General features: G+C 62.1%; 47 protein-coding genes (1 of these 47 running past the window's edge). 17 read left to right on the plus strand and 30 right to left on the minus strand.

Annotated elements, in window-relative coordinates:
* On the minus strand, positions 1-1,096 hold the 5' portion of the coding sequence (gene acs / locus ACH2DG_RS03455; RefSeq protein WP_395024304.1) for an acetate--CoA ligase. It extends 905 nt beyond the left edge of the window; the window shows 1,096 of its 2,001 coding nt (coding positions 1-1,096); its start codon is at positions 1,094-1,096; the stop codon falls past the left edge of the window.
* Between the two features lie 458 nt (positions 1,097-1,554).
* On the opposite strand from acs, the gene ACH2DG_RS03460 reads away from it, so the two are divergent.
* The 6 genes from ACH2DG_RS03460 (at position 1,555) to proX (ACH2DG_RS03485) (ending at position 7,990) form a co-directional block, all read left to right on the plus strand.
* On the plus strand, positions 1,555-2,166 hold the full coding sequence (locus ACH2DG_RS03460) for a TIGR00645 family protein (RefSeq protein ID WP_395024305.1): 612 nt from the start codon (positions 1,555-1,557) through the stop codon (positions 2,164-2,166).
* Positions 2,167-2,532 carry a hypothetical protein gene (locus ACH2DG_RS03465; RefSeq protein WP_395024306.1) on the plus strand — a complete coding sequence of 122 codons (366 nt, stop codon included), beginning with the start codon at positions 2,167-2,169 and terminating at the stop codon, positions 2,530-2,532.
* A gap of 628 nt (positions 2,533-3,160) precedes the next feature.
* Complete coding sequence (proV, locus tag ACH2DG_RS03470; RefSeq protein ID WP_395024307.1) at positions 3,161-4,453, plus strand: glycine betaine/L-proline ABC transporter ATP-binding protein ProV; 1,293 nt, start codon at positions 3,161-3,163, stop codon at positions 4,451-4,453.
* Complete coding sequence (gene proW / locus ACH2DG_RS03475; RefSeq protein ID WP_395024308.1) at positions 4,450-5,739, plus strand: glycine betaine/L-proline ABC transporter permease ProW; 1,290 nt, start codon at positions 4,450-4,452, stop codon at positions 5,737-5,739. The genes proV and proW overlap by 4 nt, the downstream gene beginning before the upstream one ends.
* Before the next feature lie 79 nt (positions 5,740-5,818).
* Complete coding sequence (proX, locus tag ACH2DG_RS03480) at positions 5,819-6,862, plus strand: glycine betaine/L-proline ABC transporter substrate-binding protein ProX (protein ID WP_395024309.1); 1,044 nt, start codon at positions 5,819-5,821, stop codon at positions 6,860-6,862.
* Between the two features lie 117 nt (positions 6,863-6,979).
* Positions 6,980-7,990, plus strand: coding sequence for a glycine betaine/L-proline ABC transporter substrate-binding protein ProX (gene proX, locus ACH2DG_RS03485; RefSeq protein WP_395024310.1), 1,011 nt, complete (start codon positions 6,980-6,982; stop codon positions 7,988-7,990).
* A gap of 53 nt (positions 7,991-8,043) precedes the next feature.
* Here proX (ACH2DG_RS03485) and ACH2DG_RS03490 read toward each other — a convergent pair whose 3' ends face one another.
* Positions 8,044-9,504, minus strand: a complete 1,461-nt coding sequence (locus ACH2DG_RS03490) for a hypothetical protein (protein WP_395024311.1) — start codon at positions 9,502-9,504, stop codon at positions 8,044-8,046.
* Between the two features lie 109 nt (positions 9,505-9,613).
* Here ACH2DG_RS03490 and ACH2DG_RS03495 point away from each other — a divergent pair, with 109 nt between their 5' ends.
* Positions 9,614-9,934 (plus strand): YkgJ family cysteine cluster protein, encoded by a 321-nt coding sequence (locus ACH2DG_RS03495; RefSeq protein ID WP_395024312.1) that lies wholly within the window; start codon positions 9,614-9,616, stop codon positions 9,932-9,934.
* A 34-nt stretch (positions 9,935-9,968) separates the two neighbouring features.
* Here the strand turns inward: ACH2DG_RS03495 and rtcA are convergent, their stop codons facing one another.
* The 3 genes from rtcA to ACH2DG_RS03510 all read right to left on the minus strand — a co-directional run bounded on the left by rtcA (position 9,969) and on the right by ACH2DG_RS03510 (position 13,417).
* A complete protein-coding gene (rtcA, locus tag ACH2DG_RS03500; RefSeq protein WP_395024313.1) occupies positions 9,969-11,066 on the minus strand; it encodes an RNA 3'-terminal phosphate cyclase in 1,098 nt (365 codons plus the stop codon).
* A gap of 126 nt (positions 11,067-11,192) precedes the next feature.
* On the minus strand, positions 11,193-12,035 hold the full coding sequence (locus tag ACH2DG_RS03505) for a nucleotidyltransferase domain-containing protein (RefSeq protein ID WP_395024314.1): 843 nt from the start codon (positions 12,033-12,035) through the stop codon (positions 11,193-11,195).
* 164 nt (positions 12,036-12,199) lie between these two features.
* Positions 12,200-13,417, minus strand: coding sequence for an RtcB family protein (locus ACH2DG_RS03510; RefSeq protein ID WP_395024315.1), 1,218 nt, complete (start codon positions 13,415-13,417; stop codon positions 12,200-12,202).
* 284 nt (positions 13,418-13,701) lie between these two features.
* On the opposite strand from ACH2DG_RS03510, the gene rtcR reads away from it, so the two are divergent.
* The 5 genes from rtcR to ACH2DG_RS03535 all read left to right on the plus strand — a co-directional run bounded on the left by rtcR (position 13,702) and on the right by ACH2DG_RS03535 (position 19,711).
* Positions 13,702-15,318, plus strand: a complete 1,617-nt coding sequence (gene rtcR, locus ACH2DG_RS03515) for an RNA repair transcriptional activator RtcR (RefSeq protein WP_395024316.1) — start codon at positions 13,702-13,704, stop codon at positions 15,316-15,318.
* A 220-nt stretch (positions 15,319-15,538) separates the two neighbouring features.
* A complete protein-coding gene (locus tag ACH2DG_RS03520) occupies positions 15,539-16,906 on the plus strand; it encodes an amino acid permease (protein WP_395024317.1) in 1,368 nt (455 codons plus the stop codon).
* 14 nt (positions 16,907-16,920) lie between these two features.
* Positions 16,921-17,610 (plus strand): arylformamidase, encoded by a 690-nt coding sequence (gene kynB / locus ACH2DG_RS03525; RefSeq protein ID WP_395024318.1) that lies wholly within the window; start codon positions 16,921-16,923, stop codon positions 17,608-17,610.
* Between the two features lie 73 nt (positions 17,611-17,683).
* A complete protein-coding gene (gene kynU / locus ACH2DG_RS03530) occupies positions 17,684-19,000 on the plus strand; it encodes a kynureninase (RefSeq protein ID WP_395024319.1) in 1,317 nt (438 codons plus the stop codon).
* A gap of 21 nt (positions 19,001-19,021) precedes the next feature.
* Positions 19,022-19,711 (plus strand): PolC-type DNA polymerase III, encoded by a 690-nt coding sequence (locus tag ACH2DG_RS03535; protein WP_395024320.1) that lies wholly within the window; start codon positions 19,022-19,024, stop codon positions 19,709-19,711.
* Here the strand turns inward: ACH2DG_RS03535 and ACH2DG_RS03540 are convergent.
* On the minus strand, positions 19,692-21,131 hold the full coding sequence (locus ACH2DG_RS03540) for an L-lactate permease (protein ID WP_395024321.1): 1,440 nt from the start codon (positions 21,129-21,131) through the stop codon (positions 19,692-19,694). The genes ACH2DG_RS03535 and ACH2DG_RS03540 overlap by 20 nt on opposite strands.
* Positions 21,132-21,196: 65 nt before the next feature.
* Between ACH2DG_RS03540 and ACH2DG_RS03545 the strand changes: the two genes are divergently transcribed.
* On the plus strand, positions 21,197-21,778 hold the full coding sequence (locus ACH2DG_RS03545; RefSeq protein WP_395024322.1) for a helix-turn-helix domain-containing protein: 582 nt from the start codon (positions 21,197-21,199) through the stop codon (positions 21,776-21,778).
* Positions 21,779-21,857: 79 nt separating this feature from the next.
* Here the strand turns inward: ACH2DG_RS03545 and ACH2DG_RS03550 are convergent, their stop codons facing one another.
* The 3 genes from ACH2DG_RS03550 to ada all read right to left on the minus strand — a co-directional run bounded on the left by ACH2DG_RS03550 (position 21,858) and on the right by ada (position 24,917).
* Entirely contained in the window at positions 21,858-22,832 is a 975-nt protein-coding gene (locus tag ACH2DG_RS03550) for a DNA-3-methyladenine glycosylase 2 (protein ID WP_395024323.1), read from the minus strand.
* A gap of 131 nt (positions 22,833-22,963) precedes the next feature.
* A complete protein-coding gene (locus ACH2DG_RS03555) occupies positions 22,964-23,689 on the minus strand; it encodes a 2OG-Fe(II) oxygenase (RefSeq protein ID WP_395024324.1) in 726 nt (241 codons plus the stop codon).
* A 100-nt stretch (positions 23,690-23,789) separates the two neighbouring features.
* Positions 23,790-24,917: a bifunctional DNA-binding transcriptional regulator/O6-methylguanine-DNA methyltransferase Ada gene (ada, locus tag ACH2DG_RS03560; RefSeq protein WP_395024325.1), complete on the minus strand. Its 1,128-nt coding sequence runs from the start codon at positions 24,915-24,917 to the stop codon at positions 23,790-23,792.
* Positions 24,918-25,023: 106 nt separating this feature from the next.
* On the opposite strand from ada, the gene kynA reads away from it, so the two are divergent.
* On the plus strand, positions 25,024-25,884 hold the full coding sequence (kynA, locus tag ACH2DG_RS03565; protein ID WP_395024326.1) for a tryptophan 2,3-dioxygenase: 861 nt from the start codon (positions 25,024-25,026) through the stop codon (positions 25,882-25,884).
* 239 nt (positions 25,885-26,123) lie between these two features.
* Entirely contained in the window at positions 26,124-27,401 is a 1,278-nt protein-coding gene (locus ACH2DG_RS03570) for an MFS transporter (RefSeq protein ID WP_395024327.1), read from the plus strand.
* A 149-nt stretch (positions 27,402-27,550) separates the two neighbouring features.
* On the opposite strand, the gene ACH2DG_RS03575 is transcribed toward ACH2DG_RS03570, so the two are convergent.
* From ACH2DG_RS03575 to ACH2DG_RS03595, 5 genes are all read right to left on the minus strand, one after another.
* Positions 27,551-28,762 (minus strand): FAD-dependent monooxygenase, encoded by a 1,212-nt coding sequence (locus ACH2DG_RS03575; protein WP_395024328.1) that lies wholly within the window; start codon positions 28,760-28,762, stop codon positions 27,551-27,553.
* Between the two features lie 94 nt (positions 28,763-28,856).
* The gene (locus tag ACH2DG_RS03580) at positions 28,857-31,748 is read right to left on the minus strand and encodes a putative bifunctional diguanylate cyclase/phosphodiesterase (protein ID WP_395024329.1); all 2,892 of its coding nucleotides are present in this window, start codon (positions 31,746-31,748) and stop codon (positions 28,857-28,859) included.
* A 120-nt stretch (positions 31,749-31,868) separates the two neighbouring features.
* On the minus strand, positions 31,869-34,778 hold the full coding sequence (locus ACH2DG_RS03585) for an aconitate hydratase (protein ID WP_395024330.1): 2,910 nt from the start codon (positions 34,776-34,778) through the stop codon (positions 31,869-31,871).
* A 383-nt stretch (positions 34,779-35,161) separates the two neighbouring features.
* A complete protein-coding gene (locus tag ACH2DG_RS03590; RefSeq protein WP_395024331.1) occupies positions 35,162-35,452 on the minus strand; it encodes an H-NS family nucleoid-associated regulatory protein in 291 nt (96 codons plus the stop codon).
* A gap of 126 nt (positions 35,453-35,578) precedes the next feature.
* Complete coding sequence (locus ACH2DG_RS03595) at positions 35,579-36,859, minus strand: hemolysin family protein (RefSeq protein ID WP_395024332.1); 1,281 nt, start codon at positions 36,857-36,859, stop codon at positions 35,579-35,581.
* Between the two features lie 53 nt (positions 36,860-36,912).
* On the opposite strand from ACH2DG_RS03595, the gene ACH2DG_RS03600 reads away from it, so the two are divergent.
* Positions 36,913-37,755: a symmetrical bis(5'-nucleosyl)-tetraphosphatase gene (locus ACH2DG_RS03600; RefSeq protein ID WP_395024333.1), complete on the plus strand. Its 843-nt coding sequence runs from the start codon at positions 36,913-36,915 to the stop codon at positions 37,753-37,755.
* Positions 37,756-37,833: 78 nt separating this feature from the next.
* On the opposite strand, the gene ACH2DG_RS03605 is transcribed toward ACH2DG_RS03600, so the two are convergent.
* The 4 genes from ACH2DG_RS03605 to guaD all read right to left on the minus strand — a co-directional run bounded on the left by ACH2DG_RS03605 (position 37,834) and on the right by guaD (position 42,594).
* Positions 37,834-39,264, minus strand: a complete 1,431-nt coding sequence (locus tag ACH2DG_RS03605) for a DEAD/DEAH box helicase (RefSeq protein ID WP_224151665.1) — start codon at positions 39,262-39,264, stop codon at positions 37,834-37,836.
* A 226-nt stretch (positions 39,265-39,490) separates the two neighbouring features.
* Positions 39,491-40,369, minus strand: a complete 879-nt coding sequence (locus ACH2DG_RS03610; RefSeq protein WP_395024334.1) for a neutral zinc metallopeptidase — start codon at positions 40,367-40,369, stop codon at positions 39,491-39,493.
* A 241-nt stretch (positions 40,370-40,610) separates the two neighbouring features.
* Positions 40,611-41,177, minus strand: a complete 567-nt coding sequence (dcd, locus tag ACH2DG_RS03615; protein ID WP_184709251.1) for a dCTP deaminase — start codon at positions 41,175-41,177, stop codon at positions 40,611-40,613.
* A gap of 118 nt (positions 41,178-41,295) precedes the next feature.
* Positions 41,296-42,594 carry a guanine deaminase gene (gene guaD / locus ACH2DG_RS03620; protein WP_395024335.1) on the minus strand — a complete coding sequence of 433 codons (1,299 nt, stop codon included), beginning with the start codon at positions 42,592-42,594 and terminating at the stop codon, positions 41,296-41,298.
* 276 nt (positions 42,595-42,870) lie between these two features.
* On the opposite strand from guaD, the gene ACH2DG_RS03625 reads away from it, so the two are divergent.
* Positions 42,871-43,332, plus strand: coding sequence for an HIT family protein (locus tag ACH2DG_RS03625; protein WP_395024336.1), 462 nt, complete (start codon positions 42,871-42,873; stop codon positions 43,330-43,332).
* Here the strand turns inward: ACH2DG_RS03625 and ACH2DG_RS03630 are convergent, their stop codons facing one another.
* The 12 genes from ACH2DG_RS03630 to ACH2DG_RS03685 all read right to left on the minus strand — a co-directional run bounded on the left by ACH2DG_RS03630 (position 43,333) and on the right by ACH2DG_RS03685 (position 57,477).
* Positions 43,333-44,037: an outer membrane protein gene (locus ACH2DG_RS03630; protein WP_395024337.1), complete on the minus strand. Its 705-nt coding sequence runs from the start codon at positions 44,035-44,037 to the stop codon at positions 43,333-43,335.
* Between the two features lie 26 nt (positions 44,038-44,063).
* On the minus strand, positions 44,064-44,549 hold the full coding sequence (locus tag ACH2DG_RS03635; RefSeq protein WP_377779738.1) for a heme-binding protein: 486 nt from the start codon (positions 44,547-44,549) through the stop codon (positions 44,064-44,066).
* 91 nt (positions 44,550-44,640) lie between these two features.
* Positions 44,641-45,267 carry a response regulator transcription factor gene (locus ACH2DG_RS03640; protein ID WP_395024338.1) on the minus strand — a complete coding sequence of 209 codons (627 nt, stop codon included), beginning with the start codon at positions 45,265-45,267 and terminating at the stop codon, positions 44,641-44,643.
* 21 nt (positions 45,268-45,288) lie between these two features.
* Complete coding sequence (locus ACH2DG_RS03645) at positions 45,289-46,809, minus strand: sensor histidine kinase (RefSeq protein ID WP_395024339.1); 1,521 nt, start codon at positions 46,807-46,809, stop codon at positions 45,289-45,291.
* Positions 46,810-46,981: 172 nt separating this feature from the next.
* The gene (locus ACH2DG_RS03650; RefSeq protein ID WP_395024340.1) at positions 46,982-48,046 is read right to left on the minus strand and encodes an adenosine deaminase; all 1,065 of its coding nucleotides are present in this window, start codon (positions 48,044-48,046) and stop codon (positions 46,982-46,984) included.
* A 175-nt stretch (positions 48,047-48,221) separates the two neighbouring features.
* Positions 48,222-49,376, minus strand: a complete 1,155-nt coding sequence (locus ACH2DG_RS03655; protein WP_395024341.1) for a BMP family ABC transporter substrate-binding protein — start codon at positions 49,374-49,376, stop codon at positions 48,222-48,224.
* Positions 49,377-49,559: 183 nt separating this feature from the next.
* Positions 49,560-50,711 (minus strand): BMP family ABC transporter substrate-binding protein, encoded by a 1,152-nt coding sequence (locus ACH2DG_RS03660; RefSeq protein ID WP_395024342.1) that lies wholly within the window; start codon positions 50,709-50,711, stop codon positions 49,560-49,562.
* Between the two features lie 57 nt (positions 50,712-50,768).
* The gene (locus ACH2DG_RS03665) at positions 50,769-51,689 is read right to left on the minus strand and encodes an ABC transporter permease (protein WP_395024343.1); all 921 of its coding nucleotides are present in this window, start codon (positions 51,687-51,689) and stop codon (positions 50,769-50,771) included.
* Positions 51,689-52,771, minus strand: a complete 1,083-nt coding sequence (locus ACH2DG_RS03670) for an ABC transporter permease (protein ID WP_395024344.1) — start codon at positions 52,769-52,771, stop codon at positions 51,689-51,691. The genes ACH2DG_RS03665 and ACH2DG_RS03670 overlap by 1 nt, the downstream gene beginning before the upstream one ends.
* Positions 52,758-54,323, minus strand: a complete 1,566-nt coding sequence (locus ACH2DG_RS03675) for an ABC transporter ATP-binding protein (protein ID WP_395024345.1) — start codon at positions 54,321-54,323, stop codon at positions 52,758-52,760. The genes ACH2DG_RS03670 and ACH2DG_RS03675 overlap by 14 nt, the downstream gene beginning before the upstream one ends.
* Before the next feature lie 74 nt (positions 54,324-54,397).
* Positions 54,398-55,342: a LysR family transcriptional regulator gene (locus ACH2DG_RS03680; RefSeq protein ID WP_395024346.1), complete on the minus strand. Its 945-nt coding sequence runs from the start codon at positions 55,340-55,342 to the stop codon at positions 54,398-54,400.
* A gap of 80 nt (positions 55,343-55,422) precedes the next feature.
* Complete coding sequence (locus tag ACH2DG_RS03685; RefSeq protein WP_395024347.1) at positions 55,423-57,477, minus strand: diguanylate cyclase domain-containing protein; 2,055 nt, start codon at positions 57,475-57,477, stop codon at positions 55,423-55,425.
* Between the last annotated feature and the right edge of the window lie 194 nt (positions 57,478-57,671).

Genomic DNA, 57,671 nt, shown 5'->3' on the forward strand with positions numbered 1-57,671 from the left:
AGAAGATGCTCACGCCATGGCGCTCGATCATCTGCCAGAAACGGCCTGCATCCGGGTAGGTAGGCACGCCCTCGAACACCACCTGGGTGGCGCCTGCAGCGAGCGGGCCGTAGGCGATATAGGTGTGGCCGGTGATCCAGCCGATGTCAGCCGTGCACCAGAATACGTCAGATGGTTTGAGATCGAACGTCCACTCCATCGTCATCTTCGCCCACAGCACATAACCGCCCGAGGCATGCTGCACCCCTTTTGGCTTGCCGGTGGAACCACTGGTGTACAGGATGAAGAGCGGGTGCTCTGCATTCACCGGCACGGGCGAGCAATCGCTGCTCTGGCCGTCCAGCGCCTCGGCAAAGGTCACATCGCGGCCTTCCACCTTGTTCCAGGCCGATGCGGTGCGCTCGAACACCAGCACCTTTTTCACCGATTCGCATCCGCCCATGGCCAGGGCATCGTCCACAATCGCCTTGAGCGGCAATTCCTTGCCGCCACGCATCTGGTAGTTGGCTGTGACGATGACCACGGCGCCCGCGTCGATCACGCGCTCGTTCACCGCCTTGGCCGAGAAGCCGCCGAACACCACCGAGTGCGTTGCGCCAATGCGGGCACAGGCCTGCATGGCCACAATGCCTTCGACCGTCATCGGCATGTAGATCAGCACCCGGTCGCCTTTTTGCACACCCTGGGCCTTGAGCGCATTGGCAAACGCACCCACGCGCGCCAGCAACTCCTTGTAGGTGACCTTGGTAACTGCGCCGTCGTCGGCTTCGAAAATGATGGCGGTCTTTTGCTCGACCGGGGTGCCGATGTGCCTGTCCAGGCAGTTGGCGCTGACGTTCAGCTCGCCGTCATGGAACCACTTGAAGAATGGTGGGTTGCTCTGGTCCAGCACCTGGGTGAAGGGCTTGGTCCACTGCACATGCTCCTTGGCGCGCTTGGCCCAGAAGCCTTCAAAATCCTGCTCGGCCTCCTGGCACAGCGCATGGTATGCATCCATGCTGCCGATACGGGCCGTGGCCGACACCGATGCAGGCGGCGGGAACACGCGGTTTTCTACCAATACGGACTCAATCGTGCCTTGGGAATTTGCGGTCATTGCTTTGTCTCCTTTGCAACCATTGTAGGTATGAAACTGGCCGCTACTGTGGACCCTGGCACTTACAAGCATCTGACAAGCAGTGACTGCGCGGGAGTTTGGCTTTCATTGCAGTCAGTGCAGTACCCGTTTATCCGCTTTTAGCTCATCCTTTGATAGCAATCAGCGGTTTTTCATATGGGGAAATGCTCATCTCCTGATACAGGCGGAATGCACGACCTGCCATCTGCGCGGACGTTCCGCCCTGCATTCCCCAGGGCGAGCGGCAAATTTCTTGGCCGTCGCCTCCTCACGCTCGCTACAATGCGCGACGCTCTTTTGCTGCATGTACCAGCGGGCATGGCTTGGTTGTACCGGGCCATGAGACTTGCGCCTTGTGCGCCGCCTGCTGCCACAACCATTCATTTCACCGTTCAGGCAGGCGAAGGAAGTTTTTCGCAACTTCGATCCACTGCTCCATGTCTCTTCCTGAAAACGCTCCCCTGCGCCCCTTGCCAGCGATCATTTTTGCCAGCCGCTGGTTGCAGTTGCCGCTGTACCTGGGCCTGATCGTGGCCCAGCTGGTCTATGTCTGGCATTTCCTCGTCGAACTGCTCCATCTGGTGGAGGCCGCCTTCGGCAACCAGGAGGCCCTGCGCATCCTCGTCACCTCCGTCGGCTACTCGCCCGAAGTACAGATCACCTCGCTCAACGAAACCGTGATCATGCTGGTGGTACTGGGCCTGATCGACGTGGTGATGATCTCCAACCTGCTCATCATGGTGATTGTGGGCGGCTACGAAACTTTTGTGAGTCGCATGCATCTCTACCGCCACCCGGATCAGCCCGAATGGCTGGGCCATGTGAATGCGTCAGTGCTCAAGGTCAAGCTAGGCCTGTCCATCATTGGCATCAGTTCCATCCATCTGCTCAAGACCTTCATCAACGCGGCCAACTACAGCGAGAAGGTACTGATGTGGCAGACCATCATCCATGTGGTGTTCCTGCTCTCGGCCATTGCCATCGCCTGGACAGATCGCATCCTGCACCCTGCTGCAGGCCCTGCCCACGGGGCGAAAACCGGGCATTGAATGCCTGCACCACATTGCCCCCACGCCCCGAAAGCCCCGCGCGCCGGGGCTTTTTTGCGCCTGGAGGCCGGGCAAACTGCTGCTCAGGCACCCATTACGTCAACGCGCTGTCTATTTGCAGCAAAAGACACCTTTGGCCAAGCAAGCCATGCCATCCGCCGGCAAACTGCCAAAATTGGCTTATCAGTGGTTGCACATTTTGATTTTTTTGTAACAAAATCATTCTTTAAATGTTACAAAATTCACAGCACCCGGCATCGGCCAATACAACCATATAGCGTCAAAAAGAACTACAAAAAAGATAGCAACTCCGGAATACACATGCACCGCACCAATGCCGAAATGCGCCGAAATTACCCCGGATGAAACCACCATCCTTTGATTTCTTTATCTCAAATCCGTATACTAAAACGATGTTTTACAACCTGCAATGCAGGTAATCCGCACTGAACAACATCAGCGTGGATCGTCTCCGTCGGGTCTTTGGCGCCATGCCGAAGTCCGTCTACCGGCCGGAATGCTTCCGGCCCTGATGCCCCGGCGTGGTGGCCTTTGTACAGTGCCCGCCACGCTCGCGTGATTGGAAGTCCTCCTGATCGGACCTCTTCCAATGCGCACGAGAGACCCTGTATCCGGGCTCGACCCTGAAGCAGCGCAACTGGCGCCCTTTGGCTTCTGGCATGCACGCCCGGTACAGGCAGAAATTGTTGGTCACTATGTGTCCCGCCCCTCACCACGAGGGCTTGCCCGTCTGGCGCCTTCCGCGCTGGCGGGCGGAGCTGTCGGCATCAGGGTTTGGCTTTCACGGTCCCGTGCCGGGTCCGCGTGCTGCTGCGCGCGCCCGGCAATGTGCAACTTCATACAAGCCGCTTACGCCTTTTCACAGATCGCAGATCACGGATTTGCTTTTGTTTCACCATCGCCCCCCGTTCTGAACGAGGCCGTGCGTTGGCGCAATCTGGCGCAAGCAGCTTCTGACAAGGGAGGTGCCTCTATGGCCAAACAAATCCGTATCGAGCATGTGTTCAAGGTGTTCGGTGATTCCCCCAAGCTTGCGCTGGATCTGGTGCGCAAGGGCGCCAGCAAGCAAGAAGTGATGGAGCAGACCGGCCAGTCGATTGGCGTGTTTGATGCCAACTTCACCATCGAAGCCGGCGAGACTTTTGTCGTCATGGGCCTGTCAGGCTCGGGCAAGTCCACGCTGGTGCGCATGCTCAACCGCCTGATCGAGCCCACCAGTGGCGCCATCGTGGTCGACGGCCAGGACATCAACAAACTGGGCGATCGCGAGCTGCGTGCCCTGCGCCGCAAGGACATCAGCATGGTGTTCCAGAGTTTTGCGCTCATGCCGCATCTGACCGTTCTGGACAACACCGCCTTCGGCCTGGAGCTGGCTGGCGTGGGCCGCCAGGAGCGCCTTGCCGCCGCCGAGCAGGCCCTGGAACAGGTAGGTCTGGCCGGCTGGGGCGCGAGCTACCCGGATGAACTCTCGGGCGGCATGCAGCAGCGTGTGGGTCTGGCCCGGGCGCTGGCCTCCGACCCCGCCATCCTGCTGATGGACGAGGCCTTCTCCGCGCTCGACCCCATCATCCGCACCGAAATGCAGTCCGAGCTGATGCGCCTGCAGGAGGTCAAGCGTCGCACCATCGTGTTCATCTCGCACGACCTGGACGAGGCCATGCGCATTGGCGATCGCATCGCCATCATGAAGGACGGCCAGGTGCAGCAGGTGGGCACGCCAGACGAGATTCTGCGCAACCCCGCCAACGACTATGTGCGGGCCTTCATTCAGGGCGTGGATGCAGCCGCCGTGTTCAAGGCGGGCGATATTGCACGCCGCGCGATCACCATCGTCAAGGAAAGCGACCAGCGCGGCGCCCGCGCGGCGTTGCAGCTACTGCAGGACGAAGACCGCGACTTCGCCTACATCGTCTCGCCCCGCAAGCAGTACCTGGGCACGGTGTCTGCCGATTCGCTGCGCGGCGCGCTGCAAGGCCATGTCGGCCCGCTAGGCCTACAGAACGCCTACCTGGACAAGGTGGAACCGATTGCCGCCGATGCGCTGGTGGCCAATCTGTTTGGTCAAGTGGCGCAAGCCCCCTGCCCATTGCCAGTCTTGCAGGCCGATGGCCGGTTTGCCGGCGTGATCAGCAAGAACACCCTGCTGCGCTTCCTGGATCGAGACACGCCTCCAGTGCCGCCCACCGACCCGGCCGTGCTTGCCGCGCAGGCGGCCACCGCCACGACCACTGAAACCCACAACAACGAGAACAGGATTGCCGCATGAGTAAAGCCCCCATCACCATTGCCCAAAATACTGCCAGCGACCCGTGGGCAGACACCATGTCCAGCACCGAAACCGCAGCGCCCTGGACCGGCAACGCCGCCAGCCCGGCCGCCGATGCCGCTGGAGCAGCAGCCTCCACCGCCAACAGTGCCAGCAGCGATCCCTGGGTCGCCGTAGGCGAAGTCTCGGGCAATACCGACTGGCTTGGCGGCCCGGATGCCGTTGCCAATGCCGCCACGGGCGCAGCGCAGGCGACCGACCCATCGCACGCCGTGCAAGCGGCGCAGCAGGTGCACGACAGCGGTTTTTCGCTGCACCAGCTGTGGGACGGCAGTCTGCCCGTGCAGGACTGGATCAACAGCGGCTTGACCTGGGTGGTGGCGCATTTCCGCCCCTTCTTCCAGGCCGTGCGCGTACCGATTGACGGAACGCTCAATGGCGTGGAACACCTGCTCACCGCCATTCCCATGGTCGCGATGATTGCCATCCTGTCCCTGGTGGCATGGCAGTTTGCCGGCGGTGCCCTGGCCATCGGGGCCATCGTGTCACTGCTGATCGTCGGCATGCTGGGTATCTGGCATGAAGCCATGGTCACGCTGTCGCTGGTCCTGACCTCGCTCGCCTTCTGCATCATCATTGGCCTGCCACTGGGCATCCTGCTGGCGAGCAGCGACCGTGCGCAGAAGTTCTTCCGCCCCGTGCTGGACGCCATGCAGACCACGCCCGCCTTCGTCTACCTGGTGCCCGTGGTGATGCTGTTTGGCATTGGCAACGTGCCTGGCGTGGTGGTCACCATCGTATTTGCGCTGCCGCCGCTGGTCCGCTTGACCAACCTCGGCATCCGCCAGGTGCGGCCCGATCTGATCGAAGCCAGTCGCGCCTATGGCGCCTCTCCGCTGCAACTGCTGTGGAAGGTGCAATTGCCGCTTGCCATGCCATCGATCATGGCCGGTATCAACCAGGCGCTAATGCTGTCGCTGTCGATGGTGGTGATCGCCTCGATGATTGCCGTGGGGGGTCTCGGCCAGATGGTGCTGCGCGGCATTGGCCGCCTGGACATGGGCCTGGCCACCGTGGGCGGCCTGGGCATCGTGCTGCTGGCCATCCTGCTCGACCGCATCACTCAGGCCATGGGCCAGCCACGCCGTGGCGTGCGCCACTGGTGGCAGACGGGCCCCGTCGGCCTGGTGGCACGCAGTCTGCGCAAGACGGAAGCGGTTGCACCAGTTGCGTCTGCAAACGCAACACCGGGCACGCACCAGCCCCAGCCAGCGGCTGCGCACTGAGCACACATTCCACTCATTCATAAAAACCACCGCCTGCGCTTTTCTATAAAGCGCAGGAAGCTATTAAAAAAGGAGCATCATGTTTCAAACTCTCCCCCTCACTACAGCGCTGCGCTACACCCGCACCGTTCTCGCCAGCAGCCTGCTTGCCGTGGGCCTGGCCGCAGGCACCGGTGCCCAGGCACAGGAATTGCCAGGCAAAGGCGTTCAGGTGCAGCCGCTGCAAAGCTCGATTGCCGAAGAGACCTTTCAGACCCTGCTGGTGGGCAAGGCACTCCAGAAGCTGGGCTACAACGTGCTGCCGATCCGCGAAGTGGAGTACGCCACCGCCCACGTCGCCATTGCCAACGGCGACGCCACCTTCATGGCCGACCACTGGGATCCGCTGCATGCCGAGTTCTACAAGAACGCAGGGGGCGCGGCCAAGCTCTACCGCGAAGGCGAGTACTCCACCAGCGCCGTGCAGGGCTACCTGATCGACAAGAAGACCGCCGATGCCCACAACATCACCAATATCGAACAGCTCAAGGATCCCAAGATTGCGGCGCTGTTCGACACCAATGGCGATGGCAAGGCCGATCTGACCGGCTGCACGCCCGGCTGGGGCTGTGAAGGCGCCATCGAGCACCAGCTCTCTGCCTACAAGCTGCGCGACACTGTTACCCACGTGCAGGGCGCCTACGCGGCGCTGATGGCCGACACCATCACGCGCTACAAATCGGGCAAGCCCATCCTCTACTACACCTGGACGCCCTACTGGGTGAGCGCCGAGCTGCGCCCTGGCCGCGACGTGGTCTGGCTGCAGGTGCCCTTTACCGCGCTGCCGGGTGATCAGGCGCAGACCAAGACGGCTCTGCCCAACGGCAAGAACTACGGCTTTCCGTTGAACACACAGAAGATCGTGGCCAACAAACGCTTTACCGACGCCAACCCCGCGGCGGCCAAGCTGTTTTCCCTCATGAAGCTGCCCGTGGCCGACATCAACGCGCAGAACCTGGCGATGAAGGACGGCCAGAACAAGCCCGCCGATATCGAGCGCCATGCCGATGGCTGGATCAAGGCCCACCAGCAGCTCTTTGACGGCTGGATCGAACAGGCCAAGGCAGCAGCCGCCTCCCAATAATTCTTCGCTTCCGAGCGGCACCGCGTGTGCCGCTTTTTCATGCCCGCCGGGCCCAGGCCAGTAAGTTCGAATGGCCCGCACCTGCACGCCAAGGGCAACACTCATCCAAGGAGAACCATGAACCAACGCAACAACCGCCGCACCGCCCTCACAGGCATTGTCACTGCCGTGCTGCTGAGCACCGCTGCCCATGCCCAGGCACAGGATCTACCTGGCAAGGGCGTGGACGCACTCCCGCTCCTGGGCACCGTCGATGAAGAAATGTTCCAGACCCTGATCGTTTCGCGCGCACTCGAAAAGCTGGGCTACAGCGTCAAAGCCCCCAAGGGCCTCGAAAATGGCACCGAACACGTGGTGGTGGCCCAGGGCGATGCCACCTTCATGGCCAACCATTGGATTCCGCTGCACCAGAGTTTTTACGACCGCAACGGCGGCGCCAAGGTGTTCTACCGCGAAGGCGTTTTCTCCACCAATGCCGCGCAAGGCTATCTGATCGACAAGGCGACGGCTGACAAATACAAGATCACCGACATCATGCAGCTCAAGGATCCCAAGATCGCCAAGCTGTTTGACACCGATGGCGACGGCAAGGCCGACCTGACTGGCTGCAACCCCGGTTGGGGCTGCGAGCTGGCCATCAACAAACACCTCAAGGGCCTGGGCCTGGAAGGCAGCGTCACCCACAGACAAGGCAACTACGCCGCCCTGATTGCGGACACCATTGCGCGCTACCAGTCTGGCAAACCGGTGCTCTACTATGTATGGACGCCCTACTGGGTCAATGGCGTACTCCAGCCGGGCAAGGATGTAGTCTGGCTGCAGGTGCCCAACATCCCTGGCGCCCAGGGCGATGACGACACTCGCCTGCCCAACGGCAAGAACTATGGCTTCAAGGTGAACAACCAGTACATACTGGCCAACAGGAAGTGGACCGATGCCAACCCCGCAGCAGCCAAGCTGTTTGCCATCATGCAAGTGCCCATCGAAGACATCACTGCCCAGAATCTGCTGATGCGCAATGGCGAGAACAAGACCGCCGACATCAACCGCCATGTGGATAGCTGGATCAAGAAGAACCAAGCCAGGTTTGATGGCTGGGTGAAAGAGGCGGCTGCAGCCGTTAAATAATCTACTCGCATGGAAAAGCCCTCTGCAAGCTTGCAGGGGGCTTTTTTACCACGCTAATGGCTATCGCCAACCAGACGCGTCAAGGTCACCGAACCTTCTGAATCGATGTGGGCACTTGCCGAAGTCGTGGTCTGCATCAGCCAACGCTTACGACGGTCTACCAGGGCCACAGCACGGATGGAAAAATCAGGCACATCGCCCATGGTCAATATCCCGTCATTTCCAAAGCGCCTGTTGGGTGTTCCGTCTGCCAACCACTGCGCCCAAAGATTCGGGCGGTCATAGTTGCTATTGGAAGAGCGCTGTCCGGGGGCCACTCCGGCCATCGCTCCGGAACCATCCACTATACGAACGCCAACTCCTTCCATTTGGTCTGCACTCAATCCTTGCAGATCGGCAATCCCTCGAATGCCATAGTTATCCACCAGATTTCCATCTGTCTGGTACTTCAGCGCCTTCAGCCCATAGCTGCCTGCATTGCTTGTTCCCAATACCACCATCAATGCCCCATCATCCGTCAGCTTTGCATCGTGAACAGACACGTTGGCACCCAACGCCGTCCTTATCGGATTGGGCGCACTCACGCTCGGCAAGCCTGTGTCGCTGATTTTCTCGGTACAAAGCCCTATGTCGGCAGAAGGCTGGGAATAGTTGGCGCTGACAGCTGAAACAACCCAAATATTGCCTTGCCTGTCCGCAACCACGCGGCCTTGATTGGTCTGGCAACGCGAATGCACTACACCATTGGTGCCAAACTGGCTGTCCACAGATCCATCTGCCAAATAGCGCATCAGGCTCCAGCTATATATCTGCCCCACCGCATTGGTATTGGATTGCAAAACGAGGTATTTTCCATTCTCCAGAGCCAATCGCTGCCCCGTTACCTGGTTAGCGAGCACACGAAACGCTTCAGGTAACTGTGCTGCATTCAAGCCATCACCAGCGGGGCCTGCATCCAGTTCCCCGGAGCTTTTCAATTTCACCCATACCGTTTTCGAATCTTCGCGCACCCCATCAACAGTACACATCAGCCGAAGACTGCCTGCATATTCATAGTTGCATGGCCGAGACGCATTAATGGATACATAGATTTCACCATCCTCCATCACCTTCAGATATGGTGATATATCTGCGCCCCGAACAGAAATGTCGACGGTTCCGCCACTTCCAAAACTGGAATCCAGCTGCCCATTCTCAAGATACCGATTCACAAACACCGCACTCTTGGGCCGAACCCCAAAGGGGTACTGCTCTACCACTGACGGCCCCAGCTTGCGATACCCCGCGGCAATCAACTTGCCATCGGGCTGCTCGACGATAGCGCTCAATGCTCCGTTAAAAGTTCCCAAAGCAATACGGACATTGCCGCCCTCTCCAAAAGCTGTATCCGCGACCAATGGATTGGGATTGCTTTGATTGGCACTGTCAGAACCACCGCCACCACACGCAGTTGCCAGCAACGCAGCCGCGAGTACGGTACCCAATCGAAATGGCAAAATAGAACGTAGCGCCATACAAACTCCTTTATTGATTGCATAGATAGGCTTATGCCACATCAAGCGAGGTGCATGCAATCACCATGGTCGCGCTAGCTCGGGCTTTTCTCGCTTTGTCACAAAACCCATGTCCCACCCTTGCCTTACCTGTGGCGCCTGCTGCACCAGTTTTCGTGTTGACTTTTCGGTCTATGAATCGGAGATCCATGGTGGGCGTGTACCAGCGGGCCTTGCCGACGAGATCAACGATTTCACCTGCCGCATGCGTGGCACAGACTATGCGCGGCCGCGCTGCGCGGCGCTGACAGGCACCATCGGCGTGCAAGCAGCTTGCGGCATCTACGAATGGCGCCCTTCGCCCTGCCGCGAATTTGCAGCAGGCAGCGATGCCTGCAACCGGGTGCGCCAAAGGCACGGTCTGCCTGCACTGGAAAGCGGTCTGTACTAGACCGCTTTTTATCGCTGTTGCTCCGGCGAAGGTTCTACGCCAGAGCGATATGCACCACCGGGGCCGATGCTGTTTCGATGGAAATGCGCAGCGGCAAGAATTGCTGGATCACGTCCATGTTGCTGCGCAGATGCTCCGTCACCTCGCTGCAGCTGAAAGCCGCGCGCTTTCCGCTTTGCCATACCGCCAGCGCCAGCAGCAGCACCAGTTGGTCAGCCAGGTGCGCGCCCACCGCCGCCTCGGGCTTCTTCTGGTAATCGCGCATCTGCTGGCACAGATTGCGTGCTACCGTCTCCGACGACACGCCGTGCGCGCCCAGACAGCTGAACAGCTCCGTGACGTGCGTGTAATACAGGGTTGCCAGCAGAATATTGCCAGGGCCTTCATGCTGGCGGGCGGGCAGTTGCTGCATGGCGCTACGATCCCAGCCTGTAAGACGCGCCAGCTCATCCAACTCGCGCGTGGCAACCGCCTTGGGCACTGCGGCGCACACGGCCTCCGCCACCACATGCTGCAGATCGCCCCGCGCCAGCAGATCAAAAGGCTGAAGCGCGCCAACTGCAGGCACGATGTGCACCTGCACCTCACCGCCGCCGGCGGGATAGAAGCCAAAGCGGCGCAACTCCATATCAACCCGCGCGCCCAGCCGTGCTACGAGCGGCGCAAATGCGCGCTCTACAAAGTGGTAGTTCGGCGCCATCGGGTTGTGCGTACCGCCCGACAAGCGCACCACGCTCTCGCCATGCGCCAGCAACAGCGCGGGCAATACGGTCTGCAGCACCAGCATGGAGCTGCCCGCACCCGAAATAGGAAACTCGTACTCGCCCGCCCGGAGCGCGCGCGGCGCAAAATGCAGCTCGGTAGCGCCCACCGCCACGGGTGACACCTGGGCATCGCTGATGGCCTGCGCTGCGTGCACGCAGGCCAGATGCTGGCGCATCAGACCAGGCTTGGGGCGCTTTGCGCGGATGTTGCGCACCGCCAGCGGCCTTTGCGTGATCACGGACAGCGCCAGCGCTGTGCGCAGACTCTGGCCACCGCCTTCGCCTTGTGAGCCGTCAATTTCGATTTGCGGCTCAATCCGCGACACGTCCCGATCTACCGCCTTCCATTCTGTACTTGTTGTTGACATCGTTCTTGTTCTTTTCTCTTGGTATCTGCTTGGGGCCAAATTGCCCAGCAGGCAGGCCTCTCTAAAATTGCAAGACTCCATTCCAGAGCCCTGCGTAGCCAGGTGCGTTGCAATGCGCCTCGTACATCAACTGCGGTCATTGCAGCGGGGGTCAAAGTGCAATACCGTATCGTGCAGCAATGCATCCAGATCGGCATGTCCTGCCATTGGCACAGGCTGCACGGGCTCAGCCGCATTGCGCGCCAGCTCGGTCTCGATGAAGGCATGAATTCCGGGCCAGCGTGGACTGGTGGCTGCTTCGCCCGCACGCATCTTGACTTCCAGCAATGCGTTGATTTCGGCAATCAACGTCGCGTCGCGGGTGGCATCCAGGGTGTGCTGGGCCAGTTCCGCAAAGCGCATGGGCGGCACACCTGGTCGGGCACGAATCCAGCGAGCCGCCAACAAAGGGCGCAGCACGTACAAGTACTTCTTATAGCGCACCTCATCCGCTTGCAGATGTTCGCGAAAGTTCTTCTTGGCCATGCTGGCATAGTGATGCCAGCCTTTGGCGTTGGAAAACACGCGCTGCGCCAACGTGCGAAATCGGGTCATGACATCTGCCTCCTCCCGATAGACGATGGGCGAGCCCAGCCACTCCAGCAGCGTGGGGTTCGATTCGCGCAGCAATGCAAGTGCCTTGCGCAAATCCCAGCCGTTCACATCCAGCTCACCACTGATGGGCAGCTCGATAACATCTCGGCCCGGTGCCACCGTCAAGTACCAGGGCAGCCGGTGAACGTAGATGAAGCGCACGTCATAGTCGCTGTCAGGCGAGGCAAAGCCCCAGCCACGACTGCCGGATTCGCAGGCAAACAACACGGTCACCTTCTGCTCCGCTTCAATACGACGCAAGCTCTCCAATACCTCGACGCGCATGGACTCCTCCACGGGGTGCGCAGAATGCAGCAGTTCTCCTTCTTCTCGCATCAGACAACCTCCAGCGCTTATTTCCAAAACGCATATAGCTACAAAATATATAGCAAAATAAAAATAACAGAAGAGGTTCAGACGAGACGCATCGCACGGCTGAGCGGCAGCCAGAACTGAAGCTGCCGCCTTTCATCCAAAAGGCGGCAACACAGTTCAGGCCCTCACCCCTTCACGCACACCACCTGTTTGAGCGTGTACACCACTTCCACCAGGTCGTTCTGCGCAGCCATCACCGCGTCAATGTCCTTGTAGGCCATCGGGATCTCGTCGATCACGTCGGCGTCCTTTCGGCATTCCACGCCTTCGGTGGCACGCACCTGGTCTTCCACGGTGAACAGCTTCTTGGCCTTGTTACGGCTCATGGTGCGGCCCGCACCATGGCTGCAGCTGTTGAAGCTTTCGGGGTTACCCTTTCCACGCACGATGAAGCTCTTGGCGCCCATGCTTCCGGGGATGATGCCCAGCTCACCGGCCCGCGCGCTCACCGCGCCCTTGCGGGTCACAAACACCTCTTCGCCAAAATGTGTTTCGCGTTGCACGTAGTTGTGGTGGCAGTTCACCGCTTCCAGGTGCGTTTCGAACGGTTTGGTGATCACCTTCTTGAGCGCGTTGATCACGCGGATCATCATCACCTCGCGGTTGGCGCGCGCAAACTTCTGCGCCCAACCGACCGCCTTCACGTAGTCACCAAAGTAGGCGGCGCCTTCTTCGAAGTACGCCAGATCCTGGTCAGGCAGGTTGCGCTGGTGCAGTTCGGCATCCTTTTTCGCCAGCTCGATGAAGTGGGTGCCGATGGCGTTACCCACCCCACGCGAGCCCGAGTGCAGCATGATCCACACCGACTGGTTTTCGTCCAGGCACACTTCAATGAAGTGGTTGCCGGTACCCAGCGTTCCCAGGTGCTTGTAGTTGTTGGTGTTCTTGATGCGCGGGTGCGCCTCGCAGATTTCCTCGAACTCCTTGACAAGACCCGTCCAGGCGGCGTCGGTCTCCTCGGGCGGCGTCTCCCAGCTCCCCTTGTCGCGACCGTAGCGCTTGGGCGTCATACCCACAGGCACCGCACGCTCAATGGCAGCGCGGATCGGAGCCAGGTTGTCCGGCAGGTCGCTCGCGGTCAGCGTGGTCTTGCAGGCCATCATTCCGCATCCCAGGTCCACGCCTACGGCCGCCGGAATGATGGCCTTGATGGTGGGCACCACCGAGCCAATGGTGGCGCCGATACCCAGGTGCACATCGGGCATCACCGCCACGTGCTTGAACACGACGGGCAGACGCGAGATGTTGGCCAGCTGGTTTTGCGCCTCGGGCTCCACGGGCACGCCGTTGGTCCACATCTTGATCGGCACGCCGTTGGGCACTTGCATTTGTTGGTAGGTCATGGTGTTTCCTATTTCTTGTTTGTCTGGTTCATTGCGGGCTCTGGCCCGGCGGGAAAGCAAGGACCCTGCCCTGCTTTCCCCGACTCACGCCACACAGCGCTTGCCATTCTTATTGCCAGAAGCGTGCCAGCTTTTGAATTTCTGCCTTTGAAAATCATAACAAAATGATTTTTAAAGAAATTCATTTTTCAAGCCATCCTGACACCGTTTTCTCAACCCTATAAATTTATCTATTTAGATAGCTACTTTAGAATTGTTTATCAGCACTAGCACCCCATCGCAACATGAAATCCATCACCGTCATTGGCTTTCTGGGTACCCAGCTGGACAGCGGGCGCGGCGCCGGACGCTGGAGCAAGTGGCGTCCATCGGTCGCCATCACACAGCATGAAGACATGGTGGTGGCGCGGATGGAGCTGCTGTACACGCGATCGCATATCGACCTGGCCCGGCTGGTGCAGGCCGATATCGCGGCCGTGAGCCCCGAGACCGAGGTGCAGCTGGTGGAGCTGCCCATTCATGATCCCTGGGATTTTCAGCAGGTATATGGCGCCCTTTATGACTGGGCTCAGGGCTATCCGTTTGATAGCGACTCCACGCAATACTGGCTCAACATCACCACCGGTACGCATGTGGCGCAGATCTGCCTGTTCCTGCTGGCTGAATCACGCGCCATGCCAGGCGTCATCCTGCAGGCCTCGCCCCCCAAGCGCCAGGTGGATGGTGCTGCAGGCAACTACACGCTCATCGACCTGGATCTGTCGCGCTACGACGCCATTGCCACGCGCCACGCACGGGCCAGCGAAGACGGCGTGGCCTTCCTCAAAAGCCATATCGCTACACGCAACCAGCGTTTCAACCGGCTGATCGAGGAGATCGAGCAGGTGGCGGGCCGCTCGCAGGCACCCATGCTGCTGGTGGGACCCACCGGCGCGGGCAAGTCATTCCTTGCGCGGCGCATGTATGAACTGAAGAAGGCGCGCCACCAGGTGAGCGGTGCCTTTGTGGAAGTGAACTGCGCCACCTTGCGCGGCGACAGCGCCGCCAGCACGCTGTTTGGCCACAAAAAAGGTGCCTTCACCGGCGCCGCCACCGAGCGTGCCGGCCTACTGCGCACTGCCGACCATGGCGTTCTCTTTCTCGACGAGATCGGCGAGCTGGGCGCGGACGAGCAAGCCATGCTGCTGATGGCCATCGAGGAAAAGCGCTTCTACCCCATGGGGTCGGACCGCGAGGTGAACAGCGACTTTCAGCTGATTGCCGGCACCAACCGCGATCTGCGGCTGGAGGTGAACGCTGGCCGCTTTCGCGAAGACCTGTTTGCCCGCATCAACCTGTGGACCTACAACCTTCCCGGACTGGCCCAGCGCGCTGAAGACATCGAACCCAATATCGACCACCTCCTGGCCCTGCACGCCCAGCAGACCCATCGCACCGAGCGCTTCAACGCCGAGGCACGTAAGCGCTATCTGCAGTTTGCGCAGAGCCCGGCGGCCTTGTGGAGCGGCAACTTCCGCGACCTGCACGCCAGCGTGACGCGCCTGGCCACCCTGTCTCACAGCGGCCGCATTACCGAGGATCAGGTTGAGGCCGAGATTGGCCGGCTGCAGTGGTTGTGGCAGCGGCCCGATGCGCTGCAGCCATCGGCTGATGATCCCGCAGAGCTGGCGCTGGAGGATGTATTGCCCGCCGATGCGATTGCTGCAATGGATCTGTTTGACCGGATGCAGCTGGCGTCTGTCGTACGTGTCTGCCGCGGTTCCAGCAGCTTGTCGGATGCTGGGCGTCAACTGTTTCAGGCCTCGCGGGCGCAGCGCAGCGTGGTGAATGATGCGGATCGGTTGCGCAAGTATTTGCAGAAGTTTGGGCTCAGTTGGGATGGGATTGCGGGGGGGCGCTGATGCTTTTGGATCTGGAACTTGCAGCCTGCTTTTGAGTTTTACCTGGGTTGCATGTTGCTGGCCGGGTTTCGCCCCGGCCAACAGCTACTTGCAAAGTTAAAAGCAGTCCAAGCAGCAAACAGCCAACATGGATTTCCCACAAAAACTAAAATCGCCGCTTTCCCCTCCATGCGCCAGCAGCTACCAACGCCGCCCCCGCACCTCACCCAGGTCCATTCCCGTGTCTCCTTTTGAATCCATTGCCCGCCGCGAGCGCGGACTCTTGCAGCAGCTCACCGCCGCCCAGATGACCATGATCGCCATTGGCGGCGCCATCGGTACCGGTCTCTTCATGGGCAGCGCTTTCGCCATCGGCTTTGCCGGGCCGAGCGTTCTCATCAGCTACGCGATTGGCGCCCTCATCGGCCTGCTGTTGATGGGGTGCCTGGCCGAAATGACCGTGGCGCACCCCACGAGTGGCTCCTTTGGTGCCTATGCCGAGCACTACATCAGCCCCATGGCTGGCTTTGTAGTGCGCTATGCCTACTGGGCTGCCGTGGTGCTGGCCGTGGGCATGGAGGTAACCGCAGTCGGCAAGTACATGAAGTACTGGTTCCCCGATGTGGAGCAATGGGTGTGGGTAGCGCTGTTCTCGGTCGTCCTGGCGGCGGTCAATGCCACCAGCGTCAAGGCGTTCGGGCAGATGGAGTATGTGTTCTCGATGGTCAAGGTGGTGGCCATCGTGGCCTTCATCCTGATCGGCGCTTACGTGGTGTTCGGCTCGCGCCCGGCGGGGGTCGGGTTTTCCAACTACACGGCAGATGGCGGCTTCTTTCCCAATGGTTGGTGGGGCACCTGGGTGGGGGTGATCGTGGCCATCTTCAGCTACCTCAGTCTGGAATCGATTGCCATTGCCGCAGGCGAGGCCCAGAACCCGCGCCAGGCTGTGACCTCGGCCTTCAAGACCACGGTGTTGCGCCTGGTGCTGTTCTACCTGCTGTCGCTGGCGTTGATGCTGGCCATCGTGCCGTGGAGCCATGCCAGCACCGACAAGAGCCCCTTCGTCAAGGTGATGGAGATCGTCGGAATCCCGGGCGCACCCAGCGTGCTCAATTTTGTGGTGCTGGTGGCCAGCCTGTCAGCGATGAATGCGCAACTCTACGTCACCTCGCGCATGATGTTCAGCCTCTCGCGCGGCGGTTATGCGCCAGCGGCGCTCGGCCGCGTCAACAGCCGCGGCGTGCCGATGGGTGCGATTGCCGTCTCCTGCCTGGGCATGGCGGTGGCCATGGTGCTCAATGTGCTCAAGCCCGAGGAATCGCTCACGCTGATGATGTCCATCTCGATGTTCGGCGCCATGTTTGCGTGGTTCATGGTGTTCGTCACGCACCTGTTCTTCCGCTCGCGCTGGCAGCGCGAACACCCGGGCGAGCGCCTGCAGTTCCGCATGTGGTGCTTTCCGGTGTTGACGCTGCTCGGCGCCGTGTTGATGCTGGCCGTCATCGTCACCACCTATTTCACCGATGTGTTTCACATGACGGCGTTGATCGGCGTGCCCATGCTGCTGGTGCTGGCTGCCGTCTACCAGGTCTGGTACCGCCAGCGCTGATACATTGCATACCTATGCCAAACACACCCGACACCGCGCCGCACAGCGCTCTGCAACTGTGGGATATCTCGCCGCCTGTCTATGTAGGCATGCCGGTTTTCCCCGGCGATACGCCCTACCAGCAGGAATGGGTGGCCACCATCGGGCCGGGTTGTCCGGTCAATGTGGCAAGCATCACCAGCACGCCCCACGCGGGCGCTCATGCCGATGCGCCCCTGCACTACGCCCCTGATGGCGCCACCATCGGCCATGTGGATCTGGCGCCCTACCTGGGCCGCTGCCGGGTGATCCACGCGATGGATTGCGGCGCGCTGATCGAGTGGCGCCACCTGGAGCACGCCATCAGCGACGACCTGCCCGAGCGCGTGCTGGTGCGCACCTACCAGCAGATGCCGCAAACCCGCTGGGACGCCGCACTCGCCGGTTACGCTGCCGATACCGTCGAACGCCTGGCTGCACGCGGGGTGCGCCTGATCGGTATCGACACGGCCAGCATCGACCCGGCGGACAGCAAGGCACTGCCCAGCCACCAGACGATTCGCCGCCACGACATGCGCGTGCTCGAAAACCTGGTGCTCGACGCCGTGCCCGAGGGTGACTACGAACTGATTGCACTGCCGCTCAAACTGGTGCAGGCCGATGCCTCACCGGTGCGCGCCGTGCTGCGCGCCCTGCCCGGCGCCTACAATCACCGGTATTCCTGAACTACAAATTCAATAGCGGTTGGCGCTGGGTAGACGCGCGCCAACCGTATATTTTTATCAAAGAGACACTGCCATGACCACCTTGGAAGCCTGCCGCGAAGTCGACCTGCAAGAGCCGCTCGCGCCGCTGCGCGATCTGTTCGACCTCCCAGACGGCGTGATCTATCTCGACGGCAACTCGCTCGGGCCCCTGCCCAGGGCCACCGCAGCCCATGTGGCCGATGTGGTGCAGCGCGAGTGGGGCCAGGGCCTGATCCGCAGTTGGAACGACGCTGGCTGGATCGACCTGCCCCAGCGCCTGGGCGACCAGTTTGCGCCATGGATCGGTGCGCGCCCGGGCGAAGTGGTGTTCACCGATACCACCTCGGTCAACCTGTACAAGGTGCTGAGTGCTGCCATCCGCCTGTCCCAGCAGGAATTCTCCGACCCGGCACCGCGCTCCAAGGTGGTGAGCGAGCGCAGCAACTTCCCCACCGATCTGTACATTGCCGAATCGCTGTGCAAGCAGCACAACCTGGAGCTGGTGCTGATCGAGCCCGAAGAGCTGCCCGCCTGCCTGACGGGTGACGTGGCCGTGCTGCTGCTCAGCCACGTCAACTACCGCACCGGCCACATGCACGACATGGCCCAGGTAACGCGCGACGCCCATGCCCAGGGTATTCTGACGATCTGGGACCTGTGCCATGCCGCAGGCGCGGTACCCGTCGACCTGAACGGCGCCAATGCCGACTACGCAGTGGGCTGCAGCTACAAGTACCTCAACGGCGGCCCGGGCGCACCGGCCTTTGTGTGGGTCAATGCACGCCACACCGACAAGTTCTGGCAGCCGCTGTCGGGCTGGTTTGGCCATGCGGAGCAATTTGCCTTCACCAGCGATTACCAACCCGCTGCAGGCATTCGCCGCTATATGTGCGGCACCCAGCCCATGATTGCCCTGAGCGCCCTGCAGTGTGGCCTGGACGTGTATACCGAGGCCGAACAGTACGGCGGCATGACGGCGCTGCGCCGCAAGTCGGTGGCGCTGACCGACCTGTTCATCGAGCTGGTGGAGACCCGTTGCGCCGGCCACGGTCTGGGCCTGGCCACGCCGCGCGACATCTTTGCGCGTGGCTCGCAGGTATGCCTGACGCGCGATGAAGGCGCTGGTGTCGACGGCCAGGGCAGCGGCGCCTACGCCATCATGCAGGCGCTGATCGCCCGTGGCGTGATTGGCGATTTCCGCAAGGGCGACAACGGCAAGGGCCCGCACAAGGATATTCTGCGCTTTGGCTTCACGCCGCTGTACACCCGCTTTGAAGACGTGTGGAACGCGGTGGAACACCTGCGCCAGGTGCTGGAGTCGGGCGAATGGAAGCGTCCGGAATTCAACCGCATCAACGCGGTCACCTGATCTCCGCCCGCCTGACATTGCATGTCTGAACGCATCGCCATCCTCGACTTCGAAACCACGGGCATGAGCCCGGCCCATGGCGCGCGCGCCGCCGAGGTGGGCATCGTGATGGTGGAGGATGGCCGCATTGTCGATCGCTACCAGAGCCTGATGAACGCAGGCCAGCGCATGCCCAGCTTCATCACGCAGTTGACCGGCATCACCACCGCCATGCTGCAGGCGGCGGCACCGGCCGAAGAGGTCATGCGCGAGGCGGCTGCCTTTGTCGGCAGCGCGCCGCTGGTGGCACACAACGCATCGTTCGACAGCAAGTTCTGGCGCGACGAGCTGGAGCGCGCTGGCTGCCCGGCCACACAAGAGCTTGGTACCGGCCTGTTTGCATGCACGGTGCTGCTGTCGCGCCGCCTCTACCCCGAGGCCCCCAGCCATTCGCTGGGCAAGATCGTGCGCCACCTGCAATTACCGCCTGCCGACAGGGCCCACCGCGCCCTGGCCGATGCCGAAATGACGGCCCATTTGCTGCTGCGCATGCAGGCCGACCTGCGCAACCGCTGGCATATTCCAGACCCCAGCCACGCGGTGCTCAATGAATTGCAGACCTGCCAGCGCAAGCACCTGAGCCGCTGGCTCAGCAATACATCCGCCCGCCAGACCCAGCCGCAGCTGCCAGAGCTGGCCAGCATGAGCCAGGTCAAGGCAACGCCATACTGAGCACCACGTTCAACACCGCCATCAGCAGCACCGCAGCCATGGTGATCAGCAGCACGGTGGACTGCACCCATGGGCGCTGCCCCTGCGCCTCGCCAGCCACCTCTGCCGGCACCAGCTGGCATGCCATTTCCACCTTGCCGGGCGATGCCATCAGCAGCAGCGCCGCGCTGACATTGTGAACCGCCATGAACGGCAGCACCGCCACGCCCAGGGCCTGGGCAATCTCGGCCTGCGTGGCAGCGAACATGGCATTCGCCCCGGTGTTGGAGCCTGTCACAAAGCCGCCCAAAGCGCCTACAAACGGGGCGGCAAACACATAGGCGCTGCCGCCCTGCGCCAGGGCGTGTGCGAGCTGCGCCGCCATACCCGATACCGCCATCACCACCCCCAGCACAATGAAAAGACCGGTCACGGGCGCCACCTGGCGCCACGATTGCCACACCCGCTGCAGGCTGCTGCCAACGGGCAGGCCCTTGGCAAACCAGGCTGCGGCCACAAACAGCCAGACCGCAGGCGATGCCAGCAGATGCCACGCGCCACTCCACTGCACGGCCCGCACCGCCACGCCTGCAACCAGCACCCCGAGCAGCAGCAGGCCATAGGCTGCCAGTGCGCGCCAACCCAGGGCATTCAATGGCGCAGGGGCAGCCGTCGCAGAACCCTTCGCACCCCGCCTGCCAAGCCACAGCCACAGCACGGTCATCACCAAGGAGCCCAATGCCCCGGCAGCCGATGTGCCGGCCAGCATATTGGCGAGGCCAATGGCCGCAGCCAGCAGCAGGCCGGACAGCGCCCCCTGGAGCATCGCCGCACCACGCTGGCCGCTGTCGCTGGCCAGCCAAGCCGCAGCCACGCCCACCACCACCATGGGAATCACGCTGACCCACGCAGATGCCACGCCCAGTGCGTCAAACGAAAGCCCCGACATCGTGGCCGCAATCAGCGTGCCCGGGCCCATGGACCCCCATGGCACGGCACACAGGCCGAGCAGACCAATCACCGCCACCTTGCGCGCAGACAATCCGCTGTGCGCCAGCAGGGGAATCCCGATGGTGATGCCGATGCCAAAGCCCGTGAGCGACTCGGCAAAGGGCGTGACCCCATGCACCACCAGCAGCACGGCGCCCACGCCTTGGCCGGTACGCCCCATCACCCATTGCGCCAGGGCTTTCTGCGCGCCCGCAGCACGCAGCACCTCGGAAAGCAACAGGCCGCCGCCAACGATCAGCAGCACCTCCACCAGCACCGGTAGCCAACCCGTCGCAGCTTGCAGCGCCGCCTGCGCGGTCAAGGGAAAAGCCAGCATGCAGCCAGCCAATGCCAGCACCACGCCCAGCAGCGCCGCATACAGCGAACGCAGCCCCAGCAACAGCCCCACGATGACGGCGAGGACCGGCAAAGCACTCAATAGCAGGTACATTGGTAGTGACCTTGTAAAAATTGCATATAGGTAAATAATATTTCCTACACGAAATTTGTCAATCCATGCAGACTGAAATTCCTTCTTCCGGTTCCGACTCCGACCTGCAGTTCGGCCTGGCCGTACGCGCCCGCCGCGCGCAACTGGCCATTACGCTGGACCAATTGGCCCAGGCAAGCGGCGTGACATCGGGGGCACTGTCGCGGGTGGAGCGCGGGCTGCTCAGTGTGAGCTTGCGCAATGCCATGGCCATCGCACGCGGTCTGGGCTGTGAATTGAGCGATTTGATCCAGAGCCCCGCTGCCGCGCAGATCACCCGGGCGGGCGAGCACCCGCGCTTTGTGCACGAGGACACGGGTATCGTGCGGCTGGCGCTTGCCCGCCCCTTGCCCGGCCTGGAATTGCTGCACTACGACGTGCCGCCCGGCCAGGTATCCAGCCACTTTGCGCCCCACCGCCCCGGCACGCGCGAGGTGTTCTACGTGGAAAGCGGCACGCTCCGGGTCTGGACGGGAACGGATTCGGTACTGCTGCAGGCAGGCGACAGCGCGCAACTGGCCATGGACACCGAGCACCACTTTGCCAACGAAGGCGACGCCACCGCACGCTTCATCCTGCTGGTGGCAGCGCCGTCGCACGGCGCATGACAGTTTGGCGCCAGGGGTTGAAGCAACGGCCCAGCCGCCAGCCACGCGTACAAAGAGCGTGCTGGCATGCGCTCAGGCTTCAATAGCTTTTGGCCGACAGGCTGGCCCACAGGTGCGCGGCCACCAAGGCACGCCAGGGAGAAAAGGCGCCCAGCCATTGCTCCGCCTCGCGCTGTGAGACGCTGGGCACGTCCAGGAGGCGTGCCAAGGCATTGCGCACCGCCACGTCGCCGTGCAGACTGCCATCGAGCCAGCCAAAGCCGCGCAGCAGGGCGTAGTGCACCGTCCACGGGCCAATGCCCTTGATGGCGAGCAGCGCGGCCTCCAGCGCTTGAACAGTGTCGGGCTGCAAGGGTTGTGCAGCCCAGGTATCGAGCGGCAGGGAACCGTCCTCAACTGCAGCACAAACACGCTCCAGCGTGGCAATTTTGCTGACAGAGAAGCCCGCTGCACGCAGTTGCTCTGGCGTCAGCTCAGCGAGTGCCGCTGCATCGGGGTGGCAGAGCATGCCACTGCTGTGCTGCACGCCTGCCGTCTCAATCAGGCGCCGGCGCAACGCAATGGCCGCTGCCACACTGATCTGCTGACCGGTAATCGCCCACACCAGGGCTTCAAACGGCGTACTGCTGGCCGGTACCCGCAAGCCCGCCTGGCTGCGCAGCAAGGGGCCCAGCACCGGGTGCCGTGCATGCTGCCGCTCCAGTTGGTCTGCACCATCGCCCAGCCCCAGCATGCGCGAGACCATGGCATTCAGGGCCAGTTGCTGTGCATTGGCAGCGGCAAGCTTGCTCTTGCGCAGCCCGTCGACCGTCAGGCGGGCTTGCACTTGGCCGGGCCTTTCCTGGCCAGGCCCTTCCTGGCCGGGCCCTTTCTGGCCGAGCCGTATCTGCAGCTGCAGCAGTGCCGGGCGGCCTTGCCAGGTCAGGCCTTTGGAGATGTGCAAGCCCTCCACTTTTTCCGAGCGCTGCTGGGCATCGCGTGCATGCAGGGCCAGCATGTCCTGCGAGCGGTAGTTGGCGGGCAGCGCTGCAATGGTTTCCAGAATCAGTGGCATGGGAAGACAGTCAGAAGGCGGCAGAGAGAATGCAGACACGAGAGACACTATAGGCGACGACCTAGGATTGGCTGAATCGCTTTCATTTTGATAGCAATTACCACGCACTCCAATTGCGCCACCGGCGGTTTCTACTCCGCATCATGAAACACCACTCCCAAGGTGTGACGCGCGCCCCGCAGTATGGTGGAGACGCCGTGCCGGTGCTGCACCCGGTAACTGCCGCGCGCACCCTGCACCGGCCGCTCCCGCACGGCGATGATGGCCGCGTCGCCACGCCTGAGCGGCAGCACCTGCACACGCGATTGCATGCGCGGGCGCTGCTCGGTCAGCGCAAGCTCACCCCCTTCAAAATCCTGCCCTGGCTGCGACAGCAGCACGATCACCTGCAATGGAAACACCAGTTCGCCATACAGATCCTGGTGCAGGCAGTTGTAATCGCCCGCGCCATAGCGCAGCAGCAGGGGCGTCGGCCGCACCTGGCCTGCCGCATGGCATTGAGCGATGAAGGCCTCGTGCGTGGCAGGCCACGGACTGGCCTGTGGCTGCAGCAACTGGCGCCAGCGCTCGGCCAACGGCTGCAGCCGGGCATACAGCGCGCCGCGCATGGCCTGCACCAGCGCTGGCAGCGGATAGGCAAAGTACTGGTACTCGCCCCGGCCAAAAGCGTGGCGCTGCATGGTGATGCGGCTGCGAAAATGCGCGGCTTCGTCATACATGCCGGCCAATTGGGCGCACTGCCCTGCATCCAGCAAACCCGGCAGCAGACCCCAGCCCTGGCTGTCCACCTGCGCGCAAATGCCGGGCCAGTCGTAGTGCGCCAGTTGGCGAATTGCCGCTTCATCTTCAAAATTCATAGCATCTGGCGCTTTATGGGTGGGCGCGAAAGGCAATTTTTCTTCAAATACCTCCTCATCACCCAGCGGCAGGGCAGCCTGGCCAGCGTTGGCCGCCCGCTTAGCCATGGCGCGCCACCCGCAGGGCCTGGGGAGCCAGTTCTGCCTCGTGCCGCAGCAGCGCACGCTTGCGGTCCACGCCCCAGCGGTAGCCGGAGATTTCACCATCGCTGCGCACCACGCGGTGGCAGGGAATGGCCACCGCAATCGCATTGGCTGCGCAGGCGCCCGCCACCGCACGGCTGGCCTGCGGCATGCCCAGCGTGCGCGCCAGTTCACTGTAGCTGACGGTGCTGCCCACCGGTATGCGGCGCAGCGCCTGCCACACCTGCTGCTGGAAGGCCGTACCCCGCACATCCAGGGGCAGCGCCAGCCCGCGCGAGGGGTCGTCCACAAAGCCGATGACCTGTGCCATCCAGCGCTCGAATGCCGCATCGCCCCCCGCGAGCTGCGCCTTGGGAGAGCGTTGCTGCAGGTCTTGCACCAGCGCATCGGCATCATCGCCAAGGAGGATGGCGCAGATGCCCTGCTCCGTGGCAGCCACCAGAATGGGCCCCAGGCTGCACTCGCCCACGCCAAAGCGGATGTGCTGGGCCGCGCCGCCGGTGCGGTACTGGCGCGGCGTCATGCCAAGCACGGCCTGGCTGTCGCGGTAGAGCTGCGCGGTGCTGGCAAAACCGGCGTCAAAAATGGCATCGATGACACGTGGCGCCTCTTGGGCGTCGCCCAGTGCTGCCTGCAGGCGCTGGCGGCGTTGCGCCTTGGCGTAGGCCTTGGGCGACACGCCCACCGCCGCCTTGAAGACCCGCTGCAGATGGAAAGGGCTCATTCCCGCGCGCTTGGCCAGATCGGCCAGGCTGGGCTCCTCCTCGGCCGTGGCAATCCAGTGGCACAGCTGGGCCATCAGCGCCGCATGCCCGGGTTTGGCCGGAGCGTCGGGCTGGCAGCGCTTGCAGGCGCGGTAGCCTGCTGCCTGCGCCTGCGCAGGAGAGTCGAAGAAACTGACGTTTTCTGGCTTGGCCTGGCGCGAGCCGCACGAGGGCCGGCAAAATACTCCGGTGCTGCGTACGGCATAGACAAAGCGGCCATCGGCACCAGCGTTGCGGGCGCGCACATCGGCCCAGCGCGGATCAGCCTGGGTTTGCTGTGCGCGCTGGGAAGCGGAAGCGAGAGTGGCAGACGGTTTCATGCGAATCACCTCAGTACAATCGATGCAGCCACTTTAGGCCTTGCGGCTCCTCGACGCAGTGCCATTCTTGCGCTGTAATTCAAGCCGCTTCATTGCCCCACACACCATGCGAGACACCAACAGCAAGCCCGAATCCATTGTGCATGAAGAGCGCGCCCAGCTCGATTTCAGCAAAGACATGAGCTATGGCGACTACCTGCACCTGGACGAGATCCTGAACGCCCAGCACCCGCTGTCGCCCGCGCACGACGAGATGCTGTTCATCGTGCAGCACCAGACCAGCGAGCTGTGGATGAAGCTGATGCTGCACGAGCTGCGCGCCGCCATGCAGGCGATTGCCAACCCTTCCGCCAATACCAAACCCGAGGCCTTCAAGATGCTGGCGCGGGTGTCGCGCATCATGGAGCAGCTGGTAGGCGCCTGGACCGTGCTCTCGACGATGACACCGCCCGAGTATTCGGCCATGCGGCCCTATCTCGCCAATTCCAGCGGCTTTCAGAGCGCGCAGTACCGCTGCATCGAGTTTTCGCTGGGCAACAAGAATGCTGCCATGCTCAAGCCCCATGCGCACCGCCCCGACTTGCTGGAGCAGGTGCAGCGGGCCTACGAATCGCCATCGCTGTACGACATTGCCCTGCAGCTGCTGGCGCGCGAGGGCATCACCGTGCCGCAGGAGGCGCTGCAACGCGACTGGACGCAGCCCTACACGGAGAGCGAAGGCGTGAAGAAGGCCTGGATCACCGTCTACAGCGACCCGCATCAGTACTGGGACCTGTACCAGCTGGGCGAGAAGCTGGCAGATATCGAGGACGCCTTCCGCCAGTGGCGCTTCCGCCACCTCACGACCGTGGAGCGGGTGATCGGCTTCAAGCGCGGCACGGGTGGCACAGGGGGCGTGAGCTACCTCAAGAAGATGCTCGATGTCGTGCTGTTCCCCGAAATCTGGAGCTTGCGCACGGATTTGTGAGCCCCTGCGGCGCTGCAGGCAGCCTTTGCTCATTGCCTCGCGCCCGCATCCGCTCCTGCCAGGATTACCGCATGTGACATGCGCGGGCTGCAGACCCGGCGGGTCTGGCCTATAGTGTGCATGTGCGATTGCAGCATTTTCAGCCTCCAGCGCCCGCCTGATGAGCGCCAATTGCTATCTCTTACATAGCAAAAAGTGCTTCTGGCGACGCCGCTGCCACGCCAATGCCTGCCTGTGCCATGCCCGACAACAACCCAACCCCATCCCAGGCTGCGTCCGCAGTCGCCCAGCCTCCCGCATCCCCCACCGTGCTGTGGGCCATGCTGCTCACCCTTTTGTCGGCCTTTGCGCTGAGCCAGGCGTTCCGCACCGTCACCTCCATCATTGCCGACGGGCTGCGAACGGATTTTGGACTGTCTGCCGAGTCGCTGGGCGCATTTGCCGGGCTGTTTGGCCTGTCTTTCGGTGTCACCCAGCTCTTCATGGGCGTTGGCATGGATCTGTACGGGTTGCGCAAAACCATACTCACCGCATTTCCGCTGGCAATTGCGGGTTCGGCCATTTCCGCCGCAGCGCCCAGCTACCACTGGCTGATGCTGGGGCAGCTGCTGATCGGCATTGGCTGTTCGCCCGCGTTTCTGGCCTGCACCATGTTCATCTCGCGCCACTTTCCCAGTGATCGCTTTGCCTTCATGTCGGGCGTGGGCATGGGCGTCGGGGGACTGGGTCTGCTGTTCACCGGCACGCCGCTGGCCTGGCTGGTGCAGCACCAGGGCTGGCGCTTTGGCTTCGGGCTGCTGGCAGCGCTGTGTGCGCTGTCGTGGCTGGCGATCTTCTGGCGCGTGCACGAACCGCGCCTGGCCAGCGACGATCTGCCCAAGCCCAGCTGGATCAATGCCGTCAAAGGCTTTGGCGGCCTCCTGAAGGTGCCGCACACCTGGGCGATTGCGCTGATGGGCATGGTTGGCTATGCGTCGTTCCTGACCGTGCGCGGCCTGTGGCTGAGCCCGATGCTGATCGACCGCTACGGTTTCAGCCTCGTCGCCACCGGCAATGTGGCCCTGGTGGTGTCGGTGATCTCGCTGTTCGTGCCATCGATCTTTGGCCGCTTCGACCCGGGCCCGGCCAGGCGCCGCCGCCGCATCATCATTGGCGCCACCGTGATGGCCAGCATCTTCTGCGCCCTCGCCTTTGTGCACCATCCGCTTGCCACCGTGGCCCTGATCCTGTTGATGGGTCTGGTATCTGGCTACTCGGTGCTGCAGTATGCCGATGTGCGCTCGTCCTACCCCAAGGAGACCACGGGCCGCGCGCTTTCGGTCTACACCATGGCCATGTTTCTGGGCGTGGCACTGATGCAATGGGGTTCGGGCAAGGTCGCAGCCTGGGCCGAGCACCACCAGGCCGAAACCTATGAATATGTGATGCTTTTCGTGGCCGCCATGCTGATGCTGGGCTGCCTGGCCTTTCGTTTTCTGCCCAAATCGCCCCTGCTGGCGCAGCAAGGCGGCAGATAGGCAGAGCGCTGTCTATCGAAAAGATAGCCGTGCGCGCATACCAATAGTGCGCTTCAAAGCCACAAGCCTTTGAAAATCAATAGAGGCAAGCGCCTCTAGCTATGATTTTTAAAGCGAAGCCATGCATTCCGAAAGGCGAACGGGACCCCTCAGAGCACCGTTGCTGATGAGCCATCTCCCCGGTACAGCCAAGGTACATCCATCAGCCGCGCGCCCAAGGTACGCAAAGCCGTATCGCGGCCCAGGGCCACCAGGCCGCGGGCATGGAAGATGTCTCCATTGCGGATGGCGCGCGCCTGCACTCTGGCATTGCGCTCCCAGCGGTTGAGCGCGTAGCGGCGCAAGCGCAGCGGCAACTCCAGATCGTGCATGGTGAGCGCACGCTGCAACTCGGCTGCGTCTTCGATGGCCATGGCCGCACCCTGGGCCAGGTACGGCCGCATGGGGTGCGCCGCATCCCCGAGCAGGGCCACCAGGCCTTGGGCCATCTCATGCGGGCCCGCAACGGGTGCGCGTTCCACCAGCGGCCACAGGCGCCATGGCGAAGAACCTGCTGCAGCTACGGCCTGCACCAGGTTCAGCAATTGCCGGTGCGCGCCAGTCAGGCTGCGCTGCAGATCCGCTGCGTTGGCGGCATGGTCCCAGGTTTCCAGATCATCGGGCGGCGCACCTTCGGTGATGATGACCAGGTTCTGCAGTTCGCCCGCGCGCACCGGGTACTGCACGGCATGAAAACGCGGGCCCATCCAGGCGGTGATCTCCTGCGTGCGCAGCGCAGGCGGCAGATCAGCCTGGCGCACCATGGCACGGTAGGCGAGATGACCGGTCTGGCGCGGTGGCTGGTCATGCAGCATGCGCAGGCGGGTGCGGCTCCAGACGCCGTCGGCCCCTACCAACGCATCACCCTCGATCTTCTTGCCGTTCTTGGTGGTGATGGTGACGACCTCGCCATTGTCCTCGTGGTAATCCACGGGGTTGTCCAGATTGAGGTGCACGCCATCGCGCCCTTGCACGGCATCGAGCAGCAGTTGGTGCAGATCGGCGCGGTGAATGGTGGCATAGGCAGCGCCGTAGCGTGCCACGGCATCGGCTCCGAGGTCGAGTCGGGCCAGTGCCTCGCCACTGATTGCGTTGCGCGACACCAGCGCCTGCGGAAAGGCTGCGGTGGCCTGCAATCCCTTTTGCAGGCCCCAGGCCTGCAGGCGCCGCACCACATTGGGACCCAGTTGTACGCCAGCCCCTATTTCGCCGAAAGCTGGGGCACGTTCATACAGACGCACTTCCGTACCGGCCAGACTTGCTGCCAGCGCTGCAGCCAGCCCCCCGATACCCCCGCCCGCGATCAGAATCTGTTCTTGCATGCCACCATTGTGCCGGGATCAGGCCAGGCGCATTTGAGCCAGCGCGAAGACGCAGCAAATTGCTCAAAGGAGTGTATGAAACGGAGACAGGCGCCTAAGCGCACGAAGCAAAGCCGTGCAGGCGTTCGAACTCGCCGATCGGCACTGGCCTGCCGAAGTGGTAACCCTGGAAACGCTCACAGCCATTGCTGACGAGGAAATCCACCTGGCCGGCGTTTTCTACGCCTTCGGCCACCACCTCCAGCTCCAGGTTGTGGGCCAGGGCCAGTATGGTGCGCACGATGACGGCATCGTTGACATCACTCAACACATCATTGACAAAGCTGCGGTCGATCTTGAGCTGGTCGAGCGGCAGCCGCTTCAAATAGGCCAGCGAAGAATAGCCAACGCCAAAATCGTCGAGCGAGAAGCCCACGCCGCGTTCCTTGAGCTCGCGCATGCGGCACACGGTCTCGTTCACGTCTCCCAGCAGCAGGTTCTCGGTCAGTTCCAGTTTGAGCTTGGACGGGTCGGCGCCGGTTTCGTCAAAAATAGACAGCACTTCATCGACAAACCCTGCATTGCGGAACTGGCGGGGGCTGACATTGACCGCGATGGTGAGGCACTCGGTGAAAGGATTGCCTGCCCAGGCCGCCAGCTGCTCGCAGGCGGTGCGCATGACAAAGGTGCCCAGATCCACGATGAGCCCGGTCTGCTCCGCCAGATCGATGAATTCGATGGGCATGACGAGCCCCCGCCCCGGATGGCGCCAGCGCACCAGTGCCTCGGCCCCCAGGAGACGCCCATGGCCGTTCATCACCGGCTGGTAGTACACCTGCAACTCGCCATCGTGAATCGCGTGGCGCAGGTCGGATTCGAGGTGCGCACGGGCATTGACCTGTGCCTGCATCTGCGGATCGAAAAACCGCTGGGTATTGCGCCCGGCTGATTTGGCCTGGTACATGGCCATGTCCGCGCGCTTGAGCAATTCTTCGGCACTGTGCACATCGTTGTCGCCAAACACCGTCACGCCAATGCTGGGTGTGCTGTAGTGGGCAACACCGTCGAGGCTGAAGGGCTGGTTGAAACGGCTGATCAGGTGTTCCACCACGCCACGGACATGGTTCTCGGCCTGCTCGCGCACGCCGCCCAGGTGCTCCACCAGCACCACAAACTCGTCGCCGCCAAAGCGCGCCACCACATCACCGCTGCGAACACTGGCGATCAGGCGCTTGCCGACTTCGCACAGCAGGCGATCCCCTTGCTGGTGGCCCAGGGAGTCATTCAGATCCTTGAAATTATCCAGATCGATGAACAGCAGCGCCGCATAGCTGGCGCGCAGCTTGCAGGCGCGGATCGACCATTCCAGCCGGTCCATCAGCATGCGCCGGTTGGGCAGGCCCGTGAGCACGTCAAAGAACTCGAGCCGCTCGATTTCCTTGCGCGCATGGCTGCGTTCGGCCAGGTCGCGGCAAATGCACAGCAGGCCGGTCACCTCGCCATTTGCCGAGCGAATGGCCGACTTGGTAATCTCAAAACGTCCCTGGTAGCCGCCATCGGCAAAGCGCAAGGTTTCTTCGTACACCACAGGGGACAGAGAGTGCCTGGCCTGCAGGTCGGTTTCAACCTCAGACGGAAGGTAGGCATCGAGTGCCAGATCCGTCGTGGTTCGGCCAATGATCTGCGAATGCGTCAGTCCCACCAGACGCTCAAAGGCCTGGTTGCAGTGCAGAAAGCGGCCATCCACGCCCTTGAGCACGACCAGGTCTGGGATCGCACTGACCAACGACACCAGCTGCGACTGCTGCTCCTGCATGCGGCCTGCCATGAGCTTCTGCATCGATACATCATGCGACAGCAGCAGAAACGCATTGTCATCGAACCCCTGCGGGGCCACCATCAGATCCGTCTGCAGGTGACGCACGCCGTGCCGGGTCTCAATGCTCTGCTCGAAAGCCAGCGATTCGCCCGCACGCAGCCGCTCCATCCATTCCGGGGCCTGGCTGCGCAATGCAGGGGTCAGTGCCTGAATCCAGGGCTGGCCGGTCAGGGTCTTGACCCCCAGCCACTCCAGTTGGGTCTGGTTGGCATGCACAATGATGCCGGCTCCATCGACACGCACCATGCCGATAGGCGCCTGCTCCAGCCATTCAGCCCCTTGCAGGCGTTCCGGATGCGCAGAGGCCCAGCCGACCAGGGTATGCCGCACCGAAGCCATCAGCATGACCAAGGCCACCACCGACAATGCATAGCACCAGGCCGCCTCCATGACCGACAGCGCCAAGGGCATATGGGAATATGCACCTTGCGCCAGCGCAGCCAGCGCCACGGCAGCGGTCATGCTTCGCACCGGCCATCTGCTTGAGCGCCCCACCAGATTGCGCGTATCCCACCAGGCCTTGCCGCAGCACAGCAGCATGCCAGCAGGCAAGGCATATTCCTGCGCCCAATGGGAAGAAATCAACCCACGCGCCACGATGGCAGCCACCACCGCCAACGTCACCAGCATCAGCAGCACGCCTGCATTGCTGCGCAACTGCAGACTGCCCGAGCGCTCGACACTGGTTGCCAGCCCATCCTGGCCCGCAGGATGTCTGACATCTATCGAGATGATCAACAGCGTGAAAGAGAGTAGCAGATTGACTGCAATGATTGACCAGGACTGCGCCTGCACCATGGCTTCGGCCTGACTGACCGGAAGCGCTGCAAACACGGTATAGACGGCCAGAGCCACCGCACTGCATACCCACAAGGGCCGCCCGAGAGGCGCGCCACCCGAAGCACTTTGCAAAAGCAGCCGCGCTCCCCAGCCAATGGTGGCCAGTGCCGCCAACAGGGCCAGCAATTGAATCCAGGTACCCAAGGCGGCAGCAAAATGAATGCCTTGGTCGTCGGAGGCCATCAACCCCGCCAACAAAACCCCTCCCGCCAGCAGGCACAGCATGACACGCGTATGTGTATCCCACAGGCGCCGACCAAGCGATAAGGGGGTGTAAGGACGTGCCATCGGTTACCGAGGGGGGTAAAAAAGGTAAATGTAAATAGCGGCATTTGACCAGCAATTGCCGTCAAACGCAAACGGGCCCTGCTAGAACGGGCCCGGTTAGGATATTTTGCAAGCAGTTACTTACAGTAGCTGCCGCAGTACAAAAGGAAGTATACCGCCCTCCTTGTAATACTCCACTTCAATAGGCGTATCGATTCGCAACACGAGTTCCGTCTCGGTCTTGCTGCCATCGGCACGGTGCACGACCAGTCTGGCCTTGCTGCGCGGAGCCAGCGAGGGGTCGGGAATGATGTCAATCTGCTCATCGCCGCGCAAGCGCAGCGTCTCCCAGCTTTCTCCTGCCAGGAACTGCAGAGGCAGCACCCCCATGCCCACCAGGTTGGATCGGTGAATTCGCTCAAAGCTGCGGGCCACGACAGCCTTGATGCCCAACAACTGCGTCCCCTTGGCGGCCCAATCCCGGCTCGATCCGGTACCGTACTCTTCGCCGGCAAATACCACGGTGGGGGTGTTGGCCGCCACATAGCGCATGGCCGCGTCATAGATGAACAGCTTCTGGCCCTGGTCCTCGCCGGGGTTCTGGTAGATGGTGAGTCCCCCCTCCTCGCGCGAGCCATCGGCGCCGACTGGCAGCATCTGGTTCTTGATGCGGACATTGGCAAAGGTCCCCCGCATCATCACTTCGTGATTGCCGCGGCGCGAACCATAGCTGTTGAAATCGACCTTCTTGACGCCATTGGCAAGCAGCCATTGCCCGGCAGGCGAGGTTTCCTTGATGGAGCCGGCTGGCGAAATGTGATCGGTGGTGATCGAATCGCCAAACAGCGCCATGACTCGTGCACTGTGGATGGCATACTGGTCTGCGCCCTGGGCATTCTCGTGCTTGGTCTCCAACTGGAAGCTCTTGAAGAATGGAGGCTCGGCAATATAGGTGCTCTGAGGCCAGGTGTAGGTGGCTCCCGTCACGCCCTTGATCTTCTCCCACAGCTTGCCCGGCTCGCTGGTGACCTTTTCGTAGTTGGCCCGGAAAGCCTTGCCATTCATGGCGTACTTCATCAGCTTGTGCACCTCGTCGGTACTTGGCCAGATGTCGCCCAGGTATACATCGCGTCCGTCCTTGCCTTTGCCGACCGGTTCGGTCATCAGGTCCTTGCGCACGTTGCCGGCAATGGCATAGGCCACGACCAGAGGCGGGCTCGCCAGGAAATTGGCCCGGATATTGGGATGGATGCGGGCCTCGAAGTTGCGGTTGCCGGACAGCACGGCCGCGCATACCAGGTCGTTCTGCTGAATGGCGGCATTGAACTCGGGCAGCAGATCGCCAGCATTGCCAATGCAGGTGGTGCAACCATAGCCCGCAATCGCAAAGCCCAGCTTTTCCAGATAGGGCAAAAGGCCCGACTCCGTGAGGTAGAGCGTGACCAGGCGCGATCCCGGAGCCAACGAGGTCTTGACGTGGGGCTTGACCGTCAAGCCGGCCTGCACCGCCTTCTTGGCCAGCAGGCCAGCGGCCAGCATCACGCTGGGGTTGGAGGTATTGGTACAACTGGTAATGGCCGCAATCAGCACATCTCCGTTGTGCAGGTCGATGCCGCCGCGCTCTTTGGCCTCCACCTGTGCCTCTTCGCTGCGCAGGCTGCCCGGTGCATCTTCCACATTGGGTGTGTTGGCCACCATTTCCACCACGTTGCGCGGGGCACCGGCTGGCACCGGCTTGGCATCGGGCTCGGCGGTTTCGCCTTCGCCGTTGATATGCACCCGCACGCTCTGCCCGAGCCTGTCCGCAGGCAGATTGAAGCCATTTTGCGCAATCGGCGCAGTAAACAGCTCGGCGAACTTGTCGGCCACATGTCCGATCTCGATGCGGTCCTGCGGACGCTTGGGCCCGGCCAGGCTGGGAGCGACAGTACCCAGATCCAGCGTGACAACCTGCGAGTAGTCGATGTCCCCCGCCTTGGGAACACCAAAGAGGTCCTGCGCCTTGAAATAGGCCTCAAATGCTTCGATTTCGGCCTTGGTACGTCCAGTACCTTCAAAATAGTCGAGGGTTTTGTTGTCAACCGGGAAGAAGCCCATGGTTGCGCCGTATTCGGGCGCCATGTTGCCGATGGTGGCCCGGTCAGGAACGGAGAGGCTGCGCGTACCCTCGCCAAAGAACTCCACGAACTTGCCCACGACCTTTTCGCGGCGCAGGATCTCGGTCACCGTCAGCACCAGGTCGGTCGCCGTCACCCCCTCTCGCAGCTTGCCGGTAAGCTCAAAGCCCACGACATCGGGTGTCAGGAAATACACGGGCTGGCCCAACATGGCGGCTTCGGCCTCGATACCGCCCACGCCCCACGCCACCACGCCAACGCCATTGATCATCGTGGTATGGCTGTCCGTCCCCACCAGAGAATCGGCGTAGTACACCCCCTCCTTGGTGTGGTGCACGCCGCGCGCCAGGTATTCCAGGTTGACCTGGTGCACGATGCCAAAACCCGGAGGCACCACGCCAAAGGTGTCGAAGGCCTGCATTCCCCACTTCATGAACTGGTAGCGCTCGTTGTTGCGCTGGAATTCCAGTTTCATGTTCAGGTCGAGGGCATTCTTGTTGCCGTAGTAGTCGACCATGATCGAGTGATCCACCACCAGGTCCACCGGCACCAGCGGCTCGATCGCCTTGGGCTTCTTCCCCAGTCGATCAGCAGTGCTGCGCATGGCAGCCAGATCGGCCAGCAAGGGCACGCCCGTAAAATCCTGCAGCACCACGCGAGCAACGACGAATGGAACCTCTTCGGTGCGTTCCGCCCGAGGTTTCCAATTGGCGAGCTGCTCCACATGCTCTGGCAGAACCCGCTGGCCATCACAGTTGCGCAGCACCGACTCCAGCACGATGCGCAGAGAAACCGGCAACCGCTTGATATTGGGATACTGCTTGGCCAAGGCTGGCAGCGAATAGAAGCTGCCCTTGCCCGCCTTACCCAGCGACAGAGACTTCAAGGTGGAGGCAAAAGCATGCTTGCCCGACTGAGGGTTGCTCGATTTCATCGTTGCTCCTGTTTTGCTTGGCAATGCCACAGAAATTATTCTCGAACAGACAGTCTACCCGCGTGTGTCGACACCTGCATGTCGCCAGACATTCGATATGGCTATTGACGCAGTCCTCCACCGCACCTCCACCGATTCAAAAAGTCCATACCATCCCCGGTACGGGCACGCCAGAACCGTTCGGGACCGAGGGACTTGTCATACCCGTTGCCCCAATATCCCTCCCCCTCAGAAATTCGAAAAATAAGCCTATAGATTGATCAAAATTTTCAATAGCAGCGCCCTATGAAAAAGAGCATTTCTTTAGCCGAGAAATGCTGAAAATCGATGCCCCGAAAGCAAAAACCCGCCGAAGCGGGTTTTCATGCATTGCGGTATCTTGATCAGATCGCGAATTTCTCACGGGCCTGGCCTTCAATCCACTTTGGAGCCTTGCCACGGCCAGTCCAGGTTGCGCCAGTCGCTGGATCACGGTATTTAGGAGCAACCTTGGAGCCTGCTGCGGCACTGCGGCCACCACGGGCTGGAGGAAACACGTCCAGCTCATTCAGTCCATATTCAGCCACGAGGCTGCGCACCTGCTCCACGACGCTTTTCAGTTCATTTTTGCGAACTTCTTCACGTTGGGCTTGCAGTGCCGCCAATTGGGCGTCAATTTCTTTCAATGTAGGCATGTTGGTATATCCAGGTGATTTGATTAACGGGCCCAGTATACCCAAAAATCAAATTCGAAAAAGATATTTCTTGTTCCAGTCATTAATGGCAATGTAAATTTTCATAAACATCGCAGGCCATTCCCATCAGTAATCCGCGAGGCCGGCATCCATGCGTGCAATCACCTTGTCCACGCGTTTACCCTCCAGCGCCATTACCTCAAACACCCAGCCTGCACAATATATCTTCTCGCCCACCGGCGGCATATGGCCGGATTCAGCCATCAGCATACCGGCCAGCGTGTTATATCTGCCCTTGTCTTCATCCGGCAATTCCTTGATATCCAGGCGTGCCTTCAATTCGGATATCGGCATCAGGCCATCCAGATACCAGGAGCCATCATCGTTCTGAACGGCCCAGGCCTCGTTGGCACCACCTGGCTTGAGCTCCCCGGTAATGGCTTCCAGCACATCGCGCGGCGTGATGATGCCTTGCACGACCCCGTATTCATCCACCACGAAAATCATGCGACCAGCACGAGCGCGGAATTGCTCCAGCAACTCGAAGCCGCTCAGTGTTTCAGGGACATAGGTGGCAGCCACCACCAGATCCGACACCGGCACCGACTTGGGATCCGCCACATCCAGAAGGTGCGCAACGCTCACCAGGCCCACCACGTTGTCGAGCGATTCGCGGCAGACGGGATACCAGGAATGCGCACCCTTGCCTCCGGCCGCACGCACCTCGTGCAGCGCTTCGGCCACTGTCAGCCGGGCATCCAGCCACTGCACATCGCCGCGAGGAACCATCATTGAAATCAGAGGACGGTCGTCCAGATGGAAGACGTTCTGCACCATCAGGTGTTCGTGCTGCTCGATCACACCTGCATCACGGCCCTCGTCGAGGCTGGCCACGATTTCTTCCTCGGTCACGGCGCGGCTTGATTCATCCTTGATACGCAACAGCTTGAGCACATACTGCGCCGAAACCGACAGCAACCACACGAAAGGTTTGGCGATCCTGGACACCCATGTGAGCGGAAGCGCAATCATGCGCGACGAGGCCTCGGGATACATCTGACCAATGCGCTTGGGCACCAATTCGCCAAATACGATGGTGAGGTAGGTGATCACAATGATCACCGTGGCCGTTGCTGCCACGGAGGCCACCGAGGCCGGCATTCCTGCAGAAATGAGCCAGCGCGCAAGGCCGTCGCTGAACGCGGCTTCGCCAAAAATACCATTGAGCATGCCAATGGAAGTGATGCCCACCTGAATGGACGAAAGAAACTGGGTAGGATTGGCCAATAATTCCAGGGCCGCCTTGGCGCCCTTGTCGCCGCTTTCCGCCATGGCCAGCAGACGTGATTTACGGCTGCTGGCCAGCGCCAACTCCGACATGGCAAATACGCCATTAAGCAGGGTCAAAAGCGCGATCAGAAGTACGTCTAACAAAATAGTTCACAGGTAGTTCAACAAGCATGTCACTTTACTGTATTGGCGATATCCAGGGATGCGACGGCGCTTTGGAGCGTCTGCTCGCAAAAATTGAGTTCTCGCCCAGCCGCGACACCGTCTACCTCCTGGGCGATCTGGTCAACCGGGGCCCGGATTCGGAAAAAACCCTTCGCCGCTGCATGGAATCAGGGGACAGCATCCGGGCGCTGCTGGGCAACCACGACCTGCATCTGCTCGCCGCAGCCAACGGACGGCGCAAATTCTCCAGGCGCGACACCTTGCTCCAAGTGCTGCAAGCCCCCGATGCAGACCAACTGCTGCAATGGGTACGGCAGCAGCCATTGGCACGCACCCATGATGTGGGCGGAGAAAGCCTGCTGATGGTGCACGCTGGCGTACACCAGCGCTGGAGCATGGCCGATACCCTGCGTTACGCGCGGGAGGTGGAGACCGTGTTGCAGGGCGATGAACTGCCCCTCTTCCTGCAGGCCATGTATGGCAACGAGCCCGACCGGTGGAGCGAGCAGCTCACTGGCATGGAGCGGCTGCGCGTCATCACGAATGTGCTCACCCGCATGCGTTACTGCGCGCCCGACGGCCGGATGGATTTTGAAAGTGCCGAGAGCACCGAACATGCCCCTCCCGGCCATTTGCCATGGTTCGACCTGCCGGGCCGCGTGACCGCCGAGACCACTATCGCCTTTGGCCACTGGTCCACGCTCGGCGAGCTGAACCGCCCGCACCTCATTGCGCTGGATACAGGTTGTGTCTGGGGCGGATGCCTGACGGCCGTGCGCTTTGGTGCCAGCCTGGAAGAGCGCGAGCTCATTCACGTGGAATGCGAGCAGGCGCAGCAACCCGGCTGAGCCTCAACAACCGCCGAAGAGCCAGATGGAAAAAGGCCTCTGCATTCCTGCAGAGACCTTGCCGTTGAAATCACAGTGTCACGACTCGGTCGTGGGTGCGGGCTTGAAAAGCGCCGCAACCTTGCGACGTGGCTTGACGCTGGCAGCGCCCCGTGCAGGTGCGGGCTTGGAGCCCGCATCCCAGGCTGCGGGCTCGGCAGCTTTCGCCTCGTAGGGCTTGTCAAAGAACGGATCGCGCGACACGGGTGCCGGGCGATAGCGCTCCCGGCGGTCCGATGTTTCGTCGTCGCGCTCGCGGCCACGTTGATCGCGGCTTTCACGCTCGCGGCGGTCCCGGTGGCCGTCGTTGAAGCGGCCGCGTGGCCGCTCATCCAGCTCGAAGGGTTCGACCTCGATCTTCTTCTTGATCAGCTTTTCAATGTCGCTCACGTGGCGCGCGTCGGCATTGGTGACCAGGGTCACGGCCAGACCCGAAGCGCCCGCACGGCCCGTTCGCCCAATGCGGTGCACATAGTCTTCGGCATTGAAAGGCACGTCGTAGTTGAAGACGGCAGGCACATCCTTGATGTCCAGTCCGCGCGCAGCCACATCGGTGCACACCAGCAGATCGACTTCGCCTTGCTTGAAGGCTTCGAGCGCCTTCAGACGTTCGTCCTGGCTCTTGTCGCCATGCAGTGCGGCGGCACGCAGACCGTCACGCTCCAGAGTGCGCGTCAGGCGCGAGCAGCCCAGCTTGCTGTTGACGAATACAAAGGCCTGGCGAACCTGGCGATCACGCAGGGTCTTGATGATCACGCGGCGCTTGTCATCGTCGGAGGCGCTGAAAAAGCGCTGCTCGACGGTGGAAGCCGTCTCATTGGGACGGGCGACTTCGATCGTGATCGGATCTTGCAGGTAGCTGCCGGCCAGCCGCTTGATCTCGGGCGAGAACGTGGCCGAGAAGAGCAAGGTGGTGCGCTTCTTGGGCAGGTACGAAAGGATGCGCTGCAGATCGGGCAGAAAGCCGATGTCGAGCATGCGGTCAGCCTCGTCCAGCACCACATATTCCACCTGATTGAGGACGGCGTTCTTGGCCTCAATATGGTCAAGCAGCCGGCCCGGTGTGGCCACCAGCACCTCCACACCCTTCTTCAGCTCGATGGTCTGGGGCTTCATGTCCATGCCGCCGAACACCACCGTGCTGCGCAGCTTGGTGTATTTGGCAAATTGGGCAATCTGCTGGGCCACCTGATCGGCCAGCTCGCGCGTGGGCAGTAGCACCAGGGCGCGCACCGGGTGGCGGGCAGGCGATGCCGAGCTGTTTTCATGCGCCATCAAGCGCTGCAGCAACGGCAATGAAAAGGCAGCCGTCTTACCGGTACCAGTCTGCGCTGCGCCCATGACATCCTTGCCGGTCAGCACCACAGGAATGGCCTGTGCCTGGATCGGCGTCATGGATGCATAGCCCATCTCGGCGATGGCCTTGGCCAAGGGCTCGGCCAGATGAAGGTTGGAGAAAGAATTTGTCATGTAAGCCCCCTATTGTCGCACCGTGGGCAGATTGCTGCTGCGCTTAACCCCGTACACGGTTACGGAATGGGGGTGTAGCTGTCATGTATTGCTGCCCTGGCGCGCATACCCTTGCTTGACTGCTATTGTTTTTAAAAAACAGGAACCCACCCACTGCGCGCCAATGGCAGGCCGCACAAAAAAACAGCCGGCAAAGCCGGCTGCTGGATACATGTTCCCGACAGGGTTACAGGCTGCCCGCCTGGAAGGTATCGCACGACTGCACGCTGCCCGTCTTGTAGCCCTGCGTGAACCAGCGCACCCGCTGCGCACTGGAGCCGTGGGTGAAGCTGTCTGGCCGCACCGTGCCCGAGGCTTCTCGTTGCAGCTTGTCGTCGCCAATCTGCTGCGCGGCATTCACGGCCGATTCGATGTCGCCCTGCTCCAGCCAGTTCTTGGCCTGCTGCGAGTGGTTGGCCCATACGCCGGCATAGCAGTCGGCCTGCAGCTCCAGACGCACGGACAGCGCATTCTGGTCGCGTTCGCTGATGCGGCCCCGCATGCTATCTACCTTGTCCGATATGCCCAGCAGGTTCTGTACGTGGTGGCCCACTTCGTGCGCCACGACATAGGCGCGGGCAAATTCACCAGGCGCGCCCAGTTGGCGGCTCATGGTGTTGAAAAAGTCCATGTCCAGATAGACCTTGTGGTCGCCCGGGCAGTAGAACGGCCCCATGGCGGACTGGCCCGTGCCACAGGCGGTTCGTGTCACGCCGGTGAACAGTACCAGCCTTGGCGCCTGATAGCGCGCACCGGCCTTGCTGAAAATATCGGTCCAGACGTCTTCAGTCGACGCCAGCACGGTCGAGACGAATTTGGCCCCCTGGTCGTTCGACGGCGGCGCCTTGGCGGGCCCTTGCTCCACCGGCGCAGGCGAACCGCTGCCCGACAGCACCCCAATCGTGGTCAGCGGGTTGATGCCGAACACTCCCCAGCCAATCAGCGCCAGCACCACGGTGCCGATGCCGATGCTGCGGCCGCCGATGCCAAAGCCACCACCTCCGCCGCCACCCTGGCCACGGCGGTCTTCCACATTCTCAGATTCGCGATTGCCTTCCCATCTCATCGTCACTCTCCTTGCCGCGCCAGGGCGCCGCATCAGTTATCTATTGCCTGTCACTGGTCGCTACAGTAGCGCATTTGTTGCCGCCATGCTCGCAAAGCAACGCTTTGGGTGGCCGTCCGCAGGACAGCCGCGCCGGTAATTGAACAAAATTTGCAAATTTTGCAAAAAGTTAGGCATTAACAAGAATCGATAAAAAAAGCCATCCAAGACGCTGGATGGCTTTTTTGCAGGCTCGGCGCTGTCAGGCCTTGGGCAAGGTCACTCCGTGCTGGCCCTGGTACTTGCCGGCGCGGTCCTTGTAGCTCACGTCGCAGGGCTCGTTGCCCTGGAAGAACAGCACCTGCGCGCAACCTTCGCCAGCATAGATCTTGGCAGGCAGCGGCGTGGTGTTGGAGAACTCCAGGGTCACATAGCCTTCCCACTCGGGCTCGAACGGTGTGACGTTGACGATGATGCCGCAGCGCGCATAGGTGCTCTTGCCCAGGCAGACGGTCAGCACATCGCGCGGAATGCGAAAGTACTCCACCGTGCGCGCCAGTGCAAAGCTGTTGGGCGGAATGATGCAGTAATCGCCTTCAAAATCGACGAAGCTCTTTTCGTCGAAATTCTTGGGGTCGACCACGGTGCTGTGGATGTTGGTGAAGACCTTGAACTCGCGCGCGCAGCGGATGTCGTAGCCATAGCTCGATGTGCCGTAGCTGATGATCTTCTTGCCATCGACCTGGCGCACCTGGCCGGGCTCAAACGGCTCGATCATGCCGTGCTGTTCTGCCATGCGGCGGATCCACTTATCGCTCTGAATGCTCATGTCTAAAACTCCTGGGCGGAGATTGTAGCGAATGCAGGAGCAAGACCCGAATCACAGGTTTAGTATCTTTTTGATAGCTGATGGCGCTCGTCTGTCGTGCGCCACCGGCCAAAATCACTCAAGCCTGTTCGGCAATGTGCGTCTGCTCGATCAAGCGGTCGTCACCGAGGATGACCATGCCGAACAGCAGCTCATCGAGGTTGCGCGCCTGCTCGGTCTTGCGGGCCAGGAGCGGTGTTGCGCGCGGATTGATGACGACAAAGTCTGCCTCGCAGCCGGGCTGCAGGTTGCCGATGACACCCTGCAGGCCCAGTGCCTTGGCAGCGCCCGCCGTGTGCTGCCACCACAGGTGCTGAGGCGACAGGCTCTGCCCCGCTTTGGCGTGGCTTTCACGCCCCACCACATAGGCCGCCTGCATGGTACGGAACGGTGAAAAGCTCATGCCGCCCCCCACATCGCTGGCCAGGCCATACAGCATCTGCGCCTCGTCGGCCTTGAGGTAATCGAAGTAGCCGCTGGCCAGAAACAGGTTGCTGGTGGGGCTCACGGCTGCCGCCGACCTGGTGGTGTGCATCAACTGCCGATCGGTGTCATCGAGCCAGATGCTGTGCGCATACACGGCGCGCTCGCGCATCAGGCCAAAGTCGTCGTAGACCGCCAGATAGCTGCGCGCGGCCGGAAACAACTCCTTCACCCAGGCCACTTCGTCGAGGTTTTCTGCCACATGCGACTGAATCCACACATCGCTGTACCTGGCAGCCAGCTCGCCCGCGCCCCGCAACTGGGCAGGCGTGCTCGTCGGGGCAAAGCGCGGGGTGATCGCATAACCCAGGCGGTCTGTGCCGTGCCAGCGTTGAATCAGCGTTTCCGTATCGACCAGGCTTTGCTCGGTATCGTCGCGCACGCCGTCCGGGCTGTTGCGGTCCTGCAGCACCTTGCCGGCAATCATGCGCATGCGGCGCTGCTGCGCGGCCGTCATGATCGCATCCACCGACGCGGGGTGCGATGTGGCAAAGGCGAGCGCCGTGGTCACGCCGTTGCGCAGCAATTCGTCCATGAAGAAATCAGCCACTCCGTCGGCATAGGCGCGGTCGTGGAAGCGCGATTCATGCGGAAAGGTGTAGTTCTCCAGCCAGGGCAGCAGACCGGGCGCCGGCGCACCGATCACATCGGTCTGCGGATAGTGGATGTGCAGATCGACAAAGCCCGGCGCAATCAGGCGGCCCGGCAGGTGGTGCACCACCACTTCGCCACCCGCCTGCCCCAGCAACTGGGGCGACAGTGCCTGCCAGCTGCCCGCTGCCACCACGCGCTCTCGGCCATCGGCGCCGGGCGACGTGGCCAGCAGTCCATCTTCGTCATACATGGCGCGGCCATCATCGGCAAAGCGCAGCAGGGAGGATCGGTAGATATGCATGCAGCAAGCTTAAACGCAGCCAGCGCCACAGATATATGGATTGACCTATATCACCTATCGATGCCTGGCGTGCCCGAAGGTGCCGAACCCACGTAAACACAGCAATGGCAAACCATTCAAAATCAAGGGAAAACCCTGCACATTGAACCCCAATAAGCGCAATTTGGCGGTCTATAGTGTTTCTTTTACCGGTTGGTGAAATCAGTTTTCACCCGTATCAACCATGAACCGACGTGCCCCTTGCAAAGGGCGCGCGAAAAGGAGGAGGCACAGCCCATGCCGCATTTTGTTGACACCTCACCCGCAGGCAGCTGCATTTTCTGCAAGCTCGTCAACGGCGAGATTCCATCGGCCAAGGTGTACGAAGACGAATTGACCCTCGCCTTCATGGACTTGGGCCAGGTCAACCCCGGCCATGTGCTGGTCGCCACCAAGCGCCACGCAGCCAACATCTTCGAGATCACTGATGCCGAATCAGCGGCCGTGATGCAGACTGCCCGCAAGGTGGCGCTGGCAGCCAAGCTGGCATTCGAGCCCGCAGGCCTCACCTTGCTGCAGGCCAATGGTGCCGAAGGCGGCCAGACGGTGGCGCACTTCCACCTGCATGTGGTGCCGCGCCATGCAGGCGACGGCCTTACCTTCACCTGGCCGCGCAAGGAGCCTGGCAGTGCCATGCTGGAAGGCTATGCGCTGCAGTTGCGCAACGCCATGCATGCGCAAGCCACATCGGCCGCCTGATCAGAAGCTGTAGCGCAGGCCCAGCGTGACCTCGCTGGAAGTCAGCTTGGCCCGCATCTGCTCGTCCTGCTTGCCGCGAACATTGGTGAAATTGTTCGCCCCGCTCCTGGTCTTGCCCATGTCGACATAGCGCCAGCCCAGGTCGATGCTGACCTTCTGCACCGGCGAGTAGCTCAGGCCCAGGCCCAGCGAATACGCCAGCTTGTTCTGCGAATCGCTGAAATACTGGCGGTTCACATTGCCCTGCCAGCCGCTGGACTCCAGGTGTGCGAGGCCCAGGCCGCCCATGCCGTACAGTGAGAACTGCGCATTCAAGGGGAAATCCTTGTACGCATTGAGCATCAGCCGCTGCGAGCGGATCTTGTGGTGGTTGAAGCTCGTCGGAAAGTTGGTGGAACCACTGGTGAACTCGTTGTTCTTCGGCAGCGTGTATTCCGCTTCCACGCGCCAGTTCGAAGGCAGTTGGTAGCCCAAGGCCAGCGAGCCACCTGCCGCCGAGCGGGAATCGTCGCCCGGAACGAACTGCCCCAGGCCAGGGCGGGCGCTGGAATCCATGTCATGCGCCTTGTAGCTGGCGGAATTGATGCGCAGCGCGCCATAGTAGCTGCCGCTACCAGTGCTTGAATTGCTCGGGTTGCCCTGGGCCAGCGCGCTGCCGCTCGCAGCCAGCAAAAGGACGGGAAGGATACGTTGGAGGTGCTTCATCGGTAGATAGGGATAGTGGCGATGGCTTACTTCAGCAGGTCTGCGACCTTGGACAGGGCGGTCTGGGCACACTGGTCGTCCAGATGACCACCCGGCGCACCGGCAACGCCCACGGCGCCGATCACTTCGTTGTCTACCTTCACGGGCACACCGCCACCCAGCAGCAAAAAGCCGGGAATGTCCTTCAGATTTGCTGCGGCGGGGTTCTTCTGCGCGTTCTCCATGATGGCGAGCGATGGCGCCTTGGCCGAGACCGAGGTGAATGCCTTGGCACGGCTTGCCTCCACGGTGTGCGGGCCGGCGTTGTCGGCACGTTGCACGGCGCGCACGCCGCCTGCGCGGTCCACCACGGTGGCGGTCACGGCATAGCCATTGGCAGTACAGGCAGCCACGGTCTGCGCAGCAATCTGGCTCGCCAGCTCCAGCGACATGTTTTTCTCGGTGCGCACGCCTTGGGCGCTGGCGGCGGTGGCAGCCAGGGACAGGGCGGCAAGGATCAAGGTGCGTTGCATGCGGTTCTCCGAAAGGGATGGAATGCATGCAACTGTAGAAAAACACCAGCCTCGCGCCAATGCGGCTGGCTACGCGCGCACCTCCGTAAAACTACGCAGTGTCTTCGTCCACCAGCGCGGCGTAGCCGCGAATGAGCTGCGCGAGCGAATCCGCCCCCAGCTTGGCAAATAGATTGGCGCGGTGCGTCTCCACGGTGCGTGGCGAAAGCGTCAGCGCCCGGCCTATCTCTTTGTTGGTGAGGCCCGCCACAATCAGCCCCAGCACCTCGCGCTCGCGGCCCGAGAGCTGTGCATAGCGCTCGCGTGCCTGCCGGTCAGCCTGCAGGCGCTCGCGCGAGCGCACATGCTGGCGCACCGCCGCCTGCAATGCCTCGATGAGGAGCTCGTCGTCCACCGGCTTTTCCAGAAACTCCGCAGCTCCCGCCTTGAAGGCGCGGCGGCACATCTCCACCGTTCCGTGGCCGGTCAGCATGATCACCGGCTGGTCCACACCCTGCGCCACCAGCGTGTCCAACACTGCCAGCCCGCTGGTGCCGGGCATGCGCACATCCAGCACGATGGCGCCGACATCGCCGCGCTCGAACCGCGACAGAAACACCTGCGGATCGCTCCATGGCTGCACACGCAGGCCGACCGTACCGATGAGCAGCGCAAGACTGTCACGCACGGCGGCGTCGTCGTCCACGAGATGGATGAGGGGCGAGAGTGCAGAGGTCATGGCATCCGTAAGAGAAATCGTTCAGGCCTGCGAGGCCGGGACGGCCAGCGGCAGCAGCAGGTGAAATTCAGCGCCCTGCCCGTTGCCGGGCCCTTCCGGCGATGGCGCCAGTGTCAACTCGCCCCCCATTGCCTGGGCCAGGCTTTCACACAGCGAGAGACCCAGCCCGAGCCCGCCTGCGCGCGTCGTATAGAACGGCGTGAAAAGCCGTGTGCGCGCCTCGGCAGGTACCCCAGGCCCCGAATCGCGCACGCCAAGCAGCGCCCGCGCACCCTGTGCACGCAGGCGAATATGCAGGCGACGCTGGCTGGCCTCCACCTGCTCCATTGCCTGCAGTGCGTTCATCACCAGGTTGTGAAGGATCTGCTGCAGCGCCACCGGCTCGGCCAGCACGGCAGGCAGATCGGCAGGCGCGTCCACCTGCACGGCAATGCTGCGGCGACGCAGCTCGGGCTCCAGCAGGTGCAGCGCTTCGTGCACTGCAGCGGCCAGTGCCAGCGGCTGGGCCTGGCCCGAGAGATCGGGTCGCTCCACCACGCGGCGCAGCCGCCCCACCACGGCACTCGCGCGCCGCGCCTGCTCCACAGCCTGGCCCATTGCATGGCGCGCGGTATCCAGGTCAGGCTCTTCGTCCTTCAGCAAACGTTGGGCAGCCTGGGTATTGGCAAGCAAGGCGGTCAGGGGCTGGTTCAACTCATGGGCCATGCCCGCGGCCAGTTCACCCAGCTGGTTGAGCCGCGCCACCTGCCCCACACGCAGCAGCTCTTCGGCCCGGCGTGCCGCCGCCCGCTGGCGCAGCAGTGCTCGCAGCGCGGCAAACACTGCTGCACTCACCACCGCCCAGGCGAGCATGCGCCCCCAGGGCAGTTCGCGCCACTCCACCTCACGCTCAAGCACCGCGTCAAATGGCTGGCTCTGCGATGCAAGGGTCTTGCGAAAGGCATAGTGCCAGCCATCCGCTGGGAGCCGCCCCTCCTGCATCGCCATGGCATTCCCCTGGTATTCCAGCCGCACGCGCACCGCGCTGGTTGCAGCATCCATGGGCCACTCCTCCCAGGGAATCGCTGTGCGCAAATCCAGCAGCAGCACAAAATCGGCCGCCTGGCTTGCAAGTGCCAGCCAGGCCTTGCCAGCGGGCAGATCGGCATGGGCCAGCTCCGCATGGCCGCTCTGACGCGAACGGGTCACCGCCTCCTGCGCCCCGGCGCGCAATACATCAGGCCAGTTGGCGGGCCAGGTGCTGTCCGGCAGGCGGCGAAACACCTGGGTGATCTGCGGATAGGCAGCAGGCAGGCGTGGCAGCGGCAAAGCCACGCTACCCGGACGGTCGACCGGGGGCTGCAGCAGCGGCAGCATGGCCATCACCGCATCGTGCTGTACCGCGCGCTGGCTGAGCAGGCGGTGCACGATGCGCGCGTCCGTCACAAACGCGTCTTCCAGCACCCGCAGGCGCGCATGGCCCAGCCAGGCAGCACCTGCAACGGCAACCACTAGCCAGGCAGAGAGCCAGACCAGCGGACGATTCCAGTTGGAAAAAGTCATGGCCGGCATTCTGTCATGGCACATGCACGCCTGGCGCGGCGCTCTGCCATGGGGCAGATGTGGGCAGTCACCAGCCGCACCAAGAAAAAGAGACGCCGCAGCGTCTCTTTTCTATGGTTTTGATAGCTGCCAGCGCGCATCCGTATTGCGCAAGCGTCCATTTTTTCCCGGTCTATGCGCCGCGCGCTGCCTGCACAAAGCATTGCTGCAACTGCGACATCCATGCGTCCTTGCGCTCCTGCGGCACAAAGCTCGCCTCAAAGCTGTTGGCAGCCAGTTGGAAGGCTTCGCGCGCGCCCATGCCGGTGGCGGCAAACAGCTGCACAAAGTTGTCGTTCACATAGCCGCCAAAATAGGCTGGGTCGTCCGAGTTAACGGTCGCTACCAGCCCGTGCGCGAGCAGTTGGGGCATGTTGTGGTCGGCCAGATCTGGGAAGACCTGCAACTTCTGGTTGGACAACGGGCAGACGGTGAGCGGAATGCGCTCCTCCTTCAAACGCTGGACCAGAGCGGCGTCGTGCACGGCCTGCACGCCGTGGTCGACACGTTCGGCATGCAGCAGATCCAGCGCGCCCCAGATATAGGCTGGAGGCCCTTCTTCACCCGCATGGGCCACGCGGCGCAGGCCCAGGTCCTTGCAGTGGGCGAACACGCTGGCAAACTTCTCCGGCGGATTGCCGACTTCGCTGCTGTCCAGGCCCACGCCACTGAAGTAGTCGCGGTAGGGCAAGGCCTGCTCCAGCGTGAGCCAGGCGTCGTCCTCGCTCAGATGGCGCAGGAAATTCAGGATCAGTTGCGAGGTGATGCCCCAGCGCTTTTCCGCCACCTGGCAGGCGCGGTGCAAGCCCAGAATGACGTGCTTGATGTGCACGCCGCGTGCCGTGTGCGTCTGCGGATCGAAGAAGATTTCGGTATGCACGACGTTGTCAGCCACGGCCTTTTCCAGGTAGGCCATGCCCATGTCATAGAAATCCTGCTCGGTCAGCAGCACGCTGGCGCCTGCGTAGTAAATGTCGAGAAAGCTCTGCAGATTGGTGAACGCGTAGGCCGCGCGCAAGGCTTCCACATCCGGGTAGGCCAGCGTCACGCCGTTACGCTGGGCCAGCGCAAAGATCAGCTCGGGCTCCAGCGAGCCTTCGATATGCATGTGCAGCTCGGCTTTGGGCATGGCGCGCAGCAGGGCAGGCAGACGGTCTGCAGGCAGATCATGGGGAAAATCGGTGGGCAAGGAGGGCATGGGTACTTTCTGTTTGTTTTGTGGTTTTTATCGATTTCGGCCGCTGGCGGAGGTGCTGCAAGCGCCAGCAGTTCAATTTTCATAGCGGTTTGCCAGTATCGCAAAATCCGATGAATGAACCACTGTAACGAAAAAAGGGCCGCATGTGCGGCCCTGGGCATGTGCCAATAGCGGCTTACTGCGCGCCTGGCACCTTGCCGTCCACGCCCTTGACGTAGAAATTGATGCCGCGCAGGAAGTCGTCGTCCGCGGACTTGCCCTCTTCCACCACGGCCTTGCCGGATTGGTCCAGGATCGGCCCCTTCCAGATGGTGAAGGTGCCGTCTTTCAGTCCCTTTTTCACTTCCTCAATCCTGGCCTTGGCGTTGTCGGGAACGTCAGGCGCCAACGACACGATGTCGATGGCGTTTTCCTTCACGCCCCACCAGGTGTGCTGGCTGGTCCACTTGTTGGCCAGCACGTCGTTCACCACCTTGCTGTAATACGGCGTCCAGTTGATGATGGCCGAGCCCAGATGCGCCTTGGGGCCGTAGGCCGTCATGTCCGAATCCCAGCCGAAGGCGCGCTTGCCTTTTTCCTCGGCTGTCTTGAGCACGGCAGGCGAATCGGTGTTCTGGAACAGGATGTCGGCGCCGCCGTTGATCAGGCCCGTGGCTGCTTCGGTTTCCTTCGGCGGCGCAAACCATTCGTTCACCCAGACCACCTTGGTGGTGATCTTCGGATTCATCGACTGGGCGCCCAGGGTGAAGCTGTTGATGTTGCGCAGCACCTCGGGAATCGGCACCGAGCCGACGACGCCCAGCACATTGGACTTGGTCATCGCACCGGCAATGACGCCCGCCAGATAGGCGCCTTCGTAGGTTCGGCTGTCATAGGTGGCCACATTGGGGCCTTGCTTGTAGCCCGTGGCGTGCTCGAACTTCACATCGGGGAAATCGGGCGCGATGCGCTGGATCGGCTCCATGTAGCCAAAGCTGGTGGCAAACACCAGCTTGTTGCCATTGGCCGCCATGTCGCGGAACACGCGCTCGGCATCGGCACCTTCAGGAATGCTCTCGACGAACGAGGTCTGGATCTTGTCGCCAAATTCCTTCTCGATGGCCTTGCGCGCCTGATCATGCGCAAACGAATAGCCGCCGTCGCCCACCGGGCCGACGTAGCCAAAGGCGATCTTGAGGGGCTCTGCAGCCGGTGCTGGCGCAGCAGCTGCCGGTGCGGGGGCCGGCGCAGGCGCTGGCTCGTCCTTCTTGCCGCAGCCCACCAGGGCCGCACTGGCCAGGGCCGAAAGGGCTGCTACCTTGAGCAGCGAACGCTTGTGCATGGAATGCATGGAAAAGTCCTCGGTTGCGTGGTTGTTATCGGGGAGATCAATCAAACTGTATTCAATATAGGCACAAAGCATGGGATTTGCCGAACTCTGCCGCCAAAAAACGACAGGCCGCACTCGGCATTACCCCATCGCCCGGCCCTGTACCCTCTAGCAAAAAGGGCGCCAATGCGCCCTTTGTTGTGCTTAGTTGGTACCCGGCACCTTGCCCTCAATACCGTTCACATAGAAATTGATGCCGCGCAGGAACGCGTCGTCTGCCACCTTGCCAGCCTCGAGCACCTGCTTGCCGGTGTTGTCCTGCACAGGACCCGTCCAGACAGCAAAGCTGCCATCCTTCATGCCGGCCTTGGCCTTTTCGACCTTGTCCTTGATCTCCTGCGGCACGTCATCTGCGATCTTCTTCAGATCCATGGCGCCTTCCTTCACGCCCCACCAGAAGTTGCCGGTCTGCCACTTGCCAGCCAGGGTGTCTTCCACGACCTTGGTGTAGTAAGGCGTCCAGTCGATCACGGCCGAGCCCAGGTGCGCCTTGGGCGCGAAGGCACTCATGTCGCCATCCTTGCCAAAGGCACGCATGCCGCGCTCTTCGGCGGTCTTGAGCACCGCTGGCGAATTGGTGTTCTGGTACAACACATCTACACCGCCGTTGATCAGGCTGGTGGCGGCTTCAGATTCCTTGGGCGGCGCAAACCATTCGTTCACCCATACCACCTTGGCCTTGATAGAGGGGTCAATGCTCTGCGCGCCCAACACAAAGCTGTTGATGTTGCGCACCACTTCGGGGATCGGCACCGATGCCACCACACCCACTGTTTTGGTCTTGGTCATGGCGCCCGCCACGATACCAGCCAGGTAGGCGCCTTCGAAGGTCTTGGTGTCATACACGGCCACGCTGTCACCGGTCTTGTAGCCGGTGGCGTGCTCGAACTTCACGTCCTTGAGGTCAGCTGCAGCCTTCTGCACGAATTCCTGGTAACCAAAGCTGGTGGCGAAGACCAACTTGTTGCCCTGGCCAGCCATGTCACGCATCACGCGCTCGGCATCGGCAGATTCAGGCACGCTCTCGACCATTGAGGTCTCGATCTTGTCGCCAAACTTTTCCTGGATCGCCTTGCGGCCCAGTTCGTGCTGGTACGTCCAGCCGCCATCGCCAATGGGGCTGACGTAGACGAAACCGATCTTCAGCTTGTCGGCAGCAGGAGCGGCTGCCGCAGGGGCTGGCGCAGCCGCCGGAGCCGCAGCTTCTTCTTTCTTGCCGCAGGCCACGAGGGCAGCCATGGAAATAGCCGACAGGCCGATCAACTGGATCAAGGTGCGTTTGCTGGAATGGCTCATGGGTGAACGCTTTCGAATCTGAAGTGGTGGAACGGAATGGGTTACTGCCTATACTTTTTATGAACCCGGGTAGAACGGTTTGCCCAGCGATGCCGGCATGTTGACGCGAATCCAGGTCGGGTTGCGCGACATGATTGCCAGCACCACAATGGTGGCCACATACGGCAGCATGGACAGCAACTGGCTGGCCACCTGCACACCCGTAGCCTGCAGGTGGAACTGCAGCATCGTCACGCCGCCGAACAGGTACGCGCCCAGCAGCACGCGCGCCGGACGCCAGGTGGCAAAGGTTGTGAGTGCCAGCGCAATCCAGCCGCGCCCCGACACCATGTTTTCCACCCACAGCGGCGTGTACACCACCGAGATGAATGCACCGGCCAGCCCGCACAGCGCGCCGCCAAACACCACCGCCATCAGGCGGATGCGGCGCACGGGGTAGCCCAGTGCATGGGCAGAGGCAGGCGATTCGCCCACCGAGCGCAGCACGAGGCCGGCCCGGGTGCGGTAGAGGAAATACACCATGACCGCAGCCAGCACCATGGTGCCGTAGACCAGTGGATGCAGGGTGAAAAGCGCCTTGCCGACAACAGGCAGGTCATCCAGCACCGGAATGCCGTATTTGGGCGATGCCGGCATCTTGGCCTGCACATAGTTGATGCCGACAAAGGCGGAAAAACCCACGCCGAATAGGCTGAGCGCCAGGCCCGTCGCGTACTGGTTGGTATTGAGCCAGATCACCAGCCAACCAAACACGAGCGCCAGCGCTGCACCCGCGGCCATGCCCGCCACAAAGCCCAGCCAGGTGCTACCTGAGTGCACCACGGTGGCAAAGCCTGCAATGGCAGCGCACAGCATCATCCCCTCGGCGCCCAGATTGACGATACCGGCCCTTTCGTTGATCAGGAGACCCAGAGCCGCCAGCGCCAGAATGGTGCCCGCCGTCAGCGTGGAGCCCAATAACAGTGCGTAGGCATCCATCACAGGCCTCCCTTCACAGCGGCAGCGGGCCGCGTCCATCGCACCCGGTAGGCGATCAAGGTGTCGCAGGCCAGCAAGGTAAACAGCAGCATGCCCTGGAACACGCCGGTCAGCGACTTGGGCAGGCCCAGGCGCGACTGCGCGAGCTCGCCACCGATATAGAACATGCTCATCAAAATGGCAGAGAACACCATACCCACCGGATGCAGGCGCCCCACAAAGGCCACGATGATGGCCGCAAAGCCGTAGCCCATGGGCACATAGGGCGTGAGCTGGCCTACAGGGCCCGCCACTTCCAGCGCACCCGCGAGGCCCGCGCAGCCGCCCGAAATCAGCAATGCCGTCCACAGCGCGCGGCGCGAACTGAAACCCGCATAGCGGGCCGCAGCCGGTGCAAGTCCGCCCACCTGCTGCGCAAAACCTACTTTGGTACGAAACAGAAACACCCACAGCAGGGCCGCCGCCACCAGGGCGATGATGACGCCGATGTTCATGCGCATGCCCTGCACCAGCTTCGGTATCTGGGTGACGCGCTCGAACATCTTGGTCTGCGGAAAGTTGTAGCCCATCGGGTCTTTCCACGGGCCATACACCAGATACCCGAGGAACAAGGTGGCCACATAGACCAGCATCAGACTCACCAGAATCTCATTGGCATTGAACTTGTCGCGCAGCAGCGCCACAACGCCAGCCCAGGCCATGCCGCCTGCCACACCGGCGAGCAATACGACGGGCACGATCCAGCCTCCTGTGCCCTTGCCTGCCATCAGCGCCACACCGCCAGCGGCAATGGCCCCCATGACGAATTGCCCCTCGGCGCCAATGTTCCATACATTGGAGCGAAAGCACACGGCCAAGCCCAGCGCAATCAAGAGCAGCGGAGTGGCCTTGATGGTGAGTTCTGCCAGCGCGTTGGCCGATTTGACCGGTTCCCAGAAGAAGGCCTGCAGGCCGCGCACCGGGTCCTTGCCCAGCAGCGCAAACAGCGCAATGCCCAGCAGCACGGTGATGACCAGTGCCAGCAATGGAGACGCCAGGGTCCAGATGCGCGATGGCTGCGGGCGGGCTTCAAGCTTGAGCATGGGCCGCCTCCAAGTTGCTTGTGGGCCACAGGCCACTCATCCATTCGCCAATCTGCGCCACGGTGGCATCGGCACGCGCCACCGAAGGCGACAGGCGCCCATGCGCAATCACATGCAGGCGATCACTGATTTCAAACAATTCGTCCAACTCCTCACTGACCACCAGCACCGCGCAGCCCGCATCGCGCAGCGCCAGAATGGCTCCGCGAATCTGCGCTGCGGCCCCCACATCCACGCCCCAGGTCGGCTGCGACACGATCAACAGGCGGGGCTTGGCATCGATCTCCCGGCCCACAATGAATTTCTGCAGATTGCCCCCCGACAGCGACTGCGCCGCCGAGTGCGGGCCGCCCGCCTTGACGCCAAAGCGGCTGATGATGCTGCGCGCCATGGCATCGAGCTGCCCCATGCGCAGCCAGCCGCCAGGGCCGACCACCTCCTTGCGGGTCAGAATCAGGTTGTGGGCCAGGCCCATGCTGGGAACGGCTCCCCGGCCCAGGCGCTCTTCCGGTACGAAGTGCAACCCCAATGCGCGGCGGCGGCCCGGTGTCAGGCGACCCGCGGGCGTGCTGCCGATCATCACCATCGCAGGCGCAGCGCGCATGTCTTCCCCCGACAGCGCGTAGAGCAGCTCCTTCTGGCCGTTGCCAGATACCCCGGCGATGCCAACCACCTCGCCAGCGCGCACCTGCAGCGATATGCCGTCGATATCGACGCCGAACTGGTCTTGCCGGCGCAGTCGCAGTTGCTGCACCTGCAGTACGGCAGCACCGACCTGGCTGGGGCGCAGCTCCAATTGCGGCGGCTCTGCACCGATCATCATGCGCGAAAGTGAGGCATTGCTCTCCAAGGCCGGATTGCATTCGCCCGTCACCTGCCCGGCGCGCAGCACCGTGCAGGCGGTGCACAGCGCGCGAATCTCGTGCAGCTTGTGGCTGATATACAGAATGCTGCAGCCCTCTGCAGCCAGCTTGCGCAGCACCACGAACAGTTTTTCCACCGCCTGCGGCGTCAGCACCGAGGTGGGCTCATCCAGGATCAGCACACGCGGCTTGGTCAGCAGGCCGCGAATGATTTCGACCCGTTGCATTTCGCCGACGCTCAAGGTATGGACCGGGCGCTGCGGGTCCACTTCCAACCCATACTCACCGGCAACGGCAGTAATGCGTGCGGTCACCTCGGTCAGCGAAAGCCGCTTGTCCTGGCCCAGCCAGACATTTTCCGCAACCGTCAGGGTATCGAACAGGCTGAAATGCTGGAACACCATGCTGATGCCAAGCTGGCGGGCTTCCTGCGGATTGCGCACCTGCACCGGTTTGCCATCGACGAGGATCTGGCCCTCGTCCGGCTTTACCGATCCATAGATGATCTTCATCAACGTGGACTTGCCCGCGCCGTTTTCACCAAGTATGGCGTGTATCTCGCCGGCGCGTACCGTCAGTGATACCTTGTCATTGGCAACCACCGATGGGTAGCGCTTGGTGATGCCGATCAGCTGTAACCGGGGCACTGCAGTGCCTGCGGTCGTCGGAGTCGGAGTCTGTGCATTCATGGGCCGCAATTGTCTCTCAGAATGTTACGGGAGGCGGGAGAAAATCCGCAGAAGCGCTCACTTACATCGATTTTCTACACGGTACCAGCAGTACCACGCAAGGATTGCGCCACTTTCTTGAGGCAATCACGCAGCCAGGCTGCGGCGTCCGATGCATGCGAGCGCGCATGCCACAGCAGGTAGTAATCGAGTGGAGGCAGTTGTGCGGGGCACTCTAGAATCTCGACAGGCAACTGGCCCCTGAATCGCTCGCAGAACTGACGGCCGGTCGTCAACACCAGCAAAGTGGATGCACACATGGCCGGAATGGCACTGAAATGCGCACAGCGCGCCGTGATGTGGCGCTGCAGCCCCATGGCGTCCAGATGTGCGTCGATGATCCCACGCGCCCCGGGGTGAGTGGCTGTGGGGGCAATGTGCTCGGCCTCCAGCCAACTGGCCACATCCCACCCTCGTCGTACAGCCGGGTGCTTGCTGCTGACAAGGCACACCACCTCGTCGCGCATCAAATTGGCCATGTGCAGGTCATCGGTAGGTTGCAACCAGTTGCCAACCACCACATCGATGTCGCCATTGGCCAGTTGCGCGTGGTAATGGGTTTCGGGCGAAAGCGGATAGATCTCGACCGTGCACAGCGGCGCTTCGGCCTTGATGTGCGCCACCAGAGTGGGCAGGTAGAGCGGGTCGAAGTAATCGCTTGCTGCAATCCGGAAGGTGCGCGTGGCCGTGCGCGGATCAAAGCTGCGCACATCGCTGAACAGGCCTTCTGCCGCCCGCAGGATGGCCGCTGCCGGCTCCACCATGCGCTGGCCGGCCTCGGTCGGCATCATGCCGGCACCCGAGCGCACCAGCAGAGGATCGCCTGCCAACTCGCGCAGGCGCTTCAGGGCCGCCGACACCGCAGGCTGGTACATGCCCAGGCGAAGCGCCGCACGCGAGACGCTGCGCTCGGTCAGTACCGTGTGCAGCACCCGGATGAGGTGCAGGTCTATCTTGTCAAACAGGGTTTGGTCTCGCATGCCGGCGGGCACGCAGCGCATGCCAGAAAAACTCGTATCCGACGAGCTTAGCAGCAGTGGCCCTCGCGGCAATCCCGGTCTTACCCGTGGCGCAATGATGCGCCGCCTGTTTCCACCCGCTCGGCTCTCCAATGCACGCTGTTGCCGCCATGCCGCTTGGCCTCGTAGCAGGCCATGTCTGCAGCACGGATCACCTGGTGGGCATCGGCAAAGCCTGCGTCCATGTGCAGCAGCCCGATGCTGACCGTGACCATGAAGTGTTTGCCGCGCAGCTCTGGCTGCCAGTTCTGCAGCGCTTCGCACAGCTGCCTTGCGAGCGCGTCGGCCTTTTCGCGGCTGCACTGGCGCAACACCAGGGCAAACTTGTCGCCGGCCACACGCGCGGCAAACCCCTGGAATGGCTGGAGCATCTGCAACTGGCGCGCCACCTGCTGCAGCACCAGGTCGCCTTGCGCATGGCCTGCCAATGCGTTGATGGACGACATGTTGTCGACATTCACATAGAACAGGACCGGCGTACTGGGCGAGGACCCGTCCAGACCTTCGCGCTGGGCCTGCAGCATGGCGGTGAGATGCGAGAACAGCGCATCGTAGCTGGGCAACTCGGTCAACTTGTCCTGCTGCGAGGCCGAGCGGCTAGCCACCCGAGCCTGGCCCGCGCGCACAAAACACCACAGATAACCCTCCGCCACACCAAGCACGCGCACCATTTGCACCGTGGCGATCACCGGTGCTCCCGACTGATGGCGCAGGCTCACCGTCACCTCGGCGCTGCCATCACGAGACAGCAATGGCTGAGCCTGATTCCACAACGCATCCAGATCCGCCGCATCCATGGCCAGCAATTGCACATCCTTGCCCTCAAGCTCACTGCGGTCGTAGCCCAGGAGATGCGAGAGCGCCTGCGAAACCTGCACCATGCGCTCATTTTTTAGAAGCAGCATGGAAAAGCGCGCGCTTTCCAGCACGATATCGGCCAGTTGGGACTTCTGCTGCAGACGGCGCTCCAGCAGGCTTTGCTGCTGCTGCAGGCTGCGCAACTGGCGCCCGATCTGATCGAGCTCATCCCCCGCAATCAGTGCCTCGCCCGGCATGGGCGGCGGGATATCGGCAACCATTGTCCTCAGCTTGCGCGTATGCCACCACAGCCAGGCCAGGCTCAGACCCACCATGGCAAGCGCCAGAGCCAGGACAGGCAGCCCCGCCCAGGTGTCGAGCATATGCCCCACCAGAGGCAGGCTCGCCTCATGCTGCACCACCCGCACCACCAGCCAGCGCGCGGCCGGAATCTCCGCCACGCTGATCAGTTGCGGCGCGCGCCACCAGGCTTGCGCGCCATTGGACGCACCGTTGCGCTCACGCTCACTCCAAAGCCGCAGAGCCTGGGCCAGTGCAGGTTCATCGACCGCCATGCCCAGGATGCGGGATGGATCAGGGTGCGAGATGACCACACCACTGGTACTCATCACAACCAACTGCGCGTTCTCACGCGCCGGTACGGCCAATGACACAGGCAACAGGCTCTGCGACTGGAGGCGCAGCACACCGGCCATGGCGCCTTGCACACTGCCGTCTCGGGCCCGCAGCGGAATGCCCAGCGCGATGCTTGGCCCGCCCAGCGTACTCTTGACTGGATCGGACACCTGGGGCTTGCCGTCGACAATCACCCGCCGGAGCAAGTCGCGCTCTGCCGATTCCACCTCCGCCCGGCTGCCATCGCCCGAGCGGAAGTCCAACCGAAACACCTGCGCGCCACGGGCGAAGACCATGCTGTCGAAGTAACGGGTGGCAGGCAACCCCTGGTCCAGCAGCCATTCGAGGGTGGGGCGGGAGTCGAGCGCCCAGGGCGCGGCAGCCTCCGCCACGGTGGCCAGCACCTTCTGGCTCTGCTCGAGCTTGCTGCCGATCAGCTTGGCCAGAAGCTCCGTCTCATCGGCCTGCTGCGCCACGAGCTGTCGGGTGGTGCTTTCCTGATTGCTGCGCACGACCAGCAACCCCGCCAATGCCATTGCCAAGAGCACCAGCAGCGGCACCACCACCATCAATTGCAGAGTCCAGCGGCCCGCTACGGCACTGCCGGGCTGCGTGGCATGCTGCGAAGGCAGCAGGCGTTGGTTGTCAAGCAGGCGTCCCATACGCTCCCTAGGCGGCCTTGACGGCAGGTATATAGGGGTGAAGGATTGCCAAAGGCAAGGACATGGCGCAACTCCTGTTCAGACTGCGCACATGTTCGCTATTTCAGCGCCATTCCGCTATCGGTAGAAGGCCGTAAGGAAAACACCTTGGTCCAAGAGAATGCAGGAAAGCGTCGCACGAGGCCCACACGGCC

The organism is Comamonas odontotermitis (genome assembly GCF_040396735.1).
In the GTDB taxonomy this organism is placed as follows: Bacteria; Pseudomonadota; Gammaproteobacteria; order Burkholderiales; family Burkholderiaceae_C; genus Comamonas; species Comamonas odontotermitis_C.

What these genes read in the sequence shown, in the direction of transcription:
- ACH2DG_RS03670 (WP_395024344.1), bottom strand. Translation starts at nt 52,771, where the DNA reads ATGCTCAAGCTTGAAGCCCGCCCGCAGCCATCGCGCATCTGGACCCTG.
- ACH2DG_RS03600 (WP_395024333.1), top strand. Translation starts at nt 36,913, where the DNA reads ATGTCACTTTACTGTATTGGCGATATCCAGGGATGCGACGGCGCTTTG.
- dcd (WP_184709251.1), bottom strand. Translation starts at nt 41,177, where the DNA reads ATGAGCATTCAGAGCGATAAGTGGATCCGCCGCATGGCAGAACAGCAC.
- kynA (WP_395024326.1), top strand. Translation starts at nt 25,024, where the DNA reads ATGCGAGACACCAACAGCAAGCCCGAATCCATTGTGCATGAAGAGCGC.
- ACH2DG_RS03610 (WP_395024334.1), bottom strand. Translation starts at nt 40,369, where the DNA reads ATGAGATGGGAAGGCAATCGCGAATCTGAGAATGTGGAAGACCGCCGT.
- ACH2DG_RS03575 (WP_395024328.1), bottom strand. Translation starts at nt 28,762, where the DNA reads ATGCAAGAACAGATTCTGATCGCGGGCGGGGGTATCGGGGGGCTGGCT.
- kynU (WP_395024319.1), top strand. Translation starts at nt 17,684, where the DNA reads ATGACCACCTTGGAAGCCTGCCGCGAAGTCGACCTGCAAGAGCCGCTC.
- proX (WP_395024309.1), top strand. Translation starts at nt 5,819, where the DNA reads ATGTTTCAAACTCTCCCCCTCACTACAGCGCTGCGCTACACCCGCACC.
- ada (WP_395024325.1), bottom strand. Translation starts at nt 24,917, where the DNA reads ATGAAACCGTCTGCCACTCTCGCTTCCGCTTCCCAGCGCGCACAGCAA.
- ACH2DG_RS03550 (WP_395024323.1), bottom strand. Translation starts at nt 22,832, where the DNA reads ATGCCACTGATTCTGGAAACCATTGCAGCGCTGCCCGCCAACTACCGC.
- guaD (WP_395024335.1), bottom strand. Translation starts at nt 42,594, where the DNA reads ATGCATATCTACCGATCCTCCCTGCTGCGCTTTGCCGATGATGGCCGC.
- ACH2DG_RS03680 (WP_395024346.1), bottom strand. Translation starts at nt 55,342, where the DNA reads ATGCGAGACCAAACCCTGTTTGACAAGATAGACCTGCACCTCATCCGG.
- ACH2DG_RS03625 (WP_395024336.1), top strand. Translation starts at nt 42,871, where the DNA reads ATGCCGCATTTTGTTGACACCTCACCCGCAGGCAGCTGCATTTTCTGC.
- ACH2DG_RS03585 (WP_395024330.1), bottom strand. Translation starts at nt 34,778, where the DNA reads ATGAAATCGAGCAACCCTCAGTCGGGCAAGCATGCTTTTGCCTCCACC.
- rtcR (WP_395024316.1), top strand. Translation starts at nt 13,702, where the DNA reads ATGAAATCCATCACCGTCATTGGCTTTCTGGGTACCCAGCTGGACAGC.
- ACH2DG_RS03555 (WP_395024324.1), bottom strand. Translation starts at nt 23,689, where the DNA reads ATGAATTTTGAAGATGAAGCGGCAATTCGCCAACTGGCGCACTACGAC.
- ACH2DG_RS03510 (WP_395024315.1), bottom strand. Translation starts at nt 13,417, where the DNA reads ATGACCTACCAACAAATGCAAGTGCCCAACGGCGTGCCGATCAAGATG.
- ACH2DG_RS03640 (WP_395024338.1), bottom strand. Translation starts at nt 45,267, where the DNA reads ATGACCTCTGCACTCTCGCCCCTCATCCATCTCGTGGACGACGACGCC.
- ACH2DG_RS03580 (WP_395024329.1), bottom strand. Translation starts at nt 31,748, where the DNA reads ATGGCACGTCCTTACACCCCCTTATCGCTTGGTCGGCGCCTGTGGGAT.
- ACH2DG_RS03590 (WP_395024331.1), bottom strand. Translation starts at nt 35,452, where the DNA reads ATGCCTACATTGAAAGAAATTGACGCCCAATTGGCGGCACTGCAAGCC.
- ACH2DG_RS03660 (WP_395024342.1), bottom strand. Translation starts at nt 50,711, where the DNA reads ATGAGCCATTCCAGCAAACGCACCTTGATCCAGTTGATCGGCCTGTCG.
- ACH2DG_RS03655 (WP_395024341.1), bottom strand. Translation starts at nt 49,376, where the DNA reads ATGCATTCCATGCACAAGCGTTCGCTGCTCAAGGTAGCAGCCCTTTCG.
- ACH2DG_RS03540 (WP_395024321.1), bottom strand. Translation starts at nt 21,131, where the DNA reads ATGTACCTGCTATTGAGTGCTTTGCCGGTCCTCGCCGTCATCGTGGGG.
- ACH2DG_RS03685 (WP_395024347.1), bottom strand. Translation starts at nt 57,477, where the DNA reads ATGGGACGCCTGCTTGACAACCAACGCCTGCTGCCTTCGCAGCATGCC.
- ACH2DG_RS03645 (WP_395024339.1), bottom strand. Translation starts at nt 46,809, where the DNA reads ATGACTTTTTCCAACTGGAATCGTCCGCTGGTCTGGCTCTCTGCCTGG.
- proV (WP_395024307.1), top strand. Translation starts at nt 3,161, where the DNA reads ATGGCCAAACAAATCCGTATCGAGCATGTGTTCAAGGTGTTCGGTGAT.
- ACH2DG_RS03570 (WP_395024327.1), top strand. Translation starts at nt 26,124, where the DNA reads ATGCCCGACAACAACCCAACCCCATCCCAGGCTGCGTCCGCAGTCGCC.
- rtcA (WP_395024313.1), bottom strand. Translation starts at nt 11,066, where the DNA reads ATGTCAACAACAAGTACAGAATGGAAGGCGGTAGATCGGGACGTGTCG.
- proW (WP_395024308.1), top strand. Translation starts at nt 4,450, where the DNA reads ATGAGTAAAGCCCCCATCACCATTGCCCAAAATACTGCCAGCGACCCG.
- ACH2DG_RS03605 (WP_224151665.1), bottom strand. Translation starts at nt 39,264, where the DNA reads ATGACAAATTCTTTCTCCAACCTTCATCTGGCCGAGCCCTTGGCCAAG.
- ACH2DG_RS03630 (WP_395024337.1), bottom strand. Translation starts at nt 44,037, where the DNA reads ATGAAGCACCTCCAACGTATCCTTCCCGTCCTTTTGCTGGCTGCGAGC.
- ACH2DG_RS03460 (WP_395024305.1), top strand. Translation starts at nt 1,555, where the DNA reads ATGTCTCTTCCTGAAAACGCTCCCCTGCGCCCCTTGCCAGCGATCATT.
- ACH2DG_RS03535 (WP_395024320.1), top strand. Translation starts at nt 19,022, where the DNA reads ATGTCTGAACGCATCGCCATCCTCGACTTCGAAACCACGGGCATGAGC.
- ACH2DG_RS03665 (WP_395024343.1), bottom strand. Translation starts at nt 51,689, where the DNA reads ATGGATGCCTACGCACTGTTATTGGGCTCCACGCTGACGGCGGGCACC.
- ACH2DG_RS03635 (WP_377779738.1), bottom strand. Translation starts at nt 44,549, where the DNA reads ATGCAACGCACCTTGATCCTTGCCGCCCTGTCCCTGGCTGCCACCGCC.
- proX (WP_395024310.1), top strand. Translation starts at nt 6,980, where the DNA reads ATGAACCAACGCAACAACCGCCGCACCGCCCTCACAGGCATTGTCACT.
- ACH2DG_RS03545 (WP_395024322.1), top strand. Translation starts at nt 21,197, where the DNA reads ATGCAGACTGAAATTCCTTCTTCCGGTTCCGACTCCGACCTGCAGTTC.
- ACH2DG_RS03650 (WP_395024340.1), bottom strand. Translation starts at nt 48,046, where the DNA reads ATGCCCTCCTTGCCCACCGATTTTCCCCATGATCTGCCTGCAGACCGT.
- ACH2DG_RS03505 (WP_395024314.1), bottom strand. Translation starts at nt 12,035, where the DNA reads ATGCGAGAAGAAGGAGAACTGCTGCATTCTGCGCACCCCGTGGAGGAG.
- ACH2DG_RS03465 (WP_395024306.1), top strand. Translation starts at nt 2,167, where the DNA reads ATGCCTGCACCACATTGCCCCCACGCCCCGAAAGCCCCGCGCGCCGGG.
- kynB (WP_395024318.1), top strand. Translation starts at nt 16,921, where the DNA reads ATGCCAAACACACCCGACACCGCGCCGCACAGCGCTCTGCAACTGTGG.
- ACH2DG_RS03675 (WP_395024345.1), bottom strand. Translation starts at nt 54,323, where the DNA reads ATGAATGCACAGACTCCGACTCCGACGACCGCAGGCACTGCAGTGCCC.
- ACH2DG_RS03495 (WP_395024312.1), top strand. Translation starts at nt 9,614, where the DNA reads ATGTCCCACCCTTGCCTTACCTGTGGCGCCTGCTGCACCAGTTTTCGT.
- ACH2DG_RS03490 (WP_395024311.1), bottom strand. Translation starts at nt 9,504, where the DNA reads ATGGCGCTACGTTCTATTTTGCCATTTCGATTGGGTACCGTACTCGCG.